Origin of the sequence: Roseibium denhamense (assembly GCF_009711415.1) — a bacterium.
Lineage (GTDB): Bacteria > Pseudomonadota > Alphaproteobacteria > Rhizobiales > Stappiaceae > Roseibium > Roseibium denhamense.
Window position 1 is genome coordinate 1 of the sequence record NZ_SMLZ01000095.1, and the last position, 56,551, is coordinate 56,551.

Consider the following 56,551-nt stretch of genomic DNA (forward strand, 5'->3'; position numbering starts at 1 on the left):
GCATAATTGTCAGGATTATCTCAACATGCCGCTGCGAATTTAACCTGTTGGAAATGTCTCTGCTCTAGGTTGGGCTCATGTTCGAACGGGCAACGCAAAGACCCGTCGAGCTCAAAGCTGTAACTCAGTGGTACTTGGAGCAAGAAATATGAAATCTCTTCTGAACCGTTTCATCAAAGACGAATCTGGTGCAACTGCAATCGAATACGGCCTGATCGCGGGTCTCCTGTCCATCGTTATCGTTGGCGGCGTAACTGCAGCTGGTACCAGCGTTGGCGCATTGTTTGACTCCGTTGATACTGCTCTGCAGTAAGAACGGCAAACGTTTCCGAAGCGCAAAACCAAGATCTGTTTTTGCAAATTCGGCTGGATCAAGAACGGGCGGTTTCCGCCCGTTTTTTATTGTGTTCAGCGGCTTGCTAACCGTTAACCCTTGTCTGGCTATATTGGGACAGAGTTTCTGACTGGGGGCATGGCATGCTGACCGCCGCAATCCTTTCAATTTTTCCATTCCTGGTCGCTTTTGGCGGCATCTCGGATCTATTCACGATGACGATCCGCAACGGCGTTTCGATCCTGCTAATTGCAGGGTTTTGCGTTGTTGCGCTTTTCGCAGGGCTTCCCGCCTATGGTTGGGGCGTGCATGCTCTTGGCTTGATCGTGATCTTTGTGCCTTTTTTCATTTGTTTCGCCGCTGGCTGGATGGGGGGCGGAGACGTCAAGTTCATCAGCGCGATTGCATTGTGGATTGGCTACTCGCAACAGCTCGGGATCTTTATCCTCCTTGTTGCAATTTATGGAATGATATTGACCTTTGGCTTGTTGCTTCTTCGCAACCGGTTGATTGTGCCTGAATTTCTACTCCGCCAAGAATGGTTTGCCAGGCTCTATAGCCGGGAAAGCGGTATTCCCTACGGCATTGCGATCGCAGCTGCCGGTCTGCAGACATATACACAGACGACATTGTTTTCAGCGCTTTCCTAAGCCGAAATTCAAATCCAGACTTGTACAAAGGCCCTCGCACCTGCAGGAGCTGGCCATCGCCTCGCGTCCCAGGTTCCAGTGATTTCCAGACGTAAGTGATCTCTTATTGTTCATTATGCAATAAATTAAGTTACTATTTAGTAGTATTAACGAATATTAACCAAAAACATCTACGCATGGTTAACCATGTTTTGACCAATTACCCCTCATTCTAGTCTGGAATAGCGTTGTCAGCGTCTAGAGAATTGGGAATTGGTCATGAAGATCGCACGTTTTCTTGTTTTGGCAGTTGCCGTTGCAGCCGGGCTTGTGGCGTTCCGCATGATCATGATGTCAGGTGGTTCTGAGCCGGAAGTCGTGGTGGTTCCGGCCGAACAGGCCCCCAGCGAGCAAGTCCTTGTTGCTGCGAAAGATATTCGGCTTGGGGGAAAGCTGTCCAAGGACGATTTTGCATGGGCTGACTGGCCGGAACAAGCGGTCCCGAATGGTGCCGTTACAAGGCAGTCGAAAACGGTTACGGAAGAGACGCTGATCGGCCAGATCGCCAAAACCCCAATCTTTGAAGGCGAACCGATCCGGCCGGAGCGTTTGATTCGCACGGACAAGGGTTTCATGTCCGCAATCCTGCCCAAAGGGAAACGGGCCATTGCAGTCAGCGTGGAAGCCGAGACGACTGCCGGCGGGTTCATTTTGCCCGGCGACAAGGTGGATCTCATTCTCACGCGCGAAAATGACGACCTCGTTTTGAGCGAAACAATTCTGGAAAATATCAGGGTGCTCGCGATCGACGCGACCACCGCAGGGGAAGAAGACCAGAAAAACCTGTCGCCGAAGCGGACTGCGACCCTCGAGCTCACTCTGTCGGAATCTGAGATCGTCGCCCAAGCCCAAAAGGTTGGCACGATCGATCTTGCGCTTCGTAGTGCCCAAGATTCCGCCGATGATGAACCCTCCGGGATGACTAGGCGCGGTGTGAGTTACGTCAAATATGGCGTAAAAACACAAGGAGGGGCCCAGTAATGAAAAAGAGCAATAAAACACGGACTGTGAGGCCCGCGATGAGAACGTTTGCTTCCCGGTTTATACTTGCCTCCGCGATCATCCTCGCGGGGGTCATGCAAACCGGCAAACCCGCCACCGCACAGGACAATTTTCCAAATCAGGTTCATATCGCTGCTGGTGAGCGCGCTTCAGGCCGGATCTTGAATGTCGGCATTGGCCGGTCCGTCGTTATCAATCTTGCAGAAGATGCGGCAGATGTTCTGGTCTCTAACCCGGAGATAGCCGACGCGGTTTTGCGGACACCCCGCCGGATATTCGTCATCGGAAACACGGCGGGCCAATCGCGGCTCGTGCTGTTCGGTCGAAGCGGACGGGAACTTGCGAGCTTCAATCTGCGCGTTGAAAAAGATACGTCCGATCTCACCCGGATTATTCGCAAACTCATTCCAGGATCGAACATCTCCGCTGAATCCTTTAACGGCAGTGTCGTTTTAAGCGGGACGGCCAAAACCTCACTGGAAGCTCAGCAGGCAGCAGACATTGCGGCAAAGTTTCAGGGGGTGGATAGCTCGACCGAAGTCGTTAATCTGATTTCGGTTTCCGGAAAAGATCAGGTGCATCTGAAAGTGACGGTTGCCGAAGTTGAACGCTCAGTGATCAAACAACTCGGTGTCCAGTTCACCAACGCGACTCTAACAGGTCCAGCAGCCGCGGCGACCGGAAATTTTATACCGTTTCTCGGCAGAACGAACGACTTCAGTGTGAACTCCAATATTATCAATCAGCTGAATGTCGGAACCGTACTCAATGTTGGCGGCACATCGATTGATGCGCGTTTGCAAGCGCTTCAAAGGGACGGTGTTGTGCGAACTCTGGCGGAACCAAACCTGACCGCCATTTCCGGAGAAAATGCAAGCTTCCTGGCCGGCGGCGAGTTTCCGATCCCCATTGCTCAGGACGACAACGAAATCACATTTGAATTCAAGACATTCGGTGTCGGATTGGACTTTACTCCAATCGTCATGTCCGGCGGCCGAATTAGCTTGCGTGTCAAGACCGAGGTCAGCGAGCTCAGCAATGACGGCTCAATTACGCTCTCAGATATTGTCATTCCGGCCCTAAAAGTCCGCCGTGCTGAATCCACGATCGAACTTCCCTCCGGGGGGACGCTCGTCATGGCTGGCTTGTTGAAGGAACAATATCAGCAGACCGTGGACGGTGTTCCGGGTCTTATGCAGCTCCCGATCCTTGGCTCGCTTTTCAAGAGCCGCGACTTTCTACGGGAACAAACGGAACTCATGGTTTTCGTAACCCCCTATGTGGTCAATCCGGTGGCCCGGCAGCAGCTTGTCCGGCCGGATGAAAACCTGATGCCGCCTTCCGATGCCGAAACAATTTTCCTGAACCGGCTGAACAAGATCTTCAGCGTAAATGAGACCGGTGATGCGGGCACATATCACGGCCAAGTCGGCTTTATTTACAAGTGAGGACGCACAGATGCAGAAACTGAAAACAATCCGATCTGCAACTGGCCTCCACGCCGGTGCATTATGTCTGGCGGTTTTACTGGGCGGTTGCCAGAACAATTCCCAAACGCCGGATCAGATGCTTGCAAGCCACGACTACCGGTACCAGCACCCTATTGTGCTGACGGAGGCACCGAAAACGCTTGATTTACCAATTGGGCGCAACACTCGCCAGTTGGTTGGTCCTATCGAAGATACAGTGACCCAGTTTGCCATGGAGTCACGCACTCAAGGAAATGGCAAGGTCGAAGTTCTGATCCCGTCAGGCGCGGCCAATGAATCTGCGGTCCATTCGGTCTCGAAGGATATCCGGACCGCACTTCAGCGCGGTGGTTTGTCACGATCGCAGATTTCGACCCGGACGTATCCGGTGAGCGATGCCGGGGCCGATGCGCCGATACGTCTGTCTTATATTGCTATGCAGGCAACAGCCGGAAAATGCGGGAACTGGCCAAAGAACATAACGGGCGGGATCGGGGAGAATAACAATTACTATAATTTCGGATGTGCGTCCCAGGCCAATTTGGCGGCGATTGTCGAAAATCCATCCGATCTCATCACTCCAAGAGCCAGCACTCCGGCAGACCGCCAACGCCGGGCGACCGTCTTCGAAAATTATCGCGCAGGTCAGATTACTGCCGGTGAGTATGAAGAAGGCGTCGGCGCGGAAGTTGCAGATGTTGCACAGTAAGTGAGGACGACGATGAGTGCCGAGACAGATTACACAAGTTCTCCGGAGAGCCCGTTGCCCCTTCGTGAACCGATGGACGAGCGGTTTCCCAGTGGCGAAGAAGCTGCGCATATCAGGTCAGTCCCGCGTGTAACAATCCAGGGGTTTTGCCTGACCGAGGCGACCATGCGGGTGCTCGAAGCGGCAACCGAAGACCGCCGGATGGCAAAAGCGCATCTGAAGACGGACTTTGGCGGTATTCCCGGCGCTATTGAAATGTTTGAGCAAGCGCCGACCCCTAACTTAGTGATCGTCGAGACATCCGGCCAGAAAGAGAGCCTTCTTACCGGACTTGATCAGCTCGCAGAATATTGTGATGCGGGAACGCGGGTGATCGTCATCGGGGACATTAATGATGTTTCCCTGTATCGAGAGCTGATCTCCCGCGGTGTGAGCGAATACCTGATAACGCCGGTATCCGTATTTCAGTTGATTGAAGCGATTGGAAACCTTTACGGCAACCCGGAAGCCGAGCCGCTTGGGAAATCAGTGGCGTTCTTCGGCGTCAAGGGCGGCTGTGGGGCGTCCACGATTGCGCATAATGGCGCCTGGGCTCTGGCGCGCAGCTACCAGCACGAAGTTGTGATCGCCGACTTGGACCTGCCTTTCGGAACCGCTGGCCTCGATTTCAATCAAGATCCGCTGCAAGGTGTTTTTGAGGCCGTATCCTCGCCCGAGCGGCTCGACGAGACCTACCTCGATCGCATTCTGTCCAAGTGCAACGAACATCTAAACCTGTTGGCGGCCCCAGCAACCCTGGATCGAACCTACGATTACGGGGAAAAATCTTTCGACCTCTTGTGCGAAACCATGCTTGCAAGCACGCCCCACGTTGTCCTGGATGTCCCGCATGCCTGGAACGGCTGGGTCAAGAACGTTCTGCTCAATGCCGATGAGATCGTTTTGGTGGCTGAGCCGGATCTTGCAAATCTGCGGAATGCCAAAAACGTGGCCGATACGCTGAAGCAAATGCGTCCCAACGACCGTCCACCGCACCTGATCATAAACAAGGTGAACGTTCCGAAACGTCCGGAAATCAAGCCGGAAGAATTTGCCAGCGCTTTGGGTTTGACAGTGCAAGCATCGATACCATTCGAGCCTCAACTGTTCGGCACAGCAGCCAACAATGGCCAGATGATTGGTGAATTGGACGGAAAACATCCGATCTCGCAGGTATTTGATGATCTCGCAATTACGCTGTCAGGCAAAGCGCAACCGAGCAAATCAGCGCGTCCTGGCCTGGGAAGCCTTTTGTCGAAGCTGACCCGCAGAGCCGGATAGATGCGCGCATGAATGGAGCAGTAGGTTATTATGTTTGGTAGACGCGGCAGCACATCGACAGGGACACCGCCGGTCCGGCCCGGCGGCCCTGCCGGTATGCCTGAAATCCCGCAGATTGAGGATGCTGCCGGCGTTTCTCCGCCCGAGCCGCCAGCACCGATCAAAACTGAGCCCAAAAGCCCCTCCGTTGCCCCTCCGCCGCAACCGGCGCAGGCACCTGCTCCGCGCAAAAAGACAAGCGAGTACTACGAGACGAAGGCGCAGATCTTCAATGCGCTCGTAGAGGCCATCGACCTGTCGCAGCTGGCCCGGCTGGATGCGGAAGATGCACGTGACGAGATCCGCGATGTTGTGAATGACATCATCGCACTGAAGAACGTTGTTCTTTCGATCTCTGAACAGGAGGATCTGCTTGAGGATATCTGCAACGATGTCCTCGGTTACGGACCTCTTGAGCCATTGCTTGCGCGTGACGACATTGCCGACATCATGGTCAATGGCGCTTTCACCGTCTACATCGAAACCGAGGGCAAGGTTGAGCAAACAGGGGTCACTTTCCGCGACAATGCGCAGCTGATGAACATCTGCCAGCGTATTGTGAGCCAGGTTGGTCGGCGTGTGGATGATGCAAGCCCAATTTGTGATGCGCGTTTGCCGGATGGGTCTCGTGTAAACGTTATTGCGCCGCCGCTCTCGATTGATGGTCCGGCACTAACAATCCGGAAGTTCAAACGCGACAAGCTCACCCTTGATCAACTGGTGAAGTTCGGCTCGATTACGAAGGAAGGCGCGACGATTCTACAGATCATCGGACGGTCCCGGTGTAATGTTCTCATTTCCGGCGGTACGGGCTCCGGTAAAACGACCCTTTTGAACTGTCTGACCGCTTACATTGACGGCACCGAACGCATCATTACCTGCGAAGATTCCGCGGAATTGCAGCTGCAACAGCCGCATGTTGTTCGCCTGGAAACGCGTCCTCCCAACCTTGAAGGGGAGGGTGAGATCACGATGCGCGATTTGGTGAAGAACTGCCTTCGTATGCGCCCGGAACGCATTATCGTCGGCGAGGTGCGTGGACCTGAGGCCTTTGACCTGTTGCAGGCAATGAACACAGGTCACGACGGGTCCATGGGGACCCTCCACGCCAACTCTCCGAGAGAGGCTCTTTCACGGCTTGAATCAATGATCACGATGGGCGGATTTTCGCTTCCCTCCCGAACATTGAGAGAGATGATCGTGTCTTCAATTGATGTGGTCGTGCAGGCGGCACGTCTTCGGGACGGGTCCCGCCGGATCACACATGTTACCGAAGTGCTTGGCATGGAAGGTGATACGATCACGACCCAGGATGTCTTCATCTATGACATGGTTGGTGAGGATCCGAATGGGCGGATCATTGGCCGGCATAGATCGACCGGGATCGGTCGTCCGAAGTTCTGGGATCGCGCCCGCTACTTTGGTGAGGAAAACCGTTTGGCACAGGCGCTCGATGCTGCCGAAATGCCTGAATATGCAGTGGAATAATGTAATATGGCGGGTTTAGAGGAGCTGTTGACACCGACGGTGACCGGAATTGCGGTAGCGCTTCTGGTCATGTTCAGCGTCGCGGGCTTGATATATGGGTTGTTTCAACCGGCATTGTCCGGCTCCAAGCGCAGTGACAAGCGTCTTCAGGCCGTGTCGGCGCGCCCTCAGTCGGAAAAGCAGCGGCGCCAGGTTCAGGACAACAACCGGCGAAAGAAGTCGATCCAGGATCAGTTGAAAGACTTCGAGGACCGGCAGCGCGCAAAGCAGGAAAAACAGAACAACGCTTCACTAAAGGCCCGGATGGAGCAGGCTGGTTTGTCCTGGGAGATGAAGCATTTCGTAATTTTTAGTGTTGTCTTTGCCATAATTTTTGCAGTCGCGGGTCTGGTTTTAAGCGGGAGCTTGTTGATCACTGCTGGCTTTGCATTTGTCGGTGGCTTCGGGTTTCCGCGCTGGTATGTGGGCAGCAGACGCAAAAAGCGCTTCAATGCATTTTTGGATGAGTTTCCAAATGCGGTCGATATTATTGTACGTGGCGTGAAGGCGGGTCTTCCGCTAGGAGATTGCATTAAGCTCGTAGCCCGCGAAGCACGGGAACCAGTCGCGTCAGAGTTCCGGAAAATCGGAGAGACGCAGGTAATGGGGGTTTCTCTGGCCGAAGCGGTCTCCCGGCTTCCAGACCGGGTGCCGCTCGCAGAAGCGAACTTCTTTTCCATCGTGATTACGATTCAACAGAAAGCAGGCGGCGGGCTCGCCGAAGCGCTCGCAAACCTGTCGAAGGTCTTACGCGCAAGGAAAGCCATGAAAGGCAAGATCACCGCGCTCAGCTCCGAGGCAAAGGCATCAGCTGGCATCATTGCATCAATGCCCTTTGCTGTCGCCGGTATCATGTTCATGGTTTCTCCGAACTATATCATTCTGCTGTTCGTTACGCCGACCGGACACCTTCTTTTGGCCGGTTGCGCGGTCTGGATGCTGATGGGTGTTCTGGTGATGCGCCAAATGATCAATTTTGATTTCTAAGGGGGTGTCATGAACCTAGAAACACTCGCAACCCCCCAGTTTGCTGCAGCCGTTCTTGCCATGATTGCCGTGACCGGGACGATTTTTTCCCTGGTCATGCCCCTTTTGTCGCGGGATGCCCTGAAAAGCCGGATGAAGTCGGTCGCGTTGGAACGAGACAAAATCCGGGCAAAGGAACGAGCACGCCTTCAGGCTGGCCAGGCAGAAAGAAAAGCGTCGTTGCGCAATCAGCCGAAGGCACAGATGAAAAGCCTGGTTGATAAGCTTAACCTCCAGGAGATGCTGGCAGATGACAGCACGCAGGACCGCCTCCGCATGGCGGGTTACCGGGGGTCAGCTCCGCTTTACTACTTTCTGACGGCGCGTATTGCGATCCCGGCCATCCTGCTGGTGATCGCAATGCTGTATGCATTTCTGGTCATGCCGCCAAAATATCCACTCATAACAAAGCTTTGTGCATGTTTGGTGGTTGCTGGTATCGGCGTTTTCGTGCCGAACCTTTATCTGAAGAACAAGATCGACAAACGAAAATTGGCAATTCAAAGGGCCTGGCCGGACGCACTAGATCTTATGTTGATCTGTGTTGAATCGGGTATGTCGATCGAGGAGGCTTTTCGCAGGGTCGCTGACGAAATCGGCATCCAGTCCATTGATCTTGCAGAAGAGTTGTCTCTCACGACAGCGGAGCTGTCCTTCTTGAGCGAGCGTCGAACGGCTTATGAAAATCTCGCAAAACGAACTGGCGTGGATGGCGTAAAGAACGTCATGATGGCGCTTGTTCAGTCAGAGCGGTACGGAACGCCGGTTGGAACAGCCCTTAGGAATATGGCCGAGGATACGCGCGCGCAGCGGATGCAATTTGCAGAGCAGAAGGCGGCGTCTCTGCCACCAAAACTGACCGTTCCAATGATCATGTTTTTCCTTCCCGTGCTCTTTGTCGTGATTATGGGGCCCGCAGTCATGCAAATCATGGATACGTTTAAGTAAAGCAACTATTGTGCGGCTAGAAGAAACGTAAGCTGTCCTGATATTGCTCGATTGTTAGTCATGGCTTAACAAACCGATCAAACCCAAAACACACTGGCGTGGATAAGGCAAAGCGCTGCCAGGCTGAATGAAATCAATTGATCGCAGGGCAATTGCCGGACGCAAGGCCATCAACGCGTTCATGCACGCAATGAATTCGTTTTGGGGAACACAAGCCACATCTTACCCGTGGCCGGATTTAACGACCTGGCATCAGGGGTTAAATCAGACCAGCTGGAAACGGCAGCCTTAGCCCTGACGCTGTTTCATCATGGCTTGCAGATACTGGATGTTGGCTTTTGCCTGCTGCGGGTCGAGCTCGGCGCGGGCAACCTGGATGGCCTCATCATATTTGCCCTGCACACCCAGCACCAAGGCAAGGTTCTGGCGGACACGGCTGTCGGCACCGGGAAGCGTTGCAGCGCGCCGGAGCGTGTATTCGGCATCTGCAAGCTCGTTGCTGAGAAGATAAGAGAGGCCGAGATTGTTCAGCAAGCTAGGGTCATCGGGCGCAATCTTTAGCGCTTGCTGATAGAGGTTCCGCGCTTCCTGATGCTTGCCAAGCTGATCGAGGATAGCTGCCTGCGCGGACATGAGCTTCCAATCGGGTGTTGCCGGGACCTGCGCCCGCTGCAATACATTCAAGGCTTCGTCGAAGTGTCCCCGCATCGCGAGCACCTTGCCATAGGCCGAGGCAATCTCCCTGTCTCTTGGATAGGTGATAACGCCCGCACGCAGAACGGCCATCGCCTGTTCCGTCTGGCCGTTCTGGCTGAGGGCGCTGGCATAACCAAGGATAGCGGTCCGGTTTTTCCGATCCTTCTCATAGGCGCGTCCCCATTTGTTGACCGCGGCCCGTGTTTGCGTGCTTCCCGGTGCGCTGGATTGCAGTCCGCTGCCCGGCGAATGCGTGCCCGTGTTGGATTTGTTGGACGCACATCCAGCCGCAAGCAAGACGGCCGCCATTGTTGCAACCTTGAATCCTAAAGATGGTTTCTTTGGTTTGGAGCGGGACTGAAGCGCGTTCATGATCGAATTCCTTGGTGGTCGCACCTTTAAACTTACCTAAAGAAATAGACTGTTAACCCTAATGGATCGTTAAACAGGCTTGCGTTCTGCAACGATGACATAACGCGGGACCGGTGGCCGGAGCCTGATATTGCGAAGTCCACCGGCGCGGATTACGAGTAGTCGACCAGATCGACAGAATCGACGGAGTGCGCCAGTGCGTCAGAGCCTTGTCCGGAAATCGGAAGTATCAGTATCAACCCCAATCATAGGTGTGACGGAAGCCAGCCTGGAAGATGTTCTTGCCAAGCTGGGTGAGCCTGCCCGCGCATGGTGCACGGCAAACGGTTTTACCGGAACAGCCTCGGCTTTCCAGCTTGTGCCGGGCTTGCGCGGTGAGGTGACAGCTGTCCTGTTCGGACTGTCCGGCGAGCGCTTGGCTCATCCGTTCTCTCTCGGTTCTCTGGTAAGGACGTTGCCGGAAGGGGATTATCACCTGGACCAGACCATTCCAGATCATGCCGAAGCAGCCCTCGGCTTCGCTCTGTCGTCTTACGTATTCGACAAGTACAAGGCCCAGCCTGCAGCTTCGCGCCGTATCGCGGTATCAGACGATGTGGATCTCGACCGGATTAGCGTGATCCTAGAGGGCGTACAGCTCGCCCGCGACCTGATCAACATCCCTGCGAACGATCTTGGCCCGGAAGAGTTGGCAAAGGCTGCCGGTGATCTGTTCAACGCCCATGGCGGGACAGGCCGGGTTGTTGTTGGCGAAAACCTGTTGGGTGAGAATTTCCCCATGGTTCATGCCGTTGGGCGCGCCAGTTCAAGATTGCCCCGGCTTGCCGATTACACATGGGGCAAGGAGGACGACCCAAAGGTCACACTTGTCGGAAAAGGGGTCATCTTTGATACCGGTGGTCTCAACATCAAGCCCGGTAATTCGATGGCCCTGATGAAGAAGGACATGGGCGGTGCGGCCAACGTCCTCGGTCTGGCTGCAATGATCATGGCGGCAGAGTTGCCGGTCCGGCTGCGGGTGATCATCCCGTGCGTCGAGAACGCCATTGCCGGAAACGCCTTCCGGCCGGGGGATGTTTTGCCGAGCCGCAAAGGCATTACAGTTGAAATTGGCAACACGGATGCAGAGGGGCGCCTGATCCTGGCGGATGCCTTGGCGCTTGCCGACGAGGAGCATCCCGATCTCCTGCTCGACATGGCCACGTTGACCGGCGCGGCCCGGGTGGCCCTCGGCCCCGATCTGCCTCCGTTTTATACTCATGATGAGGAGCTGGCGGAGGACATTTCCGTCGTTTCGGAAGCCGTATCCGATCCGCTCTGGCGCTTGCCTCTCTGGCAGCCTTACATGAGTTATCTCGACAGCAAGGTGGCTGATATCAACCACATCAACACGTCGGGAACCGGTTTTGCCGGATCGATCACCGCGGCCCTGTTCTTGTCCCGGTTTGTCGAGAATTCAAAAAGCTGGGCGCATTTTGATATCTACGGCTGGACCCCGATGGAAAAGCCGGGAAAACCGTCCGGCGGCGAAGCCCAAGGCATCCGCACCCTGTTTTCCTTGATTGAAGAGCGTTTCAGCAAAACACAATAACGGCTCCGAAACGTTTTTCCGGTTAGACTGTGGGCGAAGGATGGGGTTCTCTCACAGATGCCAGTTGATCTGCGCGCCTCTCAGGCGCTGAAACTTATGCATGAAGTGAATTTGGCGCTGGTGCGCGATCAGGATCAGGACCTGTCCGCGCGCCAGCTGACCATATTGCTGACCGTTTATCTGGAGCCGCCACCGCATACGGTGCGCGGTCTTGCGGCGAAACTGAATGTGACCAAACCGGCGATCACGCGGGCGCTGGACACGCTTGGCGGATTGCGTTTGCTGTCCAGGAAGCGCGATGACGCCGACAAGCGCAACGTGATTATAACCCGAACCGTTGAAGGCGCGCTTTATCTGGAGCAACTTGGAGATCTTGTTGTCGAAAAGGCGCTGGAACTGCCGCGTTAGAGCATCGGATGTTTGCTTGAAAACACCGTAAGGTGCTCAGCTCGTTAGTAATCGACCCGTCTGGGCCGGTAATCGGTTCCGATTTCCCGCCCGCAGCGGGTCTAACCCGCATAGGCCTGGATTATAACGATGTCCGAAACACTTGACCGCCGCCGCCATCCGGTCCGCCCTGATCTGGCTGCTCTCGATTACAAGGGACGGGTCGACGCCGGCGCATTTGCCGAGGGCGAAGTTTTTCAGATTACCGCCGACAAAGTTGCCCTGCGCCCGGCGCCGGATGGCAGCCGGTCCATCGACACGGAAGCCCTGCGCGGCGAATGGGTGACGGTTTATGAAACAACGGACGAAGGCTGGGCCTGGGGGCAGCTCGACACGGATGGCTATGTCGGCTGGCTTCCTTCCGAGTGCCTGGGCAAGGTCACACCGGCAACGCACCGTGTCCGGGCGTTGCGCACCTACAGGTATCCAGGGCCGGACCTCAAGTTTCCACCGCTCGGCCTTATGTCCATAGGTTCTCAGGTGTCGGTTAAAGGTGAAGTTGAAAACCGGGGGCTCACCTATGCCATTTTGGAGGATGGCTCGGCTGTGGTTGCAAGGCACCTGGTGCCAGTCGACTATGTTGCTGAAGACTGGGTGCAAGTGGCCACCGAACTGGTCGGGACACCTTATCTGTGGGGCGGGCGGAGCAGCCTGGGTCTTGACTGTTCAGCCCTGGTGCAGCTTGCCGCCCAAGCGGGGGGACATGATCTGCCGCGGGACAGCGACATGCAGGAAGCCGAGGCGGGGGAAGAGATCGATCACCTGGATCCGGTGTCGCTCAGGCGCGGTGATCTTCTTTTCTGGAAGGGCCATGTCGGCATTATCGCGGGACCAAATCAGCTTTTGCATGCCAATGGCCATACAATGACGGTTGCGTTTGAAAAACTCGACAAAGCCATCAAGCGGATTGCAGAGACGGAATGGGGTGAGATCACGCGGGCGCGCCGGTTGCCGGTCATCTGACCAATATTATCGAGAACCGCTTTAACCGGTCAGTTATCCGTTGAGGCTGAGCGGTTGTTGCGCCGGCTGACTATCCTTTGCGGCGGTCTCTGCCTCCCCAAGCTCCAGATCCTCGATCTTGCGGCTGCGTTTCGAGATCTTGTCGCTTGATATGAGGATGTTGTCGATGTCCTTGTTGGCCTGGGCAAAATGCGACTGCAATTTGCCGACACGGTCGTTCAGGCGCCCCACATCGGCAATCAGGTGACCGACTTCGGCCTGAATGAGATGGGCCTGTTCACGCATTTTCGCGTCGCGCAAGACAGCCTGGATCACCTGGATCGAGAGCATCAACAGGGATGGCGACACGATAACGACACGTGACCGATGCGCCTTTTGCACCAGATCCTCAAACCGCTCGTTGAGTTCGGAAAATATGCTCTCAGATGGAACGAACAGGAAGGCCGTGTCCTGTGTCTCGCCGGGCAGAAGATACTTCTCGCTGATGTCCTGAATGTGTTTCGTGAAGTCCCTGCGGAACTGTGCGTGGGCCTGTTTGAGAGCATCTTCGGTTTCCGCATTGCGCAGAAGATTGAAGCCTTCCAGGGGAAATTTGGCGTCTATGGCCAGCGGCGGGGCGCCGTTGGGCATATGGATCAGGCAATCCGGCCGGGTGCTGTTTGAAAGGGTGGCCTGGAACGAGTAGGCGCTCGGGGCCATCTGATCCTGGATGATTGCTTCCATGCGTCCTTGTCCGAAGGCACCACGGGTTTGCTTGTTTGCAAGGATTGCCTGAAGCTGCCCAACCTGGCCGGACAGGTCTGTGATTGTCTTTTGAGCGCGGTCGATCACGGCCAATCGCTCGTGAAGCTGGCGCAGGCCATCATTGGTTTGTTTGCTGGTGTGCGACATGGACTGGCCAAGTTTGTGGCCCATCCCGTCCAGGCGGTCATTGACCGCGCGCATGAGGTCGGATTGCCGGGAGCCAAAGACCTCGGCCATGGTCTGCATGCGACCGGTCATTTCCCCCTGGCTTTTCAGCAATTGCCCTAGATGACTTTCCAGTTCGCGGATGCGCTCCGCTGCAACAGTGTCGGCTTCCGCACGGGACTGGATTTGGCGCTTGGTCTTGAATACCAGCCACAGAATAAGCGCCAGCAGGAAAAGTCCGCCGGCAATTGCCGCTTCGAAAACGGTGACCGGCCGACCGCCAAACACAAACAAAACATCATACATGAAACAAACATAGAACGATTCGCGGCGCCCGCCCATCCGCTGAGCTGTTCCAGCCGGTTGAAAACCCGCCGCGAACCGATGTTTTCCGCGTTGACCGGTCCGCCACAATTGCCTATGTCAGGCGCATGACAATACGCCCGATCATCACCATTCCCGACCCCGTCTTGCGCGAAGTCTGTCCGGCTATCGACACCGTCGACGATACCGTCCGGGCGCTCGCCGATGACATGCTGGAAACCATGTACGATGCCCCCGGTATCGGATTGGCCGCCAGTCAGATTGGAGTGCTGAAGCGCATCTTCGTGCTTGATGTGGCAAAGGAAGACGCGCCGAAAGAACCGATGGTCTTCATCAATCCCAAGATTGTCTGGTCCAGTGAAGAGCGTTCGGTTTACCAGGAAGGCTGTCTGTCGATCCCCGAATATTTCGAGGATGTCGAACGCCCTGCCGAAGTTACGGTCCAGTTTTTGAACCGGGAGGGGGCGGAACAGGAGATCAGGGCTGATGGTCTTTTGGCAACCTGCATCCAGCATGAGCTCGATCATCTGGACGGTAAACTATTCATCGATTACCTGTCGAAGCTGAAACGCGACAGGGTTACCAAGAAATTCGCCAAGCAGGCCAAGCTCGCCGGAAAACTTTAACAGGCGCCCCAGATTGGTCCTTTGCACGTTTGCTCAAACGCAGGACACCGGACGGAACGCCAATCTGGAGCAGCCTCCGGTGGCCCTGGTGTGCCGGAGGCGCAATAACGGGTCACACTCTTCGAACCACTCGGGTATGCAATGTCTCTTCGTGTAGTTTTTATGGGTACCCCGGATTTTTCGGTGCCGACCCTTCTGGAAATTGTCGGTCAGGGACACGAAGTCGTGGCCTGCTATTCCCAGCCGCCACGCCCGGCCGGCCGGGGCATGGACCTGAAAAAATCGCCTGTTCATGAGGCGGCCGAAGGGTTCGGGATCCCGGTTTACACTCCAGACAGCCTCAAGGGAGCGGAAGAGCAAGCGCAATTTGCAGCCCATGATGCGGATGTCGCGATCGTGGTCGCCTACGGTTTGCTCTTGCCCAAACCGGTTCTGGACGCACCCGTTCACGGCTGCTTGAACCTTCACGCCTCCCTCCTCCCGCGCTGGCGTGGTGCCGCTCCCATCAACCGCGCGATCATGGCAGGTGACAAGGAAACCGCTGTGCAGGTGATGCGCATGGAAGAAGGACTGGACACCGGGCCTGTGTGCATGTCGGAGAGCGCTACCATTGGCGAGCACATGACCGCTGGCGAATTGCACGATCAGTTGTCCGGCCTTGGCGGCGACCTGGTCCGCAGAGCTCTTGGGGCCTTGTCCTGGGGCGGTCTGACCGAGACACCACAACCGGCGGACGGTGTTACCTACGCGTCGAAACTGTCCAAGCAGGAGACGCGGATCGAGTGGTCCCGGCCCGCAAGCGAGGTGCATAATCACATCCGGGGTCTGTCACCTTTTCCAGGGGCGTGGTGCGAGATGGAGCTGGGCGGAAAGCCGGAGCGGGTGAAAATCCTGCGCAGCAGTCTTGTTGAGGGGAAAGCTGCGCCTGGAACTGTTCTGGACGCTGATCACGGTCCAGTCATTGCCTGTTCTGAGGGGGCGGTGCGTCTGGGGCAGGTTCAGCGCGCGGGCAAGAAACCAATGTCCGGAGCCGAATTCCTGCGGGGTACGAAGCTTCCGGCAGGCACGGTTCTCGGATAGATTACCGGCTGGGAGAAACGGATGAACACGGACCAGACCACTCTGACCATACGGGACGTTGAGACCGCTGACGAAAAAGCGGTTGCCGCGCTTCTGACCGAGGCCTTCCCGTCCGAAACCGAGGCCCGGCTGGTCCACACATTGCGGCATTGCGGGGCCTTGGTCCTGGAACAGGTCGCAATTGACGGCAGTGGCCGCATTGCCGGACATATCGCCTACAGCCGGGTGACGCCTGCCGCCATTGGCCCGGGGCAAGGTCTGCAGGTAGCCTGTCTTGCACCGGTAACCGTCAGCCCGGGCTTGCAAAGAACCGGGATCGGTTCAGCACTCATCCAGCGCTCGCTTGAAGATCTCAAGGCAAAGGGCGAAGACCTTGTTCTGGTCCTCGGGCCGCCTGCCTATTTTCCACGGTTTGGGTTTGATGCCACGCTGGCTGAGAAGGTCAAAGGGCCTTACGCGGGGGCTGCGTTCATGGCGCTGGCGCTGACAGACGCCGGTACCCGCGACCTCCCGGTCGAAGTGGCGTTTGCAACGCCGTTTGAAGAATTCGAATAGGGCGCAGATGCCGCGATACAAACTGACCGTTGAATATGACGGGCGGCCTTTTTCGGGCTGGCAGCGCCAGGCAAACGCGCCGTCTGTACAGGCCGTTCTGGAACGCGCCATCAAGGCGTTTTCAGGCGAAGAGGTCACGATTGGCGGGGCTGGCCGCACGGATACCGGCGTTCATGCCACCGGGCAGGTGTTCCATATGGACCTGTCAAAATCCTGGCCTGTGCGCACGATCATGGGCGCCATGAATTTTCATTGCCAGCCGGATCCGGTTGTCATCCTGGATTGCACGGAAATGCATGAAGGCTTCGATTCACGTTTTTCCGCAATCCGCAGGGCCTACCGGTACCGCATTCATAACCGAATACCGCCTCTGACCCATGATCGCGGGCTCGCCTGGCACGTCAAACCGGACCTCGATGCCGATGCCATGCATGCAGCAGCACAGGAATTCGTCGGCCACCACGACTTCACGACCTTCCGCCATTCCCGCTGTCAGGCGAAAAGCCCTGAAAAAACGCTCGAAACATTCTCGGTCCGGCGCGAGGGCGAATTTGTGATTGCCGAATGTGCATCACGCTCATTCCTGCACAATCAGGTTCGCTCAATGGTCGGAACCTTGCGCCTGGTCGGCGAGGGCAAGTGGGGCCCGGGCGATATTGCAAAGGCCCTGGCGGCGCGTGACCGCACGGCGTGCGGACCGGTTGCCCCGGCAGACGGCCTTTATCTCACACGGGTCGACTACCGCCCTGCTGATGTTGATATCGCGCTTTATGCCGATTGGCAGGCCCGCAAGGCAGCAATGGACGCAGAAATCGCCGACGATCCCGGCGCATAGGTCCGCTGCCCTAAGCAGCCTCCTGACCGTCATTCACAACGCATTTCTTGTACAAATGCCAAGTCGTGTGCCCGAGCACGGGCAGGGTGATCACCAGTCCTAAAAAGCCAGGAAGCATCGACACAACCAGAACAAGGGTCACGACCAGTCCCCATCCGAGCATCGGCAACGGTGAAGTGAAAACGGCTTTTACGCTTGTGATCATGGCCGTGATGAAATCCCGGTCCTCTTCCAGAAGCAGCGGGAAGGACACAACGGTCAACGAAAACAGGATCAGCGACAGGATCGCACCGACCACATGGCCGACCGCGAGAAACATGAGCCCATCGGACGTTGTGAGGACCTGGGTCATGAATTCCTCGAAAGAGGAGAAGGACCTGAACCCGAGGAACAGCGCCAGAAGCAAGCGCACCTGGTACATCCACATGATCTGAATGAACAAAACCACAAAGGCCATCCAGGAAAGCTCACGGCCTTTCTGGGCCCACATCGCGCCGAAGATCGATGACCAGGACAGAGGCTCACCGGTCTGCAGACGGCGGCTGACCTCATAAAGGCCGACGGCGGCAAACGGGCCAAGCAAGACAAATCCCGCCGCTGCTGGATAGGATAGATAGCTCATGTTCAGCGCCCCTGCGGTCAAGACGACAAACAGGCCGCCTACCGCGAAAAACGCGCCAATCACCAAGCCGTAGACCGGGGCTCTGCGGAAGTCCATCAATCCCGCGCCCAGGGCATCGATCACATCGGTGCCGGTGATCGGAACCACTTTCGGCATCGGGCGGATGGCCGGGGTGCCGGTTTCGCTTTGTGCGTGCGATGTGGTCTTGTCGGTCATGGTTGCTTCCTCCCAAAAGCAATGTGCTGATCTCAGTCCACAGACCGTGACATCTTACCTACAGAACCCAGGGGCACTCAATCGGGTAAAGGGCTTATGCAGGTTTGGGATCCGCCGCAGCGGCGGCTGCGCCTGCGAGCGCCTCCTTTTGCCCTTCGTCCAGCTTGGTGGTCTCTGGAATATGAACCCGGACTTCCTTGCGCGCGAATTCGATGCCGTTTTCTTCGAAGGCTTGTTGAACGCGTTTGTAGATTTCCTTCCGGACCCCGAACTGTTTTCCGGGCTTCGTGGTGAATTTGCCCCGGACGACGATCCCCACGTCGTCGACATCGTTCACCCCCTGGCCCTTGAACGGCGCCAGGATGTCGTCCTTGTACTCTTCCATCTCCATGATGTCCTGGCCAATGCGCTTGAAGAGTTTGCGCACTTTCTCCGTATCGGTGCCGAAGGGGACTGTGAAGCGGAGTTTCATGATGACCCAATCGCGGGACAGGTTGGTCAGTTGGGGGATTTCGCCATAGGGCACGATATGGACCGCGCCGCGGGTCCCCCGGAGCTGAAGGGAGCGGATCGAGATTTTTTCGATTGCGCCTTGAACGCCGCCAGTGTCGATAAACTCGCCCATCCGGAACGCGTCGTCCACCAGGAAAAAGATCCCGGCGACCACGTCCCGTACAAGGGTTTGCGCCCCGAAGCCGATGGCAAGGCCGATGACGCCGGCCCCGGCCAGAAGCGGGGTGATGTTGACGCCGAGCTGGCTTAGCCCCAGCAGCACCGTCAGCGTGATAATGGCAACCTGCAGCACCATGCGCAGCAGCGGCAGGATTGTTGCAAGGCGTGACTTGCCCGCGCCGCCCATTTCCGCGTCATCATCTTCCGTCTCCACGGGCGGGGAATCCTTTGCCAGCTGGCGGCTCACCCAAAGATTGGTGATTTCCCAGGCCAGATATCCGGCCGCCAGGATTAGCAAGAAGATGACAGAGTTCCGCGCCACTGCAGAGCCGTCGTCTCCGCCAAGGGCGAGCAGATTGATCCCGTAGATCCGGCCGACGGCAAGAATGAGAAAGGCGATCAGGGCAACGCGGGCGATGCGGACATAGCTGTGCCGTGTTTGAAGATGGGCAGCTTCGGCCACGGGACCTTCTCCCTGCATCGGGGGGACGATATGGGAGACGATACCTCGCACCATCGTGTCGAGAAAGGGGGCGAAGATGACAAGTGCAATAACGCCGAGAGACCGGCCGGCCGTGAGCGCCTCAATCTGCATGCTGGCGGCAACCTGGCCCAGCAGCCAGTTAAAGGCGATGAAGCCCATGGAGAAATAGGGCCAGAAACGCGCCATGCGCTCCAGTCCGCTGGTCGGGTCCTCCTCGTCGCCCAGGATGATGCTTGTGAGACCGCGCCGGGCCTGCCAGATGATCGCAATCAGCCATGCATTGACCGCAAAGCCGATAAAGAAACGGAACGTTCCGCCAGAATCTTCACCGGCCCCTTGCATGACGTTGCGGAGAAAGAATGCGACCCCAACCACCGCGAACACGGTCGTGAAACTGCGGTAGAGCGCGCGTGCGGTGGCATTGTCCGCTGAGACGAGGCGCAGCTCACTTCTGTGAGGGGCCAGTGCAAACCGCAAGAGCGCGGCAATAATCCTCGGCAAGAACACGATCCAGAAGACCGCCTGAAGCGCGTAGGAGCGTGTCACCGGATCAAAGACGGCCAGACGGGCGGCAATCAATGCCACAACAGCGAAAATGACCAGCCCGCCGAGATCAAGGCCGGCCCTGATGGAGACGAGCTTGACGGTTTCATAAAGGCTTTCGGGCGAATTGGACCGGATGGCCTCGCGTTTGTTGGCGACGAACCGGTTGAAGGCGAACTCGGCTGCAAATCCGGCGGCAAGGATCAACGCGATTGATCCAACAAGAATATGGACCGGCCCCGCGACAGTGCCGGCCAAAAGCGCGCCGAGACCGGCGAAAAGAGCGGAAAAGAGATCCGGCAGGCTGAGAAAATGCCCCAGAACCATGGCGCCGAAATCATTGAGGGCCGTCTGAATTTGAACGAGCAGTCCCGGTGTGTCTGCAGCTTCCGCGCCTGCACTTTCGGCAGCGCTGTCCTGAAGCAGCGTCATCAGCTGGCCGAGCGCTTCAACCTGGTCAGGGTCAAGGTCCGATACAAGCTTTTGAATGGCGTCCTGTTGAAGCGATGGCGGCAGCGGTTTCGCGCCGTCTTGTGCGGAGGCGGGCGCAAGAGCTCCGAACAATAAAAAGAGAAAAACGAGACAGTACAGGATTTTGGAAAAGGAATGCCAGTATACGGTCATCGGCGAGCCCCCTCGGCGGTGATGCGTGATGCGACCACCTTAGTCGCGCTTGGGTGGCAAAATCCATCTAAATTCTCAAGCGTAATCAGAAGGGTTAAGGCATGGAGGAAAGCGAAGCCAAACGGACTGGTGCGACAATTAAGGGCGGATGCGTTGGACAACGCTTGATCCCAATGGTCGAAACGACTAACTCCTTGCCGAACCTTATATGACCCACGGGATGACATGACCGCTCCTTTGCCTGACGCAAATATTGCTCCAAACCTGTCCTGGGCGCTTCTCAGCCCGAAGGGACGCCTCGGCCGCGAGGCGTATTTGCTTTGTTTGGGCTTTTGGGTGTCCGTCGGGGTGATCTTGAACCGGGCTTGGGCCATGGCTGGGCTGGAGCAGGCCGGTGATCCGGAAGCGATGGCGTTTTTCTTCATGGCCAACCCGGTGACCTTGTTTGCAGCCCTCGCATTGGTCTGGATCGAATTCGCGATTGTCGTCAAACGCCTGCATGACATTGGCCGAAGTGGGTTTTTTGCGCTTCTTCTTCTGGTGCCCGTCCTCAATCTTGCGATAATGGGGTATCTTGCCTTTCAGGCGCCCGAGCCTGCTCCCAACCGCCACGGACCCTTGCCTGACAGTTACTGGCAGTAAGGTCTGCCCGGCACTTCCAATCAAATGAAAGACGCCCCATGGCTGCATCGGCCCTTGATATCGCAACGACCCTGATCCGCTGCCCGTCCGTGACACCGGAAGAAGGCGGGGCACTGGCTGCCCTTGAAGCCCTTCTCGAAAACAAAGGGTTTCGCGTCAATCGCGTGACGTTTCAGGATGATGAGACGCCGGATGTCGAAAACCTGTTTGCGACGATCGGGTCTGGCGCGCCGCATTTTGTATTTGCCGGGCACACCGATGTGGTTCCGGCAGGCAATGCATCCGATTGGTCGCACGGCCCCTTCGAGGGTGCCGTTGCCGATGGTGTTCTTTTCGGGCGCGGTGCGGTCGACATGAAGGGTGGGATTGCCTCCTTCGCCGCGGCCGCCCTTGATTTTGTGTCCGAACGCGGGGCGGATTTTGGCGGCACATTGTCGTTCCTGATCACAGGGGATGAAGAGGGCCCGGCCGTCAACGGAACGGTCAAGCTGCTGAAATGGGCCGAGGCGCAGGGGCATTCGTTCGATGCCTGTATCGTCGGTGAACCGACCAACCCCAGCGCTTTGGGTGACACGATCAAGGTCGGACGCAGGGGCTCCCTGTCCGGTATCGTGACCGTGACCGGTGTTCAAGGACATGCGGCCTACCCGCATCTTGCCGACAATCCGATACCCGGACTTGTCAAGCTTATGGCCGCGCTGAATGCGCTCAAGCTGGATGACGGCAATGAGCGGTTCGAGCCGTCCAACCTGGAAATCGTGACCGTTGATGTGGGCAACCCGGCGTTCAATGTTATCCCCGCGCGGGCCGAAGCACGTTTCAACATTCGCTACAACGACACATGGACACTGGACGGCCTGAAACAGAAGATCACGGAAACACTGGAAGCGGCCGACCTTGGCAGTCTCAAGCTCGATCTGACGTTCAAACGGGATGCCAGCGAATCCTTCCTGACCAACGACGAAGCCCTGATCGCCACATTGACGGACGCAGTTGAGGCGGAAACCGGCCGGCGGCCGGAGCTTTCAACGGGCGGCGGAACGTCCGATGCCCGTTTCATCAAGAATTATTGCCCCGTGGTCGAGTTCGGTCTCGTCGGGCAAACCATGCACAAGGTCGATGAATGTGTCGCAGTTGCCGACCTTGACCGCCTTGCGGCAATCTATAAGCGTTTTCTTGATGGATATTTCGGCCACATAGAGGCGTAGAGTTGATCAGCACAAACGAAATCCGCGCAGCCTGCGAGGGCTCCTGGCTTCTTCTGCGGAGCCGCCCTGAAGGCATGAGCTATTTCGATCAGTCATTGCCCGGCTTCTGGCGGTCGTTCCAGGTCATATTCCTGCTTCTGCCGATTTTCGTCTTGAGCGCCATGGCAGAGCGGAATGCGATTGTGGCCGAGGCCGATCCCTCGCTCGGTGCTTTTCCCGAAAATGCCTACTGGTGGGCAAAACTGCTGGGGTTTGCGGCGAGCTGGATTGCGTTGCCGCTTGTGCTGGCCCTGCTGGCGGGCCCGATTGGATTGTCGCGGACCTATGTGCCTTTTGTGGTTGCCCGGAACTGGACCAGCCTGTTGGCCAACATGCCATTCCTTCTGACGGCTGTTCTTTATCTCATCGGGATCATCCCGACAGGGATCTTCGTGCTGCTCTCGATTACCTGCCTGGTGATGCTGCTCTATTACAGCTATCTCGTCACACGGATCGCGCTTCAGACCACCATCAGCCTTGCGATTGCCGTCGTTGCCCTCGATGTGGTGCTGACCTTGCTGATCGGTGAGCTTGCAAGCCGCCTGTTTGCGTGAAAAAGCCCGCCGGATGACGGCGGGCCCTGAATTTTAGTGAGTATATTTTGACGATTAGTCGCGCAGCAGATCGTTGATCGCGGTCTTGGAGCGGGTTTGCTCATCGACCTGTTTCACGATGACCGCGCAATAAAGGTTGGGAGCCGCCTCGCCATTGCCCATGGTGCTGGATGTCGGCATGGATCCGGCAACCACAACAGAGTAGGGCGGAATTTCGCCGTAGGAAATTTCGCCGGTCATGCGGTTCACGATACGTGTGGACTTTCCGATGTAAACGCCCATGCCCAGAACCGAGCCTTCGCGGACGATACAGCCTTCGACCACTTCAGAACGCGCGCCGATAAAGCAATTGTCCTCGATGATGACGGGACCTGCCTGAAGCGGCTCGAGAACACCGCCAATGCCGACACCGCCGGACAGGTGCACGTTCTTGCCGATCTGTGCGCATGAGCCAACGGTCGCCCAGGTGTCGACCATGGTGCCCTCATCGACATAGGCTCCCAGATTGACGAAGGACGGCATCAAGACGACGCCTTTGCCGATAAACGCGGACCGGCGCACGGTGCAGTTCGGAACGGCCCGGAAGCCGGCCTCCTCAAAGTCGATGCCGCGCCAGCCGTCAAATTTGGACTGGACCTTGTCCCACCAGGCAGCATCGCCCGGACCGCCCTTGATAACTTCCATCGCTTTAAGGCGGAAGGAAAGCAAGACAGCCTTCTTTGCCCACTGATTGACAACCCAGTCCCCGTCCTTCTTTTCCGCCACACGCAGCTGGCCGCGGTCCAAAAGGTTCAGCGTAGTTTCGACCGCATCGCGCACAGCGCCGGTGGTCGATGTGTCAATGGAAGCTCGGTCATCGAAGGCGGCATCGATGGTGGTTTCAAGGGAGGCAAGATCGTGGGCCATTGGGAAGACTGTCTCCGGAGTTTGAAAGGTTAATGCGACCTAAGCCGCGGTGGATGGACTGTCAAGCGCGGGAGGCTGTCCAGGCGTCCTGAAACCGTCATCGCGCGGCCGCTGCACGCTCTATAACGCGTCTGCGATAGGCGTTTTGCGGAGGAGGGGCATGAAGAAAGATCAACACCGGCTTGCCGAAATGACAACATACACCCGATGGCGGATCACCTAAGATCCGCTCATAGAACTGCACTCTAAGGACAGCACCGGTGGAAACATGGATACCGATCACGATTGCCGCAGCGTTTTGCCAGAACCTGCGGTCCGCGCTGCAAAAGCATCTTAAAGGCGCTCTGGGCACAACGGGGGCGACCTTTGTCCGGTTTTCCTATGGTGTGCCGTTCGCCATTCTCTATGTTGCCGTCCTGCACTACGGGTTCGCGTATCCGTTTCCGGCCGTCACCAGTACGCTTTTGATCGCCGGAGCCCTTGGCGGGGTCGCCCAGATCCTGGGAACCTTCCTGCTAGTCGAGCTGTTCAGCTTCCGGAACTTTGCGGTTGGCACGGCCTATTCCAAGACAGAACCGATCCTGGCGGCGCTGTTCGGGCTGATTGTCCTTGGAGACCGGATATCGCTCGCCTCCGCAGGCTTCATCACGACCGGCGTTGCCGGTGTTGTCGTCATTTCCCTTGCGCGCACGCATAAGGGCTGGGCGGGTGTCAAAGGTGCGCTGTTGAGCCGTCCGGCGGCCATCGGACTGGCGTCCGCCGGTTTTTTCGGCGCCTCGGCCGTTGCCTACAGGATGGCATCGCTGTCTTTGGAAGGCACCGAGGTCCCGATGCAGGCGGGCTGTACCCTTGTCTATGCCACGGTACTGCAGACCCTGATCATGGCAGGCTGGATGGCATGGCGCGCGCCGGGTGAACTCAAGGCAACCCTTTCCACTTGGCGGACTGCGGTCTGGGTCGGTCTTGCCGGGGTTGCGGGGTCAATTGGCTGGTTCACCGCAATGACCCTGCAGAATGTGGCTTATGTCCGCGCCCTGGCCCAGATCGAGCTTGTGTTCACGTTCCTGGCAGCCTGGCTGGTCTTCAAGGAATCTGTCTCCCGCCCGGAAATCATGGGCTGTGTTTTGATAACCGGCTCCGTGATTGGCTTGATCCTGCTGGGTTAATCGCGCATCCTAAGGGTTCAAAACAATGACATTCGTTGTTCCGCCATCACATTGGTAGCAACAACTAGAGCACCGGTTGCGGTTCTTGTAGCCGACACCCCAATAACTGTTGTTGCGGTTGCGGACCCAGGCGCCGTAACAGATCGTTTCACCATAGCGGCAGGAGATATTGATGGTCTTGGTCGAATAATCGTCCAAAACATAGACCCGGTTGCTGCCGGGCCAGACATGCCCTCGGCGGCTGTCGGAATAAAGCTCCACATTCACCACATTGGGATGGTTGCTCTGAAACTGCCACTTGATGGTTTGTGCTGAAGCTGGATTTGCAAGAGTTGCACCGATGACAAACGGTACAAGAAGGATTGCTGCGCGAACGAAACGCAAAAACATATTTAGCCCCCGGTCCTTTAACTTGGCTCCTGCCATCGGAGCCTTGCTTGGGGAATAGGAAACTAAAATTTTATTTAACGCAAGGGAAAGTACTTTGCTGGGTTAAGGCGCGGATTGCAGCCAGTCCCGGAAAGCGGCCACGGGCCTGCTCAATGTGCGGATGGGCGAGCGCACGAACCAGTAACCAGTATCCAGCTCCAACACGGCCCAGTCCGGCATGATCAAGTGGCCTGCTGCGAGTTCCTGGGAGACGAAACGCCGGTCAATGACGATTGCTCCCATGCCGGCAATTGCGGCTTGGATGGCAAGATCCCGGCTCTGCAGGACCATTCCGGATTTGGTATCGGCATGGGTCAGCCCGGAGGCTTCCAGCCAGACGGACCAGTCATTGCGCCGGGAAGCACTGTGAAGAAGCCGCAGACCGTTCAAAACATCCGGGTCCTTGGGGTCCTTTCCTGCAAGAAGCGCAGGCGCGACGGCAACGGCCAGATGTTCCTTCCAGAGCAGGTGGCTTTCAACGCCAGGCCAGCGTCCCTCGCCGAGACGGATTGCGCAATCGTAGTTCTCGCGGTCGAGATCGATCATGCGGGTCGATGTCGACAACAGAAGCTCCACATCCGGTTGCTCGGCCTGGAACTGTGGCAAGCGCGGGATCAGCCAACGGGTGGCAAAGGTGGAGACGGTGCTGATCCTGAGTTCGGTCCTGCCGCGGCGCTTGAAGCTGTCGACGGCGTCTTCAATCCTGTCGAACGCATCGCCGAGACTGAGGGCCAGCCGCTGGCCCTCTTCCGTCAGGCTGAGCCCGCGCCCGTCACGGTTGACCAGAGTAGCGCCCAGTTCTCCCTCAAGCTTCCGCATCAGATGGGACAGGGCAGACGGCGACACGCCAAGCATTTCAGCGGCCAGAGCCGCCCGCCCATGCCGTGCTAACAGGGAAAACGCATGAAGCGCTCGAAGCGAGGCCATTCCGACACAGTCCGTTGTTGAGTTTTGCTCAATCTATTTGAAATCGGCCCGAAGCACCAGCCGCTGTTATCCCGCCAGGGCCCCATTCACAGCCGTCAGGAACCCGGTCAGGTCTTCTGTAACAAAATCCACATGCGGATAGGTGTCACGCTCCAGGTCGAAGCCTTCCTTAAGAACGGATCTGGAGCCCCGGGGAACAATCAGTGTCGTGCACATTCCCAGTTGATGCGGAACCTTCAGGTTCTTCGGAAGATCCTCGAACATGGCGGCGCGGGCTGATGAAACACCGGTCTGGCCGAGAAACTTGTCGTAGGTTTCCTTGTTAGGCTTCGGGATAAGATCCGCCGAGACGATATCGAAAATATCTTCGAAATGATCCGAGATCCCAAGGGCTGCAGCAGTGCGCTCCGCATGCGGCCGGTCGCCATTAGTGAAAATGAACTTCTTGCCGGGAAGCGCCTCAATCTGACGGCCCAGATCCGGATTTGGATCAAGTCCGGAATAATCGATGTCATGCACAAATTCGAGATAGTGATCGGGATCGATCTGATGCTTTTCCATCAGGCCGCGCAGCGTCGTGCCATATTCATGGTAGAGCGCTTTTTGATGGACCATTGCCTCGTCCCGGCCGATGTCCAGGATTTTCTGTACGTAGAGAGAAATCTGGTCATCGATCTGGGAAAACAAATCAGCTTCATGCGGATAAAGCGTGTTGTCGAGATCGAAGATCCACGCCTCGACACCTTTGAAAACCCGCAAGTCCGTGCGGTGGGCTTGAGCCCCTTCTGCTGCGCTCGACAAATTCTCGGTCACGGGCGGATCAGCGTTCCGGCACCGCCATCGGTAAAGAGCTCCAGCAGGACCGCGTGCGAAACCTTGCCATTCAAGATCACGACGCCTTCCACACCGCGGTCAATCGCTTCAATGCAGGTTTCGACCTTCGGGATCATACCGCCGGAAATGGTGCCATCCGCGATCAGTTCTTTTGCCCGGGAAACAGTCAGCTGTTTGATCAGCTGCCCATCCTTGTCGAGAACTCCGGGAACATCGGTCAGGAACAAGAGCCGCGTGGCGTTCAGGGAACCGGCAATCGCGCCGGCTGCCGTATCCGCATTGATGTTGTAGGTCTCGCCGTCTTCACCCGGTGCCACCGGCGCAACGACGGGGATGATATCTTCCTTAAGAACCAATCGGAGAACGGTCGGATCAACTTCGGCGGGTTCCCCGACAAAGCCGAGATCCAGAACCTTTTCAATGTTGCTGTCCGGGTCCGTGATGGTCCGCTGGAGCTTGCGGGCTTTGACCAGGTTGCCGTCCTTGCCGCACAGCCCGACGGCCCGTCCGCCTTCCGCGTTGATCAGCTGAACGATCTCCTTGTTGATCGCCCCGGCGAGAACCATCTCGACGACTTCGACAGTCGCCTTGTCGGTCACCCGCAATCCGCCCTTGAACTCGCTGACGATGTTGAGCCGTTCCAGCATCTTGCCGATCTGAGGGCCACCGCCATGAACGACCACCGGATTGACGCCCGACTGTCGGAGCAGCGTGATGTCCCTGGCAAAGGCACGGCCAAGTTCCGGGTCGCCCATGGCATGCCCGCCATATTTCACAACAACGGTCTTGTTGTCGTAGCGCTGCATGTAGGGCAGCGCCTGAGCAATGATGTGGGCGCGGCTGGACGTGTCGGGTGTGCTCATGGGGGCGGAAAACTCGGTCGGTGTTTGCTTTGAGAGCATTTCCCGATCAGTTTGAGCGCCTTGCGATCAACTGGCTCGGGTAAATGCTCTAACCCAAAAATGAAGAGCAATGTCTCTCACAGGCACAAAACAATCCGTTTCTATACCGGCGAGAATTGCCCTTGCGGCGAAAGTTCCCTGCTATAGCCGGTTTCCCCGGTCATCTCAATTGCCTGCCGTAACGGGCATTACTGGTTGGCCAGGAGGCAGAGTTCGGCGCGCAGCTCGTTGATGCCTTTGTTTTTTTCCGAAGACGTAGCGATGATGACCGGATGCGCTGCCACTCTCTTGCGGAGCGCGGCTTCGGTTTCGGTGATCAGCTTGGTCAGCGCAGGCGGCTTGATCTTGTCGGATTTTGTCAGAACCACCTGATATACAACGGCTGCCTTGTCGAGGAGAGCCATTGCCTCAAGGTCGATCTTCTTCAATCCGTGCCGGCTATCAATCAGGAGAATGACGCGGCGCAGGTTCGGACGGCCCCGCAGATAGGAAAAGACAAGTTGCGTCCAGGCCTCCACAAGGTCCTTGGGGGCCTGTGCATAGCCGTATCCCGGCATGTCCACGATGGTCAGCGGACTTTCCGGGGCCACGAAAAAGTTGAGCATCTGGGTCCGCCCGGGCGTTGAAGACGTCCGGGCCAGGCCCTTGCGCCCCGTCAGGGCGTTGATCAGGCTCGACTTGCCGACATTCGACCTGCCCGCGAATGCGATTTCGATCCCGGCCGCATCCGGCAGATTGGACATGTCCGTGACACTGGTCTGGAAGTCCCAGGGCAGGGCAAACATCAGCCGCCCGGCCTCCAGGGCCTCTTCCGTATAGGTTTGTTCATCGCTCATGACCGGCCTTCTACAACGCTCAGGCCGTTGCGTCGAGCAGACATTATGCGCTCATTAAAGTCCGGAGAGCTCCTTTTCGAACGCATAGGTTGGGGCCACAAAAGCGAAATTGCTTTTGAGCATGGCACAGGCAAACAGGGTTCGGCTGGCCCTGCCATTGCCATCTGCGAAGGCGTGCGCGCGCAAGTGAGCCCCAAGAAGATAGCAGGCAATATTGCCCCAGTTGTTATGGTGCCGCTGGCGTTCCGGCACATACAAAAAATACCGGGAATCCGTGGCCGGATAGAAGCGTTGCCGCAAATTTGAAAGCGTTGGCGGGAGGGGCAGGGTTTCCTTTATCCGGCGTGACTGGTGTGCTGCAAATGCCTGGAGATAGCTGCCGCCGCCGATACCACAATAGTTCTGTCCCATTGGTGTGGCCCGCAGTGCGGTGCGGTTCGCTGGAATCGAGCCGACCACGGCTTTGTGGATGAGCTCTAGCGTTTCCACCCGCCGCAAATCGTAGCCACGGTTCAAGATATTGGCGATCGCCCGTTCAATCGCGGTAACATCGCTGCGGTTCACCGTCATGCCATAGGTATTGGATGAGCTGCATATCCACTTGGCGGCTTTGGTGATATCGCTGTCGGACGCCTGTGCGCTGTACTGGCTTGGCGAAATTTGGTTGCCGGGATTGGTCAGCAGATGCACCACCGTGTTCGTATAGGCCTTGATCAACAGCTTGTTGAGATGGGTGATTGACCGTCTAATGTTGTTCCTTTCCATGGTGAGGCGTCCGGCAAGCTGGACCTTCAAGGATTGCTCTTTGGCCGGGTTGGTTGTGATCTGCGTTAAGTTGTGGGGTGTCATCCGGGTCTCAAAACCCCAAATCGTCGCTACGGTCAGATCAGCGCAGTCCTGATCGCTGTCCTGTGCAAGCCTGCGGTATTCCGGCATTGCCCGGGCCATTTCTAGATATTCCCGGGGCGTTAGTATCACGTCGGCCGGCCGGCGCCGGCCCCTACCAAAAAAACCCATTCCAACCTCATTGTGTGCGATCATCTATGGTCAATCGCGGCGGGCTGCCGCGCCATGTGACCCTGTCAAAATTACGTAATGGGACGCCGGGCGCCTGTGACGCACGGCATTGGCAAGGTGATGGCGGCCGGATTTTCGGCCGCCATGCAGAATGATCTTTCCGTTAGATTGGAAGGAGGTGGTGGGGCCGCCGCGATGTGTCAGCCGTGATCGCAGCTGGCCTGCTCCAGAAGCGCAAGATCCGCGCCTCGAATGGCGTTCAGATGCCGGCTGATCCTGTCCACCGGCCAATTCCACCAGGCGATCTCCAGCAAGCGCTCAATCGTGGCTTCGTCAAAGCGCATCCGGATGACACGGCCTGGATTTCCAACCACGATGGAATAGGGCGGAACATCCGACCCGACGACGGTATGGGCGCCGATAATTGCGCCGGAACAGACCGTAACGCCCGGCAGGATCGTGGCGTTGGTGCCGAACCACACATCGTGTTCAACAATTGTGTCGCCGCGCGCTTCCTCATGAAAAACAGAGAAGTCGAAATCCCTCTCCCATCCGTTTTCGAAGATGCTGAACGGATAGGTCGAAAAACCGCTCATGGCGTGGTTCGCCCCGTTCATGATGAAGGTCGTGCCCTGGGCGATCGCGCAGAACTTTCCGATCTTCAGTTTGTCGCCGTTGAAATCGAAGTGGTAGCGCACGTTGCGGTCTTCGAACTCGGCCGCATGGGCAGCATCGTTGTAATAGGTGTAGTCACCCACTTCGATGTTTGGCCGGGTGATAACGTTTTTCAGGAAAACGGTGTGCGGTTCGTCTCTGAACGGGCGCAAGGTGTCGGGGGATGGGCCGTGCATGGGACCTCCAGTAAACAAGCAAAACAAGGAAAATCGGAAAACGCGCTGTGCGCGGTCGACCTGCCGGCGGGCAGCTTCGCCTTGTCGGAAAGGTCTTGTCTTACTGGATCATTGTCTGGGCACTCCAAAAAGAATGAGCCCCGCCATGGGCGGGGCTCTGATCGTTTAGCAACTTCAAGCTGCTTTGTCAGCTCTTGTCGTCTGTTGCCGGTTTTTTCTTTTTGAACATGGATCCGAGATTGTCCCAGAGTTCCACCTTCGCACCCTGGCGGCGCATGATCACATACTGCTGCGCAATCGACAGGAAGTTGTTCCATGCCCAGTAGATCACAAGACCGGCCGGGAAGGACGCGAGCATGAAGGTGAAGAGGATCGGCATCCAGGTGAAGATCATCTGCTGGGTGGGATCCGGCGGGGTCGGGTTCATCTTCATCTGAATGAACATCGTGATGCCCATGAGGATCGGCCAGACACCAAGCATCAGGAACGGGCCGAACAGCGGCACGACTGACGGATCCCAGGGGATCAGGCCAAACAGGTTGAAGATGGAGGTCGGGTCCGGTGCGGACAGATCCTGGATCCAGCCGAAAAATGGCGCATGCCGCATTTCGATGGTGACGAACAGGACCTTGTAGAGCGCAAAGAAAACCGGGATCTGAATCAGGATCGGCAGACAGCCGGCCAACGGATTGATCTTCTCTTTCTTGTAGAGCTCCATCAGCGCTTGCTGCTGCTTTTGCCGGTCATCCCCGTATTTCTCGCGGATTTCCTGCATCTGCGGCTGAACCAGCTTCATCTTGGACATGCTGACGTAGGATTTGTTGGCCAGCGGGAAGAAGACCAGTTTGATCAGAACCGTGACCAGCAGGATGGCGACACCAAAGTTCCCGAAATAGTGGAACAGGAAGTCGATTGCATAGAACATCGGCTTGGTGAGGAAGTAGAACCATCCCCAGTCGATCAGCAGTTCAAGCCGCTCAATTCCGAGGGCACCTTCATAAGCGTCCAGGAGGTTGGTCTCCTTGGCGCCTGCGAAGAGGTAAGCGCTGGTCTCGCCGGTGCTGCCTGCGGCAATTGTCACGCCGCTGCCGAGATAGTCGGCCTGGAAGTTTCCGGTGACCGCGGAGTGGCTGAAATTCGGCTGAAAGTCGGTTCCCGGGGTCGGGATCAGCGTTGCTGCCCAGTATTTGTCGGTGATGCCAAGCCAGCCTTGGTTGACCTGTGGCGGGCGGACACTGCCTTCTTCTTCAAGATCGGAATAGTCGACCTCTTGGAGACCTTCTTCACCGAACACGCCGAGCAGACCCTCGTGCAGGATCCAGATCCCGGTGGTTTCGGGAATGCCGCGGCGGGCAATCAAGCCGTAGGGGTAAAGCGTGACGGCTTCCGCGCCGCTGTTCTCGACCGATTGTGCAACCGTGAACAAGTAGTTCTCGTCGACCGAGTAGGTGCGCTTGAAGGTAAGGCCAGAACCGTTGTCCCATGTCAGCGTAAGCGGTGTGGACGGTGTCAGGGTCGGCTGGCCTTCCACGGTCCATTCCGTTGACGGGCCAGGAAGCGCGACATCTACATTCGGGTCGGCCACCCATCCATAGTCTGAATAGTAGGGGTCTGGGCTGCCGGTTGGCGAAAACAGCACAATCGTCGGGCTGCTTCTGTCCACGGTCTCGTGATAATCCTTCAGCCTCAGATCGTCGAGACGGCCACCTGTCAGATTTATGGATCCCTCAAGGCGTGGCGTGTCGATTGTGATCCGCGGCGTGGCGTTAACGGCAGCGGCGCGGTCAACGAAGGTGCCTGTGCCGGGGACCGTTGCCGGTGCTGAAGCGTCATCGCCCAAAGACGGTTGCGGGGCATCAGGATTTGTGCCGGTTGATGTTGCGGCCTGGCGGGCAGCTTCGGCTGCCTGTTGGGCTTCTATAGCGGCCTGCTGGCGCTCGAGCTGCGGCCCGGCGTAAAGATACTGCCATGCGAGCAAGACAATCAGGGACAGGACGATTGCGAGAATCGTGTTTCGGTTTTCAGAAATCAACTGGAGTTACCCCTGTTTCCTGCGCGTTGATGTAGTGTTTTGCGGCTTGCCCTTGCGCGGTTTTCCCCGCCCGCGAGGCGTTGCCGGATCGAGAACCTGTTTGAGGCCAGACTTAAGGTCTGTAACAAGTTTTTGGAAGGGCACAGTCAGCGCATTCTCGCGCGCAACCAGCACAAAATCCGCATTTTCCGGAATATCATTGGCCGAAAGCTCAGCCACGGCTGCCCGCAGGCGGCGCTTGATGCGGCTGCGGGCGACCGAATTGCCGGTTTTCTTCGTGACCGTATAGCCAATGCGCGGCGCATCTGTCCGCGCGCGCTCCAGGCCCTGAACGACAAAAGCGCGCCGTCCCAGCCGGCCGCCTTTGGCAACCGCAAGGAAATCGGAGCGCTTTTTAAGAGTGTCCATAACGGCGGATTGGCTGTTGGCAGACGCCGCCAACCCGGCGCGCTGCGGGCTTATGCCGATCAGGCGCTGAGGCTCTTCCGGCCCTTTGCGCGGCGACGAGCAAGCACTTGACGGCCATTTTTGGTGGCCATACGTGCGCGGAATCCGTGGCGGCGCTTGCGGACAAGACGGCTCGGTTGATACGTACGCTTCATTGTTCTTCCCCGCGCGGTTTGAGCGCGGCCCTTGTTCATTTTTAAATTCTTTGGAGGAAGCACTCGAAGCGCTGTGTCAGCGCGGCCAACAAAGAGCCTTGGGTCCGAATGCATGTCCCAGTCGGGCGCGCTTATAAGCGCCATAGCCGGACAAGTCAACTTTCCGCGGCAAGAATCTCGCCGTCATGATCTGCTCACATCCCGGTGAAGCGATCCGTGGGCCGCGTCACTTCTCGGTGATGCCTGGTTCTTTTTACCAAGAATAAGCTACACCTGCTTAGCTGTAGGATTTAACGAGAGACCGGATAGAGTCCGAGGCACGAGGAAAAGATGTCGCGCGGCAAGGCAGAAACCATGACAAGACAACCGGATCCGGGCGCAGGAGATAAACAGGTGCCAGCTGCCCGCAATTCCGGGTTTGCACTTGCCAAACGCTGGGGTCCGCTGGCCGTTTTGCTGGCGGCCATGGGGTTTGCCTTTTCACAGGGCCTTCATGAGCAGCTGACCCTGTCCAACCTCATAACCCAGCGGCAGAACCTTATTGGCTATGTCGATCAGCATTTTGCCGGGGCCCTTCTTCTCTTCGTGTCCATCTACACGCTCGCAGTCGCTCTGTCATTTCCCGGGGCCTCACTCTTCACCATCGCCGGCGGGTTCCTCTTTGGATGGATTGCTGGCGGGTTTGTCGCTGTCTTTGGTGCAACGGCCGGGGCCGCCGCGGTGTTTCTGATTGCCCGCTCATCGCTGGGTGATGTGCTGACCCGCCGGGCGGGACCGTTTCTGGAGCGTATTGGCGACGGGTTCAGGGCGAACGCGTTTCACTATCTTCTGTTCCTGCGGTTGACCCCAGTCTTTCCCTTCTGGCTGGTCAACATTGCGCCTGCGATCTTCCGCATGCCGTTGCCGTCCTACCTCACCGCGACCTTCCTGGGCATTATTCCAGGCACATTCGCCTTCGCGTTTATCGGTGCAGGGCTCGACAGTGTCGTGGAGGCGCAGGAAGCTGCAAATCCGGGCTGTGCAGCCGCTGGAACCTGTGAAATCGCCGTGTCAGCTCTGGTCACACCGCAGTTGCTGGCTGCTTTTTTTGCGCTGGGCCTTGCCAGCCTGATACCGATTGTCCTCAAGAAAGTCCGGGCACGCTGACCGCCCGCCGCATCTCTCCCAAATTGGAAGGAAACAGCCATGGGTGCACGCCTGACCCCGGATATCTGCGTCATTGGGGCCGGTTCGGCCGGATTATCGGTGGCAGCTGCAGCCGCTGCGTTCGGGGTTGATGTCGTGCTTGTTGAAAAGGGGCTGATGGGCGGAGACTGCCTCAATTATGGCTGTGTTCCCTCCAAGGCCCTGCTGGCGGCCGCAAAATCTGCTGCCGGTGAAAAAAGGTCGAAAAAGTTCGGTGTGTCCATCGGCAGTCAGTCGATCGACTTTTCCGCGGCCAATGACCATGTCCGCAGCGTCATTGCCGCGATTGAACCGCATGATTCTCAAGAGCGTTTTGAAGGGCTGGGCGTCACCGTGCTCCGGCAAGCCGCCGAATTCTCCAGCCCGGAGCTGTTGCAGGCCGGGGACACGGAGATTGCGGCCCGGCGCTTTGTCATCGCGACCGGCTCGTCCGCTTTTGTTCCGCCCATCCCGGGGCTGGATCAGGTGTCATACCTGACCAATGAAAGCCTGTTCGAGCTGCGCGAAACACCGTCTCATCTCATCATTATCGGCGGAGGGCCGATCGGCCTTGAAATGGCGCAGGCGCACCGCCGCCTGGGCGCCGATGTGACCGTTGTCGAGGCTCAGAAAGCGCTCGGCAAGGATGATCAGGAACTGGCCGCCATTGTTCTGGACCGGTTGCGCGGTGAAGGTATCGAGATACTTGAAGGGACACAGGTGAAGGAGGTTTCCGGCAGCAGCGGCGCCATCACGGTGCAGGCGGCGGGAGCTAAGGGGGAGGCGGTCACACTGTCTGGAAGCCACCTGCTGGTCGCCACCGGGCGCGCGCCAAACGTTCAGGGACTGGGGCTCGACAAGGCTGGTGTGTCTTTTGATGCAAAGGGCATCAAGGTGGACAAGGGCCTGCGCACCAGCAACCGGAAGATTTATGCCATCGGAGATGTGGCTGGCGGCCTGCAATTCACCCATGTTGCCGGATACCAGGCAGGCCTTGTGATTCGCTCGATCCTGTTCCGTCTGCCGGTCAAAATGGACAATTCCATCGTCCCCTGGGTGACATATACATCGCCGGAGCTGGGGCATGTCGGTCTGGACGAACAGGAGGCCCGGCGCAGATACGGTGCCAAGGTGAAGGTTCTGTCAGCGGATTATGCCGGCAATGACCGTGCTCAGGCCGAGGGCGAGACCACCGGCCGGCTGAAACTGATTGCCGGACCGGGCGGCAGATTGCTTGGCGCAGACGTTGCCGGGGCGCAGGCCGGGGAAATCATCAATCTTCTGTCCCTGGCACTCTCGAAGAAAATGGCCATGAAAGACCTGGTCGGTTTTATCGCGCCTTATCCCACTCTCGGCGAGCTCGTGCGCCGGGCAGCGATTTCCTACTATGCCGATGTCCCAAAAAAGTCTTGGTTGCGTAGCGTAATCAGTTTATTGCGCAAGTTTGGATGAATCATCCGAACCGTTTGGGCTTAACCCGGGCCGATTGGAATTGATACGATATGAAGCATCAGGCTTCCCCAGATAATCCGGTTCCCGCCTCGGGCGTGGATCGCGAGGGCGCGCCAGATCTGGAGATGGCATCGCGGTTCGGGCGTCATCGGTTTGGCGGCCTGTCGGGAAAACTCTTGCTGCTCACGATTCTCTTCGTGATGATCGCCGAAGTCTTCATCTATGTTCCGTCCATCGCCAATTTCCGGAACACCTGGCTGAAGGACCGGCTGGCCACCGCAGGCGTTGCCGCGTCAGTGCTTGCCGAAACCAACACCATTGCACCGCGGCTTCAGGAAGAGTTGCTGCGTGCCACCGGAGCGGTGACGATTTCGCTCGACCAGGGCTCCCGGCGCAGCCTGATTGCCATGAGCGGCGTTCCGTCCACGGTCGATTTCTCAATTGATCTGGCCAAGGACAATCCGTGGCGGGCCGTGACCAACAGCTTCGCCCTGCTGGCATATCGCGGGGACGGGTATATGCGTGTTGTCGGCGCTGGGCAAATGGCCCATACCGAGCGGGTGGACGTTGTGTTTCCGGTCCGCTTGCTGCAACAGGAAATGCGGGCGTTTTCCTACCGCATCCTGGCGCTGTCGCTGGTGATTTCCGTTTTCACCGCCGGTCTTGTCTACATCACCTTGCGGGCGGTCTTCATCCGCCCCTTGCGGCGCCTCACGCGCTCTATGGAGCAGTTCGCCGAAAATCCGGAAGACGCCTCCGGCATCATCGAAGTCTCCGCCCGGCAGGATGAGCTTGGGGATGCGGAAATCCGCCTTGCCAAGATGGAAGAGGCCTTGTCGCGGGCCCTTCACCAGAAGCAGCGGCTCGCCGATCTCGGCCTTGCGGTTTCCAAGATCAACCATGATTTGCGCAATCTTCTGGCCTCTGCGCAATTGTTCCTGGAGCGGCTGGAGCACGTTCCCGACCCCACCGTCAGCCGGCTGGCCCCGAAAATCCTGGCGACCCTGGACCGCGCGGTCGGCTACACCCAGGCCGTCATGGCCTATGGCAAAGCCCAGGAACGGGCACCGCAGCGGCGTTTGCTGAACCTTCACAGGGTGGGCGAGGATGTTGCCGACGTGCTGGGAATTCTGGACAGGCCCGGCATCACCTTTGAGAACAAGGTGTCCGCAGACCTTGAGGTCGACGCGGATCCGGAGCAGCTGTTCAGGGTTCTTTTGAACCTTGCCCGCAATGCTGTTCAGGCCCTTGAGGCGGAAAAGGATGAAACACTGGTGCGCCGGATCACGCTGGAAGCCACCCGGGCGGGCAAATGCGTGCATATTATCGTGTCTGACACGGGTCCTGGCATTCCGGCCAACCTGCGCCCGGCGCTGTTCAAGGCGTTCCACAGCGGCTCAAAAACCGGCGGCATCGGCTTGGGACTGGCCATTGTCGCGGAACTCTTAAAGGCCCATGGCGGCAAGATCGTTCTCGATGAGGCCGAGCCCTGCACCTGCTTCCGGATCGAGCTGCCCGACCGGTCCGTTTAGAGAAGCGGGCGTTTCGTCCGAAACGTCCAGAGATGCTCGATCCTTCCAGAAGCGATCAGCTTTCAAATCAAGAGCTATTCTCCCAAGCTGGACAAGTCTGGCACGTTCCGTCTGGTCGGGAATCGCTTTGGGCGAGGGGAAGCGCGCTAGGCGAATCGGTCAGTGTTTAACGACGATCTGCGGCCGGATCAGCAGGCCACGGACACGGCAATGCTTTCGCGTTTTGTTGGCAAGCCATGTGCGCCAACGGACGACCCGTCGACCAGCCCTCTCGTCCGTGCCTTGTTGTATCCGGCCAATGCCAGCTTGCATGCAGTTGCTGGACCAGCCCTCAGTGTCCTATTCAATGCTGACCCGCAAGCAACCGCTTTGCCTCTGGGGGGCGGGAATGGCGGGCTTTGGCCAGTTTCTCTGAAGTGTGACAGTTCTTTGAAAAAAACTTCAAAAAGTCACTTGCATCCCCACCCGGACCGCAGTAGATAAGCGCCCTGTCCGGGGCGGTGTCGCCCCGCGAGCCGCGAGCAATGGTTTGTCACGCTTCCAAAGCAAAAACCCGCTTCGCGCTTCAAGCACCGGTAGCTCAGCTGGATAGAGCACCAGACTACGAATCTGGGGGTCGGGGGTTCGAATCCTCCCCGGTGCGCCATTCTTGTGATAAGGCATTGATATATATGCCTATTGCAAGAAAGCAAATTTGGCGCTACACGCCTGATCCGCTAATGATACACGCGGATCGGAATGCCTTCTTTTGTTCTCAAATATATTCATCGCCACCCGGCGTCTAACCGTCTCCAATATCGGAGGCGAATACCCGCATTTGCGCGTGACCTCGTGCCTCGAACGGAAATTATCCGCAGCTTGAAGACTGAGGACGTTTTAGAAGCCCAGCGGCGTTGCGAGTTGATCAATGCACGTGTTGAGAAGCTGTTCGTGGGATTGTTGCATGAACAAAGTTCCAGTTCTCAGCTCTATGAGCTTTTTAAGCGCGATATCAAGGCGCTTGAGTACAGCCAGTACACGGGGGGGCGGCAACAAGAAACGTTGCCCGGTATCTGCACTCAACAACAGAAAGTGGCTGAGGCACCAGTGTTTGAAACTAGCCCAAAGACAAGTGCTGTCATGTTGACGGCTGAGGTGCTCGACACAAAGGAAGAAGTAGTTCCTACGAACGGATTGTCGTTAAAGGGCGCACTGGACATATATTTGAACGATAAGCGCGGTTCACGATCCGAAGGAGATGCCGTCTGGAAAAGGTTTCGACTGGAACGCGAAAGGGTTGTCAAACTCTTGGTCGACGCCATCGGTGATAAGGATGTGACTGAGCTGTCACGCCAGGATGCGCGATCTTTTCGAGAGAAGCTGATCGAACAGGAAAAAGCTCCGGCTACGATCAACAAATATATCGCGAATTGCCACGCGATTCTTGCTCTTGCCTATCGCGAGTGCGAAATCCATCGAAACAATCCATTTGCTCGGCTCAAAGTGAAAGCTTCGTTCTCAGAAGAGGATGCGAGAAGGTCGTTCACTGGTCAGGAACTAAAGGTTTTGTTGCGGGAACTTGGATTGCGAAGCACTAGTGACGAGTTGAGGGATATATTTCACATTCTTCTAGATACAGGTGCGAGGCTGGGAGAAGTGGTTGGCCTCCAGCTGAAAGACGTCGATCTAAGAGGTGACGTGCCGATACTACAAATCCGACCCAATAAATTCCGTGATTTGAAAAACCAAGGGAGCCGAAGAGTTGTTCCATTAATTGGATATGCCCTTCAAGGTGGGCTGTCGGTTACCGCTCGTCGATATGCTGCTGGAGTAGAGGCGCCTCTATTTCCAAATTACGCTGGTCAGTCAGGCAATACTAAAGCCTCAGCCAGGTTGATGAAGTTTTTGCGCAATCGTGTTGGGTTCAAAGACCCGAATGTCTGTGTTCATAGTCTTCGCCACACAATGAAAGACCGACTAAGAAACGTCGGCGTTCCGAAGGATGTTCGAAATGCAATTCAAGGGCATTCGAGCAGTGATGTAGGAGAAAATTACGGTAGTGGGTTTAGCATAAAATATTTGGAGCAGAGTCTGAAGAAAGTCTGCATCTCGTAGTTCATCGGTGTGTTCTAATATTGTGCGCAGCAATGTCGAGCCATAGACGCCTTGCATGCTTTTTTGCAGAATAAGCCCATTCGTGTTCGATCAGAGACATCGATTGCTCAACCCTTTTTGAGGACATTACCTCATTGCAGCATAAGCGAATGACATTGAGGTTTTTGAATCGACCTTCAGCGGCGTCAGGTTTACCATATCGTTTTGAAAATTGTTTCATGTCGGCGTCGATCGCTATCAAAATTGCTTTGTTCTCGATTGCGACCGTACACACAACTTCGTCAGGAGCTTTTTCGGCTAAAACTTCCTGATAAAAAATAACTTGATGCCCTGCATCTTCAAATTTTCGTCCTACTGATACTGGAACGCCAGCATCAAGAAGAACCTTCAGCTTGGAATGTAGTTTTTTCAAGCGACTTCTTCATACTCGATGGCAGCTTGAATATCTTGCGCGGTCAATGAGGGATACTCTTGGATAATTTCTTCGATCGAGTAACCAGCGTCTGCAAATGCTTTAATTGAACGCACGGGAATTCTAGTGCCTGAAATGACATTCTGCTTTTTCGACAATATCTTGACTTTATCGATTGAACCTAATTGCGTCTCATCGCGTTTCCTTGAGTTTTCGACAGCTTCCATCAAATTCCCGGTTACGACCTTGAGTGGTATCTGAAAAACACCTTGACCCGATACGACTTCTTCTTTCGTTTCGTTTTCAGGATTGTCGACAACGACCTTTTTATTCAGAACGTACAAAGTCGTTTTGGACCAAAGGTCGTCACCCAGGTGAGCGAGCTTCTTTTTGACCTTTCTTAAGTGAGTCAGGGATACGCTTGCTTCATTGCGCAAACGGTCAAGAACCTTGAGGCACACTAGGTCGCGAAAAGAGTAAAGGCGGCTATATGGCTGACGGCGGTCTTCGTAGCCGATGCTCGGCGTGAAAAAATCGATGCGGTCCCAATAGCGAAGCTGCCGCTTGCTGATACCAGTCAAGCGTTCAACTTGCTCTTCCGTGAAGGCAGAGACAATGCTGTCTTGATTGCGATCGCCCATCATGTTCTCCCAACAGGGATGATACCTACACCATGAAATAGTGCAAGGTACCATTGACTCAACTTACAATACTGTCACTCAAGAGTTTCGAAACGGTTCATGCGCCTCAGACGCAGGATGCCGGGTCTAGTAGCGTTTCACGACGGACGCGTCGGCACTGAGAGGCCGCGTGCATGTTCCTGCGAAAGTGTACGCATTATTTATGGCAAAAATCGGTGAAGAATGCTGTCACACAGATGATACACATTCGATCAAAATCACAGCTGATGATTAATGTAGAGAATATTAAGTATTTGAAAAATATATAAAAAAATCAAATCGAATCCTCCCCGGTGCGCCATATTTTCCAATAATTTAGCATAATTTCGCTTGGGTGAAAATAGTGCTGTGTAAGCACTGTGTAAGCAGAAATCGCCTGTTCGCGAGTGCCGTTTTGGATTTCTCCCTTTCCTGTTTCAAAAAATAAATGGCCCGTCAGGGCTGCCACAAGCCGTCTTTGGATCGGAATTTCAATACCATCCCGGCGGCATTTATGCCGTCAACGCTTGTAACCAGCCGTCATCCGCGCCCCATGCCTCGGTCAAACATAATGATGAACATGAAGATGACACGGTTTCAAAAACACCGCGTGTCTTTGAGCCCTGCGGTCGCGAATGAACCCGTAGGACAACAAAGGCTCTGAAAGGACCCGCTGCAGTCCGCTCTTTCATCGTGCGAGCCAGCCGCCGTCTACGGGTAGAACTGCGCCGTGGATGAAGTTTGCATGGTCGCTGGCAAGGAATGTGACGGGACTTGCAATGTCCATTGGTGTGCCCCAGCGTCCCGCCGGAACACGGGCCAACAGGTCTGCGGTGCGTTTTTCATCTGCCTGCAGGGCGGCTGTATTGTCCGTGGCGATATAGCCTGGAGCCACCGCGTTTACATTGACACCTTTCGAGGCCCACTCGTTAGCGAATGATCGCGTCAACTGCGCAAGCGCACCCTTCGCAGCCGCATATCCCGGCACCAGAATGCCGCCTTGAAACGACAGCACCGAGGCAATGTTGATGATCTTGCCGGACCCGCGTTCAACCATCTTGCCACCAAAGTCACGGCTGAGCAGGAAAGCGGCATCCAGATTGACCGCCATCACCGCATCCCAGTCCTCAAGGGCGTGAGAGGCCGCTTCCGTCCGCCGGATGATGCCGGCATTGTTGACCAGGATGTCGATCTGCACCTGATCACGCGCCAGGCGTTCGACCAAGTCGGAAATCTGTTCCCGTGATGCCAGGTCGCAATTGATCGGCGTGAAGCGAACACCGGCTTTTTTTATCTCTTCCCTCAAGTCCGCCGAGCCTGTCTCGATGGACGTGCCGATCCCAACGACATCGGCTCCCGCTTCAGCCAGACCTTTTGCAATCGCCGCGCCAATGCCCCGGCTGGCGCCGGTCACCAAAGCGGTCTTGCCGGACAGGTCAATGGTCGACGCCATGGCCGGGTGTTCTCCTCTTTAGCCAATCAGCAAACGGCGCGGATCTGCCAGCAAATCGGCATAGTGCTTCAAGAAGCGGGCGGCATCCGCCCCGTTGATCACCCGGTGATCGTAGCTCAGGTCCAGCGGCACCATCGGTACCGGCACAAAGGCCTCATCCTCCCAGACCGGCACGGTCTCGGTCCGGGTGATACCGAGGATCGCGACTTCGGGCGGGTTGACGATCGGGGTAAAAGCCGTCCCCCCGATGCCACCGAGATTGGAAATCGACATCGACGCGCCGCCCATTTCGTCCGGGCGGATCTTCCGGGCCTGCGCGCGCGCCGCCAGATCTGCGATGTCGCTGGCAATCTGCCACAGACCCTTGCGGTCGGCATCGCGCACCACGGGCACCATCAGGCCCGCCGGGGTGTCGACGGCAATCCCGACATGGACGTAAGTCTTCATGTGCAGGGTCTGGCCGTCGGCGCTGAGCGAGGCGTTGAATTTCGGGAACGCCTTCAGGCAGGCCGACAGGGCCTTCACATGGAAGGCGAGCGTTGTCAGCTTGATGCCCCGGTCCAGCGCCTCTTCTTTCAGCTTCGCCCGGAAGGCTTCGACTTTACGGATGTCGGCCCGGTCATGGTGCGTGACCTGGGGAATATGAGCATTGGCCGCGGACAGGTTATCCGCCGCAACCTGCGCCATACGGCTCACCGGTTCGTCGCTGACCGGCCCATGGGCCGTGTGGTCCACGTCCCAATACCGGGTGCTGGCCGGTTGGGCCATTGCACCTGGACTTGAGGCGCCGGTCAGGTGCTGATCCACGTCTTCCTTGGCCAGCGTCTCGCGGCCGGTTGCGGCAGCGACTGCATCAAGATCAACCCCCTTGCGGCCGGCATAAGACCGGACGGAGGGCGATGCGATGTAATTCATGCCGCCCTCCTTACCAACTTGCCGAGATGTACTGGGTTTCCATGAATTCCAGCATGCCTTCATGTCCGCCTTCGCGGCCGAGACCGGACTGCTTGGTGCCGCCGAACGGGGCTGCAGGATCTGAGACCAGACCGCGGTTCAGCCCAACCATGCCGTAGTCGAGCTTCTCGCAGACCTGCAGGCCGCGTTTCATGTCTTCCGTAAAGACATAGGCGACCAGACCGTACTCGGTGTCATTGGCACGGCGGATGACGTCTTCGGTGTCGGAAAAGGTCTGCAAGGCGGCGACCGGGCCGAAAATCTCGTCATGGACGCAATCGGCCGTCTCCGGCACATCGGTCATGACGGTTGGCGGATAAAAGAAGCCCTTGCCGTCCGGGACCGTCCCACCGAGAGTGATCTTGGCGCCCTTGCCGACCGCGTCCTGAACGAACTCGGCGACTTTCTGCTGGGTATCGCGGTTGACCAGCGGGCCCACATCCACGTCCAGCTCCAATCCGTTGCCGAGTTTCAGTTTCGCCATCGCTGCGGTGAATTTCTCTGCAAAGGCGTCAGCCACGCTTTCATGGATATAGAACCGGTTGGCGGCGGTGCAGGCCTCGCCAAGGTTCCGCATCTTGGCGAGCATCGCGCCTTCCACCGCAGTATCGAGATCTGCATCGTCAAAGACGATGAGCGGGGCATTGCCACCTAGCTCCATCGCCGGTTTCAAGACCTGGTCGGCGGCGGAATGCAGCAGTTTCCGGCCCACACCAGTGGACCCGGTGAAAGAGACGACGCGCACGCGCGGATCATGCAGAAGATGGTCGACCAGCTTGCCGGAGTGCTTTGTCGGCAGCACGTTCACGAGGCCCTTGGGAACACCGGCTTCTTCCAGAAGCGGCATCAGGGCCAGCATCGTCAGCGGTGTTTCGCCGGCCGGCTTGATAATCACCGGGCAGCCTGCGGCCAGAGCGGGCGCGATTTTCCGGGTGCCCATTGCCGCCGGATAATTCCAGGGCGTGACCAGCACGGCGATGCCGGCCGGTTTGTGCTGTACCATGATCCGCGCACCGGACGAGGGCGCGTGGGTGATCAGGCCATCGGCACGCACGGCTTCCTCGGCAAACCAGCGGAAGAACTCGGCCGCATAGGTTGCCTCGCCGCGGGCGTCATTGCCGGCCTTGCCGTTTTCCAACGTGATCAACTTGGCGAACTCGTCGAGCCTTGCCGTCATCAGCTCCCACGCCTTGCGCAGCACCTCGGAGCGCTGGCGCGGCGTGCGCGCGGCCCAGTCGGCAAAGGCGTCCTCGGCAGCATTGAGAGCGGCATCGGCATCCGCCAATTCGGCGGAAGCGACGCTCGCCAGCACTTCCTCTGTGGCCGGATTGATGACGTCGAACCGGTCACCGGAGGCGCCGGGCCGCCATTTTCCGCCAATGTAGAGATCGGTGTAGTCTTGAACGGCATAGTCCATGGGGAGCGCCTTTCGTTCCTTAAAGTAACTGACGGAGGGGATCGCCGATCCGCTCCGCAAATTCTGTGGTGAGAGCAAGCGCTGCCTCGGCGGACAGGGCTTCGCCGGGACACTCGCAAGTGATGGTCAGCGCATTGTCCGCGCCGGACACGGTCAAGACCGGGACGGTTTCGGCACCGAGCTGGATCGATGTAAGCGGAGAGCCAACGAGATCCCGCACAATGAGCAACGGTTCTGTGTCGCTATCCGAAGGCTGTGCGTGCCCAAATCCTGCCAAATCCGGGTCCTGGTAGGAGCGGACCAGCCCCCGCACCGCGGTTTGAACGCTGATGGCATCGCTTTGACCCGTGGCCCGCAGGGCGGACGCGGCGAAGCCTGCGAGGACTGTCTCCTGCCGGACTTTCTGGCCGAGTTCGCGTGACAGCCAGCCGGTAAATTCGGCAAGAGCCGTGCCGGTCACCTCGGCGACGATCCGGCGGCTAACGGCCTGCGTGGCGGCTGCGGGCGCGGTTTCGGCAGGCAAGGTTTTCAGCGTTTCCAGATCGGCAACATGAAATGGCTGCGTGACGCCTGCGAGGGCAAGACGTTCAAGATCAAGGCCCTGTTCTTTGGCCAGCCGTTTTGCCTTCGGCGAGGCAAGGATTTTGCCGCCGGATGCAATAGGCGGCGCTGCCTTTTCAGGGGGCGCCGGATTTGGTGCGGGCGCAGGCGCGTCGGGTGTTGGAGCACTTTTTGCCGAGGCTGGAGACGCTGCGGGCTCTAGTGTGCCTGATTTCGCGGAGCGGGTGACCGGCGCATCGGGTTTCTCAGAAGAAATGACCGCAATCACATCCCCGACGGGCACGTTTTCGCCAGCCTCGGCGAGAATGGCAGCCACATAGCCGTCAAACCCGGCGGGCACTTCCATCGCACTCTTGTCGGTTTCGACCTCCAAAAGCACATCATCGGCAGCAACAGCATCCCCCGCAGCCTTGGCCCAGGAGATGATCTGGCCGGTATCCTGCGCCATGCCGAGCGCCGGCATGATTACCTGCTTGCCGTCAATGTCGGCGCTGTCTCGTGCCGGAGATCCGGCGGCCACGCCGTTGCCGGAGGGTTCAGACGGCGGAGGCGCGGATGAATTGCTACCGTTTCCTTTCGGGTTTTCCGAAATCAGCGCAATGGTTTGCCCCACCGGCACATCGCTGCCCGGCTCGGCGCTGACATCGGTCAGATATCCGGCCGCCTGGGCCTCGACCTCCATCGAGGCCTTGTCAGTTTCCACTTCAAACAGCACATCGCCCTCGGCAACCTCGTCCCCCGGCTTTTTATGCCAGGCGAGCAGCAGGCCGGTATCTTGTGCCATCCCAAGTGCGGGCATGATCACGTCATGCGGCATGGAGCAGCTCCCCGCGGCAAATCTTGCGTGCATTGTCCGCAACGCCCGCCGCAGTGGGCACGGTCAGGTCCTCCAGCGCCGGCGAGAACGGCACAGGCACATCCATGGCCCCCATGCGGATAACCGGCGCATCCAGGTGATAGAACGCTTTTGCGCTGATCCGAGCGGCGATTTCCGCCGTCACGCCGTAGCTCTGGTGGCCTTCATCGATGACGATCGCCCGCGATGTCTTGCGCACCGAGTTCAGGATCGTTTCTTCATCCAGCGGAACGATGGTGCGCGGGTCGATGATTTCAGCGCTGATCCCGTCCTTGGCCAGCGCATCAGCTGCTTCCTCGGCCACCTGCACCATGGAGGACGTTGCCACCAGAGTAATGTCGCGGCCTTCGCGCTTCACATTCGCCTGGCCAAAGGGGATCAGGTACTCCTCTTCCGGAACAAGAGCCTTGTCCTGATACATCAGCTTGTCTTCGAAAATCACGACCGGATTGTCATCCCGGATCGCCGTCTTCAAAAGCCCCTTCGCCTCATAGGCCGAGGAGGGCATGGCGACCTTCAGCCCCGGAATATGGGCAACGATGGCCTGGAGCGACTGGCTGTGCTGGGCTGCGGATCGCCGGGTCGCGCCCATGTTGGTGCGCAGGACCAGCGGAACCTTAAGCTTTCCGCCGGACATGTAATGGGTCTTGGCCGCCTGATTGCAGAGCTGGTCCATGACGAGATAGATGAAGTCGCCAAACATCAGGTCGACGATGGGCCGGGATCCGGTCATCGCCGCCCCGACGGCCATGCCCATAAAGCCCGGCTCCGAAATCGGCGTGTCGATCACCCGGCCGGTGCCGAATTCCTCCACCAATCCCGACAGAACCTTGAACGGGGTTCCGGCCTCGGCAACATCTTCGCCGATCAGAAAAACCGTCGGGTCGCGGCGCATTTCCTCGGCAATCGCCTCGTTGACAGCCTTTGAAAAAGTAACTTCACGGGTCATCCGCGGGCTCCTCCCAGATAGTCAAGCGCGTGGTCGACACCGGCAAACACGTGCATGTCGACCTCGGATGTGTCCGGATAGGGCGCGTTGAGGGCATACTCGACGGCCGCTTCGGCCTCGGCCTTGATCTCGTTGTTGATGGCGACCAACTCGTCGGCGGACAGGATGTTCTGATCTTCCAGCCACTTGCCAAAGTTGGTGATCGGGTCGCGGACGTTTTTCCACTCCGCTTCCTCGTCCTTGGAACGGTAGTAGTCACGGTTGATGTCGCCGACATGGTGACCGTGATAGCGGTAGGTCTTGAGTTCCATGAAGAACGGACCCTCCCCATTCCGGCAGCGCTCGACAAGCTGGTTGGTCAGCTCGTTAACGGCCAGAACGTCCTGGCCGTCGACCTCGAAAGCTTCTATCCCGAAAGCTTCCGCGCGGGCGGTGAGAGACCCGGCGGCGATCTCTTCCGTTTTCGTGTACTCGCTGTAGCCATTGTTCTCGCAGGCATAGATGACCGGGAGTTTCCAGAGCGCGGCCATGTTCATGACCTCATACCAAAGCCCTTGAGCGGTCGCGCCGTCACCGAAGAAACACACGGTCACGAAGTCCTTGCCAAGCTGCTTGGCCGACAATGCTGCGCCCGTGGCAATGCCCATCGAGCCACCAACGATGGCGTTGGCGCCGAGATTGCCGTGGGACTGGTCGGCAATGTGCATGGAGCCGCCCTTGCCCCTGCAATAGCCTTCCTCCTTGCCCAAAAGCTCGCAGAACATGGCCTTGAACTCGGCGCCCTTGGCGACGCAATGGCCATGCCCCCGGTGGGTCGAGGTGATGCGGTCTTCGTCCGTCAGCGCCTCGCAGATCCCGACGGCGACGGCCTCCTGACCGGAATACATGTGGGTCAGGCCGGGCATCTTGGCGGACAGGTAAAGCTGGTTCGCATTGTCTTCAAATGCCCGGATCCGGACCATTTGCTTGTACATGCGAAGATAGTCTTCGGTGTTGTGCGTGCGCGTGTCGGACACGGGCTTGTCTCCTCCCATTGTGCCGCCCGCCTTGAAAGCGGACGGCTTGCCGCGATTTTGCGGTCAGTAGCGGTTGGCGATCGGCAGGTCTTCGGCCGGGAAAAGCGAGATCACCTCGCACCCGGTTTCGGTCACCACGACCTCTTCCTCGATCCGCGCGGCGGAATAGCCATCTGTCGCCGGGCAATAGGTTTCGAGCGCGAACACCATGCCGGTCTTGATTTCCATCGGATGTTCCAGCGACACCGCACGGGAAATGATCGGCCGTTCGTGCAAGGCCAGTCCGAGCCCGTGACCGAATTGCAGGCCGAAAGCGGCATCCTCATTCGGAAAGCCGAGACTTTCTGCGGTCGGCCAGACCTCGGCGACCTTGTCGGTGGTCACGCCCGGCTTGATCATGGCGATGGAGGCGTCGATCCAATCGCGCGCTTTCACATAAGCGTCGTTCTGCGCCGGCGTCGCGCGGCCCACATTGAACGTGCGGTAATAGCAGGTCCGGTAGCCCTGATAGGACTGCAGGATGTCGAAGAAGCACTGATCTCCGGGACGGATCAGCCTGTCGGTGAAATTATGCGGATGAGGATTGCAGCGCTCTCCGGAGATCGCATTGATCGCCTCGACATCGTCCGAGCCCATCTCGTAAAGCAGCTTGTTGGACAGGGCGACGATGTCATTCTCGCGCACGCCCGGTTTCAGCTCCTCATAAATCATGTGGTAGACGCCATCCACCATGGACGCGGCCTGTGTCAGAAGCTGAATTTCGTCCCAGTTCTTTATCTCGCGTGCGGCCAGCATGATCTGTTGACCATCCACGACCTTGATGCCCTCCTCTTGCAGGGCATGGAACATGGCGGTCTCGGCGTAATCGACCCCCACCGGCATGTCGGCCATGCCCGCATCCTTGATCAATTGGGCGATCATTTTGGCGTATTTGCGCATCAGGCCAAACTCGGGCGGAATGGTGCCACGCATGCCGACGACGCCGGCCAGACAGTGATCGGGCTCCAGCCAGTCGGAATAGCGCTGGTGATGGACCGCGGCCGACCCGAAATCCCAGACATAGGGACTGTCATCGCCGGTCAGCAGGCAAAAGCGGCACATCTTGTCCCGTTCCCACTCGCCGATCTTGGTGGCCGAAACGTAGCGGATGTTGTTGACGTCAAACAGCAACAGCGAGCCTGCAGGTGAATTCTGCAGGGACTGCCGCGTGCGCGCCAGCCGGTAGCGGCGCAGGCGGTCATGGTCGACACGGCGCTCAAAGTCGACGGAGGTGTGTCCCCAGGCAGGGAGGCGGTCACGCCATTCCCAATTGGGTTCCAGGTCTTGCGGCGTGAGCATGTTGGGCATCAGGGCGCGGGTCATAAAAGGCTCCTGTCGGGTGCGAACAGGCGCACCCGCATTAAGGTGAAAATCTTTATCGGCGCGGGCTTACTTGGTCACCCAGCCGCCATCGATGGAGATCATCTGACCGGTCATGTAATCGCTGTCGTCACTGGCCAGGAAAGACGCCGTTCCGGTAATGTCGTCGGGATAGGACACGCGCTTGATGACCAGATTGCTTTCCACGATGTCCTCGTAGGCTTGGCCTTCGCGCTCCTTAAAACCGATTTCGACGAGGTCCTTGTCCAGTTGTTCCCAGAGCGGGGTCACCACAACACCTGGCGCGTAGCCGTTCACGGTGATGTTGTGTTCCGCTAGGCCAAGTGCGCCGCATTCGGTCAATGCCAGACAGCCGTATTTCGAGGTGCAATAGACGGTGACGTCCACCAGCGGCTTGCGGCTGGCGATACTTCCGACATTGATCAGCTTGTAGGGGTGATCCGGCATGGGTCCCTGGGCGATCATCTGGCGGGCCGTTTCCTGCATGCCGAGCCACATCGCCTTGGTGTTTACGTTCATGATCATGTCCCAGTTGTCTTCATCGATATCCATGAAGAACCGGGGTTTGTTGAGGCCGGCGTTGAACAGACCCACATTGATCGAGCCGAAAGCGTCGACCGTCGCGGCAACGGCGGCGGCGTTGTCGGCACGTTTGGTGACGTCCATTTTCACCGCAATCGCCTTGCCGTTTCCTGCCGCGTTGATGGCATTTGCCACCTCACCCGCGGTGTCTCCATCGAGATCTCCGACGCAGACATTGGCGCCCTGCGCGGCGAATGCCTTCGCGTTGGCTTCTCCCATGCCGCGCGCGGCGCCGGTGATCAGGATGTTTTTTCCCTTCAGACGATTGGGGTCCATGAATTCCTCCCGTTAAAGTTTTCCCGCTTCCCTCAAAACTTGATCGGCGCGGTCTTGTGCTGCCTGTAAGGCTGTTTTTGGAGACTGAACGCCGCGCAGCATGTCGTGGCATTCCTCCCCGCAAATCTGGATAATCTGGCTTATTTCGGGGATTGGCGGGCGTGGCCAGAACTGCAGTTCGTCGCGCCAGGACATGGCGTCGACCGCCTCAAAGATGGGTGACAGGCGGCGCACTTCCGGGTCGGCCCCGACCGAATACCGCGGGTTCGTGCGGCTGCCGTGCTCGACATACAGCTTTTGAGCTTCCGGCGAGGTGAAGACGATGAGCGCCTCCACTGCTGCCTCCAGCCGCTCTGGTGGAATATTCGCCGGAATGCCAAGCAGGTATCCGCCGACAGGTGCGACCGGATTGGCGCGCGGCCCGGCCGGATGTGGCAAATACCCGACATTGCCGAAGGCGGCACAGGACGGATTTTGCTCGAAATAGGGGGCCAGAAGTGTGTAGCCATAGGCCATGGCGACCTTGCCGTTGGCGAAGGGGCGCACGCGCTCATACCAGGACATCGAAAGGATATCCGGCGGCGAATACTGCAGCAGGGCCATGAGATATTCTGCCGCTTCCAGGCCGCGCGGCGTGTCAATCATTGGCCGGTAGTCACCCTCGGCCAGTTTCGAGGCGTCAAAGCCTCCGGCCTGTTTGGGCAGGTCCAGCACGGGCTGGCCAAAATCCGCACATGTCATGATGAAGGTGTGGCCGAGGGCCGTGCCCCTGGCGGCATTCCAGGCGATGCCATAGCGCCCTTGCGACGGCTGATGCAGTTCTTCGGCCGCTCTCAGCAGCTTTGCGATCGTATGCGGTGGCTCAAGACCTGCCTCCGCGAATAGGTCCTTGCGGTAAAACAGCAGTTCTGGGGTCGTTTGGGAGGGCACGCCATAGGACCGGTCGCCCCAATGTGCGCTTTGCCATCCGGCGGTATGAAAATCGCTTGGGTTGAGCCGTTCGGTATCCAGAATGTCGTCAAGCGGCAAGAGATACCCGCTTTCGGCGAATTCCCCGACCCAAGGCAGGTCGATGGCAATCAGATCATACCGGCTTGCAGGGCGCTGCGCGTTTTTCACGGCCTCTTCGTGAAGACGGTCAATGGAAAAAGCCCGCTGCTGAATCGGACAGCCGATTACCTGCTCGAATTGACGCTTCAAGCCATGCATGACCATGAAGGTCGGATCCCCGTGGACCAAGACCTTGAGCCCACCGGTGAGTTTAAGCGGTTCTAGCAAGACTTGAGGTGGCTGTATCGTTTGCGCAGCCAAATAGGATCCGCCGAAATAATAGTCTTGGGTTTCGGAGCGGGGCTCTATTGAGCCGAAGCTTTGGCCCGCTAGCCGCCGCACTCGATTGCTGAACTGCGTCCAGGCCTCCAGCATCTCGGCACTCGGATGGAGGGAGAAGCTCTTTCCACTGGCGGTTCGGGGACGTTGTTCGATCAATCCTGCGTCGACCATTTCTTTCATTCGCCGTGTTGCCGTCGCATAGGGAACGCCCGATGCGCCGATAAGCGACGTCGGTGTCACTGCCTTTGCTTCCAGATGGCGTTTGACGAGATAGGCGGACATTTTTACATATGGATTGGGCGCGGTGACCTCGAGCAAGCCGTCAAGTTCATCCTCGAAATTCTGCAAAAAACTGAGAACCTGCAGAATTTCAGTCTTAGCTTGGGGCGTAAGGGTTTGCCGCTCCGTAACCAGTTCTCCATGATGGTGATTCATCGGATTGCTCCAGGATGTTGCGGATCCAGAACCACGGCCAAAATTCTCCAAATCGGATTTTTTTTGGATCGACATTGATCTTCCCTACAAGCTTCGGTGAGAGCTTAGCGTGGCAAAACGGAATAAATATCCAAAATGGATAATGAGGTGATCATATTGGATAATTTTTGGGGCGCGACGCAAGGGAAGGGCGGGCACGTTTATTGAAATGCCACCGCTGCACCGGCGGCGCGGCTCTGGAGGAGAGTTGCAACGGCACTAAAAACTGCACCCAAGGGAGGAATAATGGGTATGACAAAGTCTCTTCGCGCACTTCTGATCGCATCAACGGCCGCCACAGGTATGGCATTTGCCGGAGCTGCATCAGCCGAAACAATGAAGATCGGCATCACGCAGAATAACGTCGGCGTCGACAGCTACCAAACGACTTATGAAAAAGCCTTTATCGAGGCCGCCGATGCGAATGCGGACGTCGAAACCGTAGTGCTTGACGCTGGCGGCGACGTCGCCCGGCAGATCGCCCAGATGGAAGACCTCATCCAACAGGAAGTCGATGCGATCATCATCTGGCCGACCAACGGCGAGGCAGTCATCCCGGCCGTCCGTAAGGCGCACAAGGCCGGGATCCCGGTCATTGTGACCAACTCAAATATCGCCGAGCAGGGATTTGACTTCGTGAAGTCGTTCTCCGGCCCGGACAACATTACGCAGGGCAAACGCTCCGCTGAAATCATGTGCGACAAGTTTAAGGAAATGGGCATCGAGAACGAAGCGCAGGTCGTGCACATAACGGGTCAGCCCGGCTACACCACCGCGATTGAGCGCGCCAAGGGCTTTGACGATCGCCTGCCGGAAGTATGCCCGAACGTGACCCAGATCGACAAGCAGCCGGGTGACTGGAACCGTGAAAAATCGCAAAAAGTCATGGAAGCGTTCCTCGTAAAGTACGACGACATTGATGGGGTCTACTCCGGCGATGACAACATGGGTGTGGGTGCGCTGAATGCTGCGAAGGCCGCTGGCCGTGAGGGCATTATCTTTGTCGGCGCCACAAACTTCGCGGTTGGCTATGAAGCCATGGAGCGCGGCGAATATTGGGGCTCGATCTATCAGTCGCCGGTCGACGATGCCAAGGCGGCGCTCAAAACAGCTGTTGATGTGTTGAATGGCGAGGAAATTCCTTTCCTGAACTACTTTGACACGCCGAAGATCACCCAGGACAACATGGCCGAGTTTGACAAGCCGGTCTTCTAAGATCCCGATACCTCTCACAGGGCGCGGCACCCCCGCGCCCTGTTTTTCATAAAAACAAAACACATACTCTGGGAGGAGATCATGGGCCGGTTGTCCGGGCGTTCCTGCATCGTGACCGGTGCTGCGCGGGGTATCGGCCGCGCAATTGGCGAGGCATTGGTCAGCGAAGGCGCCGATGTCTGTTTTGCAGATATCAACGGAGAGCAAGTCGAGCGGGTTGCAGCCGACAGCCACACCATCAGCAATACCAACGGTGCCATGGTAACTTGGGCGGCAGTGGACGTCACCGACCGCCAGCAAGTCCAGGATATGATTGGCAAAGCCGTTTCGGCCTTCGGGAAACTCGACGTCAAATTCAACAATGCCGGCGTCAACAAACCGATGAATTTTCTGGATGTCACCGAAGACAACTGGAACTTTATCATGGGTGTAAATGGCCTTGGCTGCATGATCGGCATGCAAGAAGCGGCTAAGCAGATGATTTCCCAGGGCACCGGCGGCAAAATCGTCAACACCGCCTCCATCGCCAGCCGCCAGGGCTTTGGCAATGTGGCGCCCTACTGCGCCTCGAAGTGGGCGGTCGTATCTTTAACCCAGTCCGGCGCGCGCGACTTGGCGCCTCACAACATCACGGTCACCGGCTTTGCGCCCGGTGTTGTTGCGACCGAAATGTGGGAACAGGTCGATCAAGACCTTATGGCGATCGGCGCCGCCGAACGCCCGGGGCAGGCCATGGAAGAGTTTTCGGCCGAAATTCTCAAGGGCCGGGTAGCCAAACCGCACGATATTACCGGAACAACGAACTTCCTTGCCTCAAAAGACAGCGACTACATGACGGGTCAGATTGTCATGATCGACGGCGGCATGACCCTGGTTTGAAATAAAACAACAGGTTAGGGAGGATCTGTTGGCGGATGTAACCGACAAAACAGAGGCTCGCACGAGCGGGCCCAGGGAGAGCGGAATGAATTCCTTCAACCTTGCAGGCGCCGGGCGTTTGCTGGCGCGGCAAGGTATCCTCGTGGCGTTTGCCGTTTTTATGATTGGGTTTACCCTCGCCAATGAGCGGTTTTTGGACCCTGACAACATCATGGGCGTTATCCGGTCGTCGGCCATCTTGGGCGTCATGGCGCTTGGCGTCACCTTCGTGGTGATCAGCGGAAACCTGGATCTTTCAGTTGGCTCGATGATGTCATTTGCCACCATCGTGGTCCTGGATCTTCACGACAAGATCGGTCCGGCGCTGGCGATACCCGGCATGTACGCGATGGTGCTCTGTCTCGGCGCGTTTATCGGTTTTCTCGTCGGTTACCTCAAGCTCAATTCACTGATTGTGACACTCGGCATGCTGTCGGCGATCCACGGCCTGACCCTGACTTACTCCGGCGGCAAGAACATGGATATCGCCGACAAGGAAGGAACGTGGTTCAGCGTCTTTGGCCAATCGGATGTTCTCGGCATTCCTGTGCCGATCCTGCTGTTCGCCCTCGTTGCCTCCGTGCTCGGCATTTTGCTCGCCAAAACGCCGTTCGGACGCAAGGTCTACGCCGTTGGCGGCAACGGCACGGCGGCAACCTTTTCCGGCATCCGGCGGGCGCGCGTGGTTTTCACCTGTTACCTGCTATCGGCCTTTTGCGTTGCCACCGCGGGCCTGTTGCAGGCCAGCCGGTCGCTGGGCAGTCAGAACACGGTCGGGCAGGGGCTCGAGCTTGAGGTGCTGGCTGCGGTCATCCTCGGCGGGGCCTCGCTCCTTGGCGGGTCGGGCACGATCTTCAAGACCGTGATTGGCGTGCTGATCCTTGGTTTTATCCAGAACGGACTTTTGCTGGTGGGCCTGCAGTTCTACGCCCAATACGTCGTCACCTGGATCATCATCATTCTTGCGGTTTGGCTGGATATTGCGGCCAAGCGCGGCAAGCTCTGGTCGCCGATCGCGTAAGGGAGGGAACAATGGAACCGGGAACTCTCAGCACCTTTTTGAAACGCGGCGCGATCTGGGGCTTCATTGTCCTGCAGCTGGTGTTTTTTTCCATCGCGGGCAAATACCTGTCATTAAGCGACACGGCCTTCATGGACCTCGACAACATGCTGCTGCTTTTGAAGCAGTCCGCCCCCATCGGGATCATTGCCGTCGGCATGACGGTGATCATGATCAACGGCAATATCGACCTGAGCGTCGGCGCGATCTTCGCTTTGGCCGCTGTTGTGATGCTGGACAGCATGACCTGGCCGGTTTTTGCCGGTCTTGGCGACTGGGTCATTCCCGTTGCCTGGGCGCTGGCCCTGCTGACCGGCATAGTCTTGGGGGCGATCAATGGTTTGATCGTCTGGAAAACCGGGGTGGACGCCTTCATCGTCACGCTGGGTGCCATGCTCGGCTATCGTGGTCTGGTCTTCATGTATAACGGCGAACAGCCGACCTCTCACCTCAACTGGACTCTGGTCGATTTTGCTGAAGCGCAGTTTCTTGGTCTGCCCACGGCTGCCTGGTTCCTGCTCGGCACGGTTGCTGTCGTGTGGTTCATCATGAACCGCACGGTTCATGGCCGGAATGCATATGCGATAGGGGACAACCGGGAAGCGGCCGTCAACGCCGGGATCCGTGTCGGGCCGCACTTCCTAATGAATTTCATGCTGATCGGCTTTCTGGCGGCTCTGTCCGCGGTGGTGTTTTACTCCGAATCGGGATCAGTGAACCCGAATGACGGCCAGCTTTACGAGCTGTGGGCGATCACCGCCGTTGTGCTCGGCGGCACGAAGCTGACCGGCGGATCCGGCTCGATCATCTCCACCCTCGGCGGGGTGATTGCGATCCAGCTTTTGCGCAAGGGGCTTGGCCATATCGGCGCCGATACCGAGACTGTAAACCTGGTCATCGGCCTGATCCTGATCGCGGTTCTGTTCCTTGACCGCCAACTCAACCTCAAAGGCAAGCAGGAGCTGCGGGTATGAGCCAGTCGACACCGGCCTTGCGGCTTGAAAACATCGTCAAGACCTTTCCGGGCGTGCGCGCTCTCGACGGCGTCTCACTGGAGGTCCTGCCGGGAGAAGTTCATGCCCTGATGGGCGAGAACGGCGCAGGCAAGTCGACCCTGATGAAGGTCCTGGGCGGTCTGCACCAGCCGGACGAAGGTAAGATTATCGTCAGCGAGCAACCGGTCCGCATGGCCTCGCCGCTTGACGCCAAGTCCAAGGGCATCGTGTTC

55 protein-coding genes and 1 tRNA gene (1 of these 56 cut by a window edge) are annotated in these 56,551 nt (G+C 57.5%); 30 read left to right on the forward strand and 26 right to left on the reverse strand.

From position 1 onward, the window contains the following. Nucleotides 1-148 precede the first annotated feature (148 nt). From E1180_RS05185 to E1180_RS05225, 9 genes are all read left to right on the forward strand, one after another. Nucleotides 149-313: a Flp family type IVb pilin gene (locus tag E1180_RS05185; protein WP_155190056.1), complete on the forward strand. Its 165-nt coding sequence runs from the start codon at nucleotides 149-151 to the stop codon at nucleotides 311-313. A gap of 164 nt (nucleotides 314-477) precedes the next feature. After that, the gene (locus tag E1180_RS05190) at nucleotides 478-984 is read left to right on the forward strand and encodes an A24 family peptidase (protein WP_155190058.1); all 507 of its coding nucleotides are present in this window, start codon (nucleotides 478-480) and stop codon (nucleotides 982-984) included. A 258-nt stretch (nucleotides 985-1,242) separates the two neighbouring features. After that, the gene (cpaB, locus tag E1180_RS05195) at nucleotides 1,243-2,004 is read left to right on the forward strand and encodes a Flp pilus assembly protein CpaB (protein WP_155190060.1); all 762 of its coding nucleotides are present in this window, start codon (nucleotides 1,243-1,245) and stop codon (nucleotides 2,002-2,004) included. A 38-nt stretch (nucleotides 2,005-2,042) separates the two neighbouring features. Then, a complete protein-coding gene (locus E1180_RS05200) occupies nucleotides 2,043-3,473 on the forward strand; it encodes a type II and III secretion system protein family protein (protein WP_208996946.1) in 1,431 nt (476 codons plus the stop codon). Nucleotides 3,474-3,483: 10 nt separating this feature from the next. After that, nucleotides 3,484-4,203 (forward strand): CpaD family pilus assembly protein, encoded by a 720-nt coding sequence (locus tag E1180_RS05205; RefSeq protein WP_155190064.1) that lies wholly within the window; start codon nucleotides 3,484-3,486, stop codon nucleotides 4,201-4,203. A gap of 12 nt (nucleotides 4,204-4,215) precedes the next feature. Next, entirely contained in the window at nucleotides 4,216-5,523 is a 1,308-nt protein-coding gene (locus E1180_RS05210; protein ID WP_155190065.1) for a CpaE/TadZ family protein, read from the forward strand. 30 nt (nucleotides 5,524-5,553) lie between these two features. After that, nucleotides 5,554-7,050 carry a TadA family conjugal transfer-associated ATPase gene (locus E1180_RS05215; protein ID WP_425280900.1) on the forward strand — a complete coding sequence of 499 codons (1,497 nt, stop codon included), beginning with the start codon at nucleotides 5,554-5,556 and terminating at the stop codon, nucleotides 7,048-7,050. Nucleotides 7,051-7,056: 6 nt separating this feature from the next. Next, nucleotides 7,057-8,076: a type II secretion system F family protein gene (locus tag E1180_RS05220; protein ID WP_155190067.1), complete on the forward strand. Its 1,020-nt coding sequence runs from the start codon at nucleotides 7,057-7,059 to the stop codon at nucleotides 8,074-8,076. 9 nt (nucleotides 8,077-8,085) lie between these two features. Beyond that, nucleotides 8,086-9,063 carry a type II secretion system F family protein gene (locus E1180_RS05225; protein WP_155190069.1) on the forward strand — a complete coding sequence of 326 codons (978 nt, stop codon included), beginning with the start codon at nucleotides 8,086-8,088 and terminating at the stop codon, nucleotides 9,061-9,063. Nucleotides 9,064-9,351: 288 nt separating this feature from the next. Here the strand turns inward: E1180_RS05225 and E1180_RS05230 are convergent, their stop codons facing one another. Continuing rightward, nucleotides 9,352-10,068, reverse strand: coding sequence for a tetratricopeptide repeat protein (locus E1180_RS05230; RefSeq protein ID WP_208996947.1), 717 nt, complete (start codon nucleotides 10,066-10,068; stop codon nucleotides 9,352-9,354). Between the two features lie 259 nt (nucleotides 10,069-10,327). Here E1180_RS05230 and E1180_RS05235 point away from each other — a divergent pair, with 259 nt between their 5' ends. The 3 genes from E1180_RS05235 to E1180_RS05245 all read left to right on the forward strand — a co-directional run bounded on the left by E1180_RS05235 (nucleotide 10,328) and on the right by E1180_RS05245 (nucleotide 13,132). Continuing rightward, nucleotides 10,328-11,722, forward strand: coding sequence for a leucyl aminopeptidase family protein (locus tag E1180_RS05235; protein ID WP_283404498.1), 1,395 nt, complete (start codon nucleotides 10,328-10,330; stop codon nucleotides 11,720-11,722). A 57-nt stretch (nucleotides 11,723-11,779) separates the two neighbouring features. Then, nucleotides 11,780-12,130: a MarR family transcriptional regulator gene (locus tag E1180_RS05240; RefSeq protein WP_155190072.1), complete on the forward strand. Its 351-nt coding sequence runs from the start codon at nucleotides 11,780-11,782 to the stop codon at nucleotides 12,128-12,130. 129 nt (nucleotides 12,131-12,259) lie between these two features. Next, nucleotides 12,260-13,132: a C40 family peptidase gene (locus tag E1180_RS05245; protein WP_155190074.1), complete on the forward strand. Its 873-nt coding sequence runs from the start codon at nucleotides 12,260-12,262 to the stop codon at nucleotides 13,130-13,132. A gap of 33 nt (nucleotides 13,133-13,165) precedes the next feature. Here E1180_RS05245 and E1180_RS05250 read toward each other — a convergent pair whose 3' ends face one another. Next, entirely contained in the window at nucleotides 13,166-14,347 is a 1,182-nt protein-coding gene (locus E1180_RS05250; protein WP_155190076.1) for a DNA recombination protein RmuC, read from the reverse strand. Between the two features lie 125 nt (nucleotides 14,348-14,472). On the opposite strand from E1180_RS05250, the gene def reads away from it, so the two are divergent. The 4 genes from def (at nucleotide 14,473) to truA (ending at nucleotide 17,461) form a co-directional block, all read left to right on the forward strand. Next, nucleotides 14,473-14,991, forward strand: a complete 519-nt coding sequence (gene def / locus E1180_RS05255; RefSeq protein WP_155190078.1) for a peptide deformylase — start codon at nucleotides 14,473-14,475, stop codon at nucleotides 14,989-14,991. Nucleotides 14,992-15,132: 141 nt separating this feature from the next. Next, on the forward strand, nucleotides 15,133-16,071 hold the full coding sequence (gene fmt / locus E1180_RS05260) for a methionyl-tRNA formyltransferase (RefSeq protein WP_155190080.1): 939 nt from the start codon (nucleotides 15,133-15,135) through the stop codon (nucleotides 16,069-16,071). Between the two features lie 21 nt (nucleotides 16,072-16,092). After that, nucleotides 16,093-16,626 (forward strand): GNAT family N-acetyltransferase, encoded by a 534-nt coding sequence (locus E1180_RS05265; RefSeq protein ID WP_155190082.1) that lies wholly within the window; start codon nucleotides 16,093-16,095, stop codon nucleotides 16,624-16,626. A 7-nt stretch (nucleotides 16,627-16,633) separates the two neighbouring features. Further along, on the forward strand, nucleotides 16,634-17,461 hold the full coding sequence (gene truA, locus E1180_RS05270; protein WP_155190084.1) for a tRNA pseudouridine(38-40) synthase TruA: 828 nt from the start codon (nucleotides 16,634-16,636) through the stop codon (nucleotides 17,459-17,461). Nucleotides 17,462-17,471: 10 nt separating this feature from the next. Here truA and E1180_RS05275 read toward each other — a convergent pair whose 3' ends face one another. Next, nucleotides 17,472-18,239, reverse strand: a complete 768-nt coding sequence (locus E1180_RS05275) for a DUF2189 domain-containing protein (RefSeq protein WP_208996954.1) — start codon at nucleotides 18,237-18,239, stop codon at nucleotides 17,472-17,474. Between the two features lie 154 nt (nucleotides 18,240-18,393). Then, nucleotides 18,394-20,622, reverse strand: a complete 2,229-nt coding sequence (locus tag E1180_RS05280) for a mechanosensitive ion channel family protein (protein ID WP_155190088.1) — start codon at nucleotides 20,620-20,622, stop codon at nucleotides 18,394-18,396. Between the two features lie 225 nt (nucleotides 20,623-20,847). Here E1180_RS05280 and E1180_RS05285 point away from each other — a divergent pair, with 225 nt between their 5' ends. The 3 genes from E1180_RS05285 to E1180_RS05295 are packed head-to-tail and all read left to right on the forward strand — an operon-like array spanning nucleotide 20,848 to nucleotide 23,065. Then, nucleotides 20,848-21,264 (forward strand): DUF805 domain-containing protein, encoded by a 417-nt coding sequence (locus E1180_RS05285; RefSeq protein ID WP_155190090.1) that lies wholly within the window; start codon nucleotides 20,848-20,850, stop codon nucleotides 21,262-21,264. A gap of 38 nt (nucleotides 21,265-21,302) precedes the next feature. Beyond that, the gene (gene dapE / locus E1180_RS05290) at nucleotides 21,303-22,472 is read left to right on the forward strand and encodes a succinyl-diaminopimelate desuccinylase (protein WP_155190092.1); all 1,170 of its coding nucleotides are present in this window, start codon (nucleotides 21,303-21,305) and stop codon (nucleotides 22,470-22,472) included. 2 nt (nucleotides 22,473-22,474) lie between these two features. Further along, nucleotides 22,475-23,065, forward strand: a complete 591-nt coding sequence (locus tag E1180_RS05295; RefSeq protein ID WP_155190094.1) for a hypothetical protein — start codon at nucleotides 22,475-22,477, stop codon at nucleotides 23,063-23,065. A gap of 54 nt (nucleotides 23,066-23,119) precedes the next feature. Here the strand turns inward: E1180_RS05295 and dapD are convergent, their stop codons facing one another. Beyond that, on the reverse strand, nucleotides 23,120-23,971 hold the full coding sequence (gene dapD, locus E1180_RS05300; RefSeq protein ID WP_155190096.1) for a 2,3,4,5-tetrahydropyridine-2,6-dicarboxylate N-succinyltransferase: 852 nt from the start codon (nucleotides 23,969-23,971) through the stop codon (nucleotides 23,120-23,122). A gap of 260 nt (nucleotides 23,972-24,231) precedes the next feature. On the opposite strand from dapD, the gene E1180_RS05305 reads away from it, so the two are divergent. Continuing rightward, nucleotides 24,232-25,137, forward strand: coding sequence for a DMT family transporter (locus E1180_RS05305; protein WP_283404499.1), 906 nt, complete (start codon nucleotides 24,232-24,234; stop codon nucleotides 25,135-25,137). Between the two features lie 9 nt (nucleotides 25,138-25,146). Here the strand turns inward: E1180_RS05305 and E1180_RS05310 are convergent, their stop codons facing one another. The 10 genes from E1180_RS05310 to rpmH form a co-directional block, all read right to left on the reverse strand. Further along, nucleotides 25,147-25,527, reverse strand: a complete 381-nt coding sequence (locus E1180_RS05310) for a hypothetical protein (protein ID WP_155190098.1) — start codon at nucleotides 25,525-25,527, stop codon at nucleotides 25,147-25,149. A 102-nt stretch (nucleotides 25,528-25,629) separates the two neighbouring features. After that, complete coding sequence (locus E1180_RS05315) at nucleotides 25,630-26,493, reverse strand: LysR substrate-binding domain-containing protein (RefSeq protein ID WP_155190100.1); 864 nt, start codon at nucleotides 26,491-26,493, stop codon at nucleotides 25,630-25,632. Nucleotides 26,494-26,559: 66 nt separating this feature from the next. Beyond that, the gene (locus tag E1180_RS05320) at nucleotides 26,560-27,306 is read right to left on the reverse strand and encodes a pyrimidine 5'-nucleotidase (protein WP_283404500.1); all 747 of its coding nucleotides are present in this window, start codon (nucleotides 27,304-27,306) and stop codon (nucleotides 26,560-26,562) included. Beyond that, on the reverse strand, nucleotides 27,303-28,190 hold the full coding sequence (gene argB / locus E1180_RS05325) for an acetylglutamate kinase (RefSeq protein ID WP_155190175.1): 888 nt from the start codon (nucleotides 28,188-28,190) through the stop codon (nucleotides 27,303-27,305). The genes E1180_RS05320 and argB overlap by 4 nt, the downstream gene beginning before the upstream one ends. Before the next feature lie 227 nt (nucleotides 28,191-28,417). After that, complete coding sequence (gene yihA, locus E1180_RS05330) at nucleotides 28,418-29,065, reverse strand: ribosome biogenesis GTP-binding protein YihA/YsxC (protein WP_155190102.1); 648 nt, start codon at nucleotides 29,063-29,065, stop codon at nucleotides 28,418-28,420. Between the two features lie 54 nt (nucleotides 29,066-29,119). Then, the gene (locus E1180_RS05335; RefSeq protein WP_196220537.1) at nucleotides 29,120-29,782 is read right to left on the reverse strand and encodes a Fic family protein; all 663 of its coding nucleotides are present in this window, start codon (nucleotides 29,780-29,782) and stop codon (nucleotides 29,120-29,122) included. Between the two features lie 500 nt (nucleotides 29,783-30,282). Further along, on the reverse strand, nucleotides 30,283-30,933 hold the full coding sequence (locus E1180_RS05340; protein ID WP_155190105.1) for a CatB-related O-acetyltransferase: 651 nt from the start codon (nucleotides 30,931-30,933) through the stop codon (nucleotides 30,283-30,285). Nucleotides 30,934-31,120: 187 nt separating this feature from the next. Then, on the reverse strand, nucleotides 31,121-32,962 hold the full coding sequence (gene yidC, locus E1180_RS05345; protein WP_283404550.1) for a membrane protein insertase YidC: 1,842 nt from the start codon (nucleotides 32,960-32,962) through the stop codon (nucleotides 31,121-31,123). Between the two features lie 9 nt (nucleotides 32,963-32,971). Then, nucleotides 32,972-33,373 (reverse strand): ribonuclease P protein component, encoded by a 402-nt coding sequence (gene rnpA / locus E1180_RS05350; protein WP_155190109.1) that lies wholly within the window; start codon nucleotides 33,371-33,373, stop codon nucleotides 32,972-32,974. A gap of 59 nt (nucleotides 33,374-33,432) precedes the next feature. Beyond that, nucleotides 33,433-33,567, reverse strand: a complete 135-nt coding sequence (gene rpmH, locus E1180_RS05355) for a 50S ribosomal protein L34 (protein WP_006934271.1) — start codon at nucleotides 33,565-33,567, stop codon at nucleotides 33,433-33,435. 354 nt (nucleotides 33,568-33,921) lie between these two features. On the opposite strand from rpmH, the gene E1180_RS05360 reads away from it, so the two are divergent. The 5 genes from E1180_RS05360 to E1180_RS05380 all read left to right on the forward strand — a co-directional run bounded on the left by E1180_RS05360 (nucleotide 33,922) and on the right by E1180_RS05380 (nucleotide 39,809). Next, nucleotides 33,922-34,713 carry a TVP38/TMEM64 family protein gene (locus tag E1180_RS05360; protein WP_155190110.1) on the forward strand — a complete coding sequence of 264 codons (792 nt, stop codon included), beginning with the start codon at nucleotides 33,922-33,924 and terminating at the stop codon, nucleotides 34,711-34,713. Nucleotides 34,714-34,752: 39 nt separating this feature from the next. Beyond that, entirely contained in the window at nucleotides 34,753-36,183 is a 1,431-nt protein-coding gene (locus E1180_RS05365; protein WP_155190112.1) for a dihydrolipoyl dehydrogenase family protein, read from the forward strand. Nucleotides 36,184-36,233: 50 nt separating this feature from the next. Beyond that, entirely contained in the window at nucleotides 36,234-37,715 is a 1,482-nt protein-coding gene (locus E1180_RS05370) for a sensor histidine kinase (protein ID WP_155190114.1), read from the forward strand. A 569-nt stretch (nucleotides 37,716-38,284) separates the two neighbouring features. Next, a tRNA-Arg gene (locus E1180_RS05375) sits at nucleotides 38,285-38,361 on the forward strand. A gap of 92 nt (nucleotides 38,362-38,453) precedes the next feature. Continuing rightward, nucleotides 38,454-39,809 carry a tyrosine-type recombinase/integrase gene (locus E1180_RS05380; RefSeq protein ID WP_155190116.1) on the forward strand — a complete coding sequence of 452 codons (1,356 nt, stop codon included), beginning with the start codon at nucleotides 38,454-38,456 and terminating at the stop codon, nucleotides 39,807-39,809. A gap of 1 nt (nucleotide 39,810) precedes the next feature. Here the strand turns inward: E1180_RS05380 and E1180_RS05385 are convergent, their stop codons facing one another. From E1180_RS05385 to E1180_RS05435, 11 genes are all read right to left on the reverse strand, one after another. Beyond that, entirely contained in the window at nucleotides 39,811-40,221 is a 411-nt protein-coding gene (locus tag E1180_RS05385) for a DUF5615 family PIN-like protein (RefSeq protein WP_155190117.1), read from the reverse strand. Then, nucleotides 40,218-40,865 carry a DUF433 domain-containing protein gene (locus tag E1180_RS05390; protein ID WP_155190119.1) on the reverse strand — a complete coding sequence of 216 codons (648 nt, stop codon included), beginning with the start codon at nucleotides 40,863-40,865 and terminating at the stop codon, nucleotides 40,218-40,220. Before E1180_RS05390 ends, E1180_RS05385 begins: the two co-directional genes overlap by 4 nt. A gap of 703 nt (nucleotides 40,866-41,568) precedes the next feature. Further along, nucleotides 41,569-42,333: an SDR family oxidoreductase gene (locus tag E1180_RS05395; protein WP_155190121.1), complete on the reverse strand. Its 765-nt coding sequence runs from the start codon at nucleotides 42,331-42,333 to the stop codon at nucleotides 41,569-41,571. Between the two features lie 18 nt (nucleotides 42,334-42,351). Continuing rightward, entirely contained in the window at nucleotides 42,352-43,248 is an 897-nt protein-coding gene (locus E1180_RS05400) for a 2-oxo acid dehydrogenase subunit E2 (protein WP_208996950.1), read from the reverse strand. 10 nt (nucleotides 43,249-43,258) lie between these two features. Then, complete coding sequence (locus E1180_RS05405; protein WP_155190125.1) at nucleotides 43,259-44,704, reverse strand: NAD-dependent succinate-semialdehyde dehydrogenase; 1,446 nt, start codon at nucleotides 44,702-44,704, stop codon at nucleotides 43,259-43,261. Nucleotides 44,705-44,723: 19 nt separating this feature from the next. Further along, a complete protein-coding gene (locus E1180_RS05410; RefSeq protein WP_155190127.1) occupies nucleotides 44,724-46,082 on the reverse strand; it encodes a biotin/lipoyl-containing protein in 1,359 nt (452 codons plus the stop codon). Beyond that, the gene (locus tag E1180_RS05415) at nucleotides 46,072-47,070 is read right to left on the reverse strand and encodes an alpha-ketoacid dehydrogenase subunit beta (RefSeq protein ID WP_155190129.1); all 999 of its coding nucleotides are present in this window, start codon (nucleotides 47,068-47,070) and stop codon (nucleotides 46,072-46,074) included. Before E1180_RS05415 ends, E1180_RS05410 begins: the two co-directional genes overlap by 11 nt. Next, nucleotides 47,067-48,086, reverse strand: a complete 1,020-nt coding sequence (locus E1180_RS05420) for a thiamine pyrophosphate-dependent dehydrogenase E1 component subunit alpha (RefSeq protein WP_283404501.1) — start codon at nucleotides 48,084-48,086, stop codon at nucleotides 47,067-47,069. Before E1180_RS05420 ends, E1180_RS05415 begins: the two co-directional genes overlap by 4 nt. Nucleotides 48,087-48,149: 63 nt before the next feature. Next, entirely contained in the window at nucleotides 48,150-49,448 is a 1,299-nt protein-coding gene (locus E1180_RS05425) for a M24 family metallopeptidase (RefSeq protein ID WP_155190133.1), read from the reverse strand. A gap of 66 nt (nucleotides 49,449-49,514) precedes the next feature. Then, nucleotides 49,515-50,324, reverse strand: coding sequence for an SDR family NAD(P)-dependent oxidoreductase (locus tag E1180_RS05430; RefSeq protein WP_155190134.1), 810 nt, complete (start codon nucleotides 50,322-50,324; stop codon nucleotides 49,515-49,517). Between the two features lie 12 nt (nucleotides 50,325-50,336). After that, a complete protein-coding gene (locus E1180_RS05435) occupies nucleotides 50,337-52,091 on the reverse strand; it encodes an extracellular solute-binding protein (RefSeq protein WP_155190136.1) in 1,755 nt (584 codons plus the stop codon). Between the two features lie 291 nt (nucleotides 52,092-52,382). Here E1180_RS05435 and E1180_RS05440 point away from each other — a divergent pair, with 291 nt between their 5' ends. The 5 genes from E1180_RS05440 to E1180_RS05460 form a co-directional block, all read left to right on the forward strand. Next, nucleotides 52,383-53,345, forward strand: coding sequence for a sugar ABC transporter substrate-binding protein (locus tag E1180_RS05440; protein ID WP_155190138.1), 963 nt, complete (start codon nucleotides 52,383-52,385; stop codon nucleotides 53,343-53,345). 81 nt (nucleotides 53,346-53,426) lie between these two features. Continuing rightward, nucleotides 53,427-54,224 (forward strand): SDR family NAD(P)-dependent oxidoreductase, encoded by a 798-nt coding sequence (locus tag E1180_RS05445; protein WP_155190140.1) that lies wholly within the window; start codon nucleotides 53,427-53,429, stop codon nucleotides 54,222-54,224. A gap of 85 nt (nucleotides 54,225-54,309) precedes the next feature. After that, on the forward strand, nucleotides 54,310-55,284 hold the full coding sequence (locus E1180_RS05450; protein WP_155190142.1) for an ABC transporter permease: 975 nt from the start codon (nucleotides 54,310-54,312) through the stop codon (nucleotides 55,282-55,284). A gap of 11 nt (nucleotides 55,285-55,295) precedes the next feature. Next, a complete protein-coding gene (locus E1180_RS05455; protein ID WP_155190143.1) occupies nucleotides 55,296-56,297 on the forward strand; it encodes an ABC transporter permease in 1,002 nt (333 codons plus the stop codon). Then, nucleotides 56,294-56,551, forward strand: partial view of a sugar ABC transporter ATP-binding protein gene (locus tag E1180_RS05460; RefSeq protein WP_155190145.1) — the 5' end (the start) only. 1,254 nt of this gene lie beyond the right edge of the window; 258 of the gene's 1,512 nt are visible here — the first part of the coding sequence; it begins with the start codon at nucleotides 56,294-56,296; its stop codon lies beyond the right edge, outside the window. The genes E1180_RS05455 and E1180_RS05460 overlap by 4 nt, the downstream gene beginning before the upstream one ends.

Excerpts from the sequence above, each read along its gene's own strand:
- E1180_RS05185 (WP_155190056.1), top strand. The coding sequence starts at position 149 with ATGAAATCTCTTCTGAACCGTTTCATCAAAGACGAATCTGGTGCAACT.
- E1180_RS05190 (WP_155190058.1), top strand. The coding sequence starts at position 478 with ATGCTGACCGCCGCAATCCTTTCAATTTTTCCATTCCTGGTCGCTTTT.
- cpaB (WP_155190060.1), top strand. The coding sequence starts at position 1,243 with ATGAAGATCGCACGTTTTCTTGTTTTGGCAGTTGCCGTTGCAGCCGGG.
- E1180_RS05200 (WP_208996946.1), top strand. The coding sequence starts at position 2,043 with ATGAGAACGTTTGCTTCCCGGTTTATACTTGCCTCCGCGATCATCCTC.
- E1180_RS05205 (WP_155190064.1), top strand. The coding sequence starts at position 3,484 with ATGCAGAAACTGAAAACAATCCGATCTGCAACTGGCCTCCACGCCGGT.
- E1180_RS05210 (WP_155190065.1), top strand. The coding sequence starts at position 4,216 with ATGAGTGCCGAGACAGATTACACAAGTTCTCCGGAGAGCCCGTTGCCC.
- E1180_RS05215 (WP_425280900.1), top strand. The coding sequence starts at position 5,554 with ATGTTTGGTAGACGCGGCAGCACATCGACAGGGACACCGCCGGTCCGG.
- E1180_RS05220 (WP_155190067.1), top strand. The coding sequence starts at position 7,057 with ATGGCGGGTTTAGAGGAGCTGTTGACACCGACGGTGACCGGAATTGCG.
- E1180_RS05225 (WP_155190069.1), top strand. The coding sequence starts at position 8,086 with ATGAACCTAGAAACACTCGCAACCCCCCAGTTTGCTGCAGCCGTTCTT.
- E1180_RS05230 (WP_208996947.1), bottom strand. The coding sequence starts at position 10,068 with ATGGCGGCCGTCTTGCTTGCGGCTGGATGTGCGTCCAACAAATCCAAC.
- E1180_RS05240 (WP_155190072.1), top strand. The coding sequence starts at position 11,780 with ATGCCAGTTGATCTGCGCGCCTCTCAGGCGCTGAAACTTATGCATGAA.
- E1180_RS05245 (WP_155190074.1), top strand. The coding sequence starts at position 12,260 with ATGTCCGAAACACTTGACCGCCGCCGCCATCCGGTCCGCCCTGATCTG.
- E1180_RS05250 (WP_155190076.1), bottom strand. The coding sequence starts at position 14,347 with ATGTATGATGTTTTGTTTGTGTTTGGCGGTCGGCCGGTCACCGTTTTC.
- def (WP_155190078.1), top strand. The coding sequence starts at position 14,473 with ATGACAATACGCCCGATCATCACCATTCCCGACCCCGTCTTGCGCGAA.
- fmt (WP_155190080.1), top strand. The coding sequence starts at position 15,133 with ATGTCTCTTCGTGTAGTTTTTATGGGTACCCCGGATTTTTCGGTGCCG.
- E1180_RS05265 (WP_155190082.1), top strand. The coding sequence starts at position 16,093 with ATGAACACGGACCAGACCACTCTGACCATACGGGACGTTGAGACCGCT.
- truA (WP_155190084.1), top strand. The coding sequence starts at position 16,634 with ATGCCGCGATACAAACTGACCGTTGAATATGACGGGCGGCCTTTTTCG.
- E1180_RS05275 (WP_208996954.1), bottom strand. The coding sequence starts at position 18,239 with ATGCCGAAAGTGGTTCCGATCACCGGCACCGATGTGATCGATGCCCTG.
- E1180_RS05280 (WP_155190088.1), bottom strand. The coding sequence starts at position 20,622 with ATGACCGTATACTGGCATTCCTTTTCCAAAATCCTGTACTGTCTCGTT.
- E1180_RS05285 (WP_155190090.1), top strand. The coding sequence starts at position 20,848 with ATGACCGCTCCTTTGCCTGACGCAAATATTGCTCCAAACCTGTCCTGG.
- dapE (WP_155190092.1), top strand. The coding sequence starts at position 21,303 with ATGGCTGCATCGGCCCTTGATATCGCAACGACCCTGATCCGCTGCCCG.
- dapD (WP_155190096.1), bottom strand. The coding sequence starts at position 23,971 with ATGGCCCACGATCTTGCCTCCCTTGAAACCACCATCGATGCCGCCTTC.
- E1180_RS05310 (WP_155190098.1), bottom strand. The coding sequence starts at position 25,527 with ATGTTTTTGCGTTTCGTTCGCGCAGCAATCCTTCTTGTACCGTTTGTC.
- E1180_RS05315 (WP_155190100.1), bottom strand. The coding sequence starts at position 26,493 with ATGGCCTCGCTTCGAGCGCTTCATGCGTTTTCCCTGTTAGCACGGCAT.
- argB (WP_155190175.1), bottom strand. The coding sequence starts at position 28,190 with ATGAGCACACCCGACACGTCCAGCCGCGCCCACATCATTGCTCAGGCG.
- yihA (WP_155190102.1), bottom strand. The coding sequence starts at position 29,065 with ATGAGCGATGAACAAACCTATACGGAAGAGGCCCTGGAGGCCGGGCGG.
- E1180_RS05340 (WP_155190105.1), bottom strand. The coding sequence starts at position 30,933 with ATGCACGGCCCATCCCCCGACACCTTGCGCCCGTTCAGAGACGAACCG.
- rnpA (WP_155190109.1), bottom strand. The coding sequence starts at position 33,373 with ATGGACACTCTTAAAAAGCGCTCCGATTTCCTTGCGGTTGCCAAAGGC.
- rpmH (WP_006934271.1), bottom strand. The coding sequence starts at position 33,567 with ATGAAGCGTACGTATCAACCGAGCCGTCTTGTCCGCAAGCGCCGCCAC.
- E1180_RS05360 (WP_155190110.1), top strand. The coding sequence starts at position 33,922 with ATGACAAGACAACCGGATCCGGGCGCAGGAGATAAACAGGTGCCAGCT.
- E1180_RS05365 (WP_155190112.1), top strand. The coding sequence starts at position 34,753 with ATGGGTGCACGCCTGACCCCGGATATCTGCGTCATTGGGGCCGGTTCG.
- E1180_RS05370 (WP_155190114.1), top strand. The coding sequence starts at position 36,234 with ATGAAGCATCAGGCTTCCCCAGATAATCCGGTTCCCGCCTCGGGCGTG.
- E1180_RS05380 (WP_155190116.1), top strand. The coding sequence starts at position 38,454 with ATGCCTTCTTTTGTTCTCAAATATATTCATCGCCACCCGGCGTCTAAC.
- E1180_RS05390 (WP_155190119.1), bottom strand. The coding sequence starts at position 40,865 with ATGATGGGCGATCGCAATCAAGACAGCATTGTCTCTGCCTTCACGGAA.
- E1180_RS05395 (WP_155190121.1), bottom strand. The coding sequence starts at position 42,333 with ATGGCGTCGACCATTGACCTGTCCGGCAAGACCGCTTTGGTGACCGGC.
- E1180_RS05400 (WP_208996950.1), bottom strand. The coding sequence starts at position 43,248 with ATGAATTACATCGCATCGCCCTCCGTCCGGTCTTATGCCGGCCGCAAG.
- E1180_RS05405 (WP_155190125.1), bottom strand. The coding sequence starts at position 44,704 with ATGGACTATGCCGTTCAAGACTACACCGATCTCTACATTGGCGGAAAA.
- E1180_RS05410 (WP_155190127.1), bottom strand. The coding sequence starts at position 46,082 with ATGCCGCATGACGTGATCATGCCCGCACTTGGGATGGCACAAGATACC.
- E1180_RS05415 (WP_155190129.1), bottom strand. The coding sequence starts at position 47,070 with ATGACCCGTGAAGTTACTTTTTCAAAGGCTGTCAACGAGGCGATTGCC.
- E1180_RS05425 (WP_155190133.1), bottom strand. The coding sequence starts at position 49,448 with ATGACCCGCGCCCTGATGCCCAACATGCTCACGCCGCAAGACCTGGAA.
- E1180_RS05430 (WP_155190134.1), bottom strand. The coding sequence starts at position 50,324 with ATGGACCCCAATCGTCTGAAGGGAAAAAACATCCTGATCACCGGCGCC.
- E1180_RS05435 (WP_155190136.1), bottom strand. The coding sequence starts at position 52,091 with ATGAATCACCATCATGGAGAACTGGTTACGGAGCGGCAAACCCTTACG.
- E1180_RS05440 (WP_155190138.1), top strand. The coding sequence starts at position 52,383 with ATGACAAAGTCTCTTCGCGCACTTCTGATCGCATCAACGGCCGCCACA.
- E1180_RS05445 (WP_155190140.1), top strand. The coding sequence starts at position 53,427 with ATGGGCCGGTTGTCCGGGCGTTCCTGCATCGTGACCGGTGCTGCGCGG.
- E1180_RS05450 (WP_155190142.1), top strand. The coding sequence starts at position 54,310 with ATGAATTCCTTCAACCTTGCAGGCGCCGGGCGTTTGCTGGCGCGGCAA.
- E1180_RS05455 (WP_155190143.1), top strand. The coding sequence starts at position 55,296 with ATGGAACCGGGAACTCTCAGCACCTTTTTGAAACGCGGCGCGATCTGG.